Source organism: Goodfellowiella coeruleoviolacea, assembly GCF_024171785.1.
Taxonomy (GTDB): Bacteria; Actinomycetota; Actinomycetes; order Mycobacteriales; family Pseudonocardiaceae; genus Goodfellowiella; species Goodfellowiella coeruleoviolacea.
In genome coordinates, this window is record NZ_JAMTCK010000012.1 from 57,294 (window position 1) to 114,964 (window position 57,671).

The 57,671-nt window shown below is 72.4% G+C and carries 51 protein-coding genes and 3 pseudogenes (2 of these 54 cut by a window edge); 35 read left to right on the top strand and 19 right to left on the bottom strand.

Annotated elements, in window-relative coordinates:
• Positions 1–438, top strand: partial view of a MarR family winged helix-turn-helix transcriptional regulator gene (locus LX83_RS24355; protein ID WP_253775300.1) — the 3' portion only. The gene continues 3 nt to the left of window position 1, outside the view; 438 of the gene's 441 nt are visible here — the last part of the coding sequence; the start codon falls outside the window, past its left edge; its stop codon occupies positions 436–438.
• Between the two features lie 84 nt (positions 439–522).
• On the top strand, positions 523–1,608 hold the full coding sequence (locus tag LX83_RS24360; RefSeq protein ID WP_253775302.1) for an FAD-dependent oxidoreductase: 1,086 nt from the start codon (positions 523–525) through the stop codon (positions 1,606–1,608).
• Between the two features lie 22 nt (positions 1,609–1,630).
• On the opposite strand, the gene LX83_RS24365 is transcribed toward LX83_RS24360, so the two are convergent.
• Both LX83_RS24365 and LX83_RS38910 read right to left on the bottom strand, forming a co-directional pair.
• Entirely contained in the window at positions 1,631–1,909 is a 279-nt protein-coding gene (locus tag LX83_RS24365; protein ID WP_407649652.1) for a hypothetical protein, read from the bottom strand.
• A 154-nt stretch (positions 1,910–2,063) separates the two neighbouring features.
• A pseudogene (locus LX83_RS38910) lies at positions 2,064–2,228 on the bottom strand (SU10 major capsid protein); the annotation flags it as partial.
• A 415-nt stretch (positions 2,229–2,643) separates the two neighbouring features.
• On the opposite strand from LX83_RS38910, the gene LX83_RS24370 reads away from it, so the two are divergent.
• The 3 genes from LX83_RS24370 (at position 2,644) to LX83_RS24380 (ending at position 4,389) form a co-directional block, all read left to right on the top strand.
• Positions 2,644–3,117 carry a hypothetical protein gene (locus LX83_RS24370; RefSeq protein ID WP_253775304.1) on the top strand — a complete coding sequence of 158 codons (474 nt, stop codon included), beginning with the start codon at positions 2,644–2,646 and terminating at the stop codon, positions 3,115–3,117.
• A gap of 48 nt (positions 3,118–3,165) precedes the next feature.
• Positions 3,166–3,882 (top strand): peptidase inhibitor family I36 protein, encoded by a 717-nt coding sequence (locus LX83_RS24375; protein WP_253775306.1) that lies wholly within the window; start codon positions 3,166–3,168, stop codon positions 3,880–3,882.
• A gap of 162 nt (positions 3,883–4,044) precedes the next feature.
• Entirely contained in the window at positions 4,045–4,389 is a 345-nt protein-coding gene (locus LX83_RS24380) for a transposase (RefSeq protein WP_407649657.1), read from the top strand.
• Between the two features lie 272 nt (positions 4,390–4,661).
• Here LX83_RS24380 and LX83_RS24385 read toward each other — a convergent pair whose 3' ends face one another.
• Positions 4,662–5,624 carry a GlxA family transcriptional regulator gene (locus LX83_RS24385; protein ID WP_253775308.1) on the bottom strand — a complete coding sequence of 321 codons (963 nt, stop codon included), beginning with the start codon at positions 5,622–5,624 and terminating at the stop codon, positions 4,662–4,664.
• 107 nt (positions 5,625–5,731) lie between these two features.
• On the opposite strand from LX83_RS24385, the gene LX83_RS24390 reads away from it, so the two are divergent.
• Entirely contained in the window at positions 5,732–6,898 is a 1,167-nt protein-coding gene (locus LX83_RS24390; protein ID WP_253775310.1) for an MFS transporter, read from the top strand.
• A 659-nt stretch (positions 6,899–7,557) separates the two neighbouring features.
• On the opposite strand, the gene LX83_RS24395 is transcribed toward LX83_RS24390, so the two are convergent.
• Together LX83_RS24395 and LX83_RS24400 are read right to left on the bottom strand one after the other, a co-directional pair.
• Positions 7,558–7,881, bottom strand: coding sequence for a hypothetical protein (locus tag LX83_RS24395; protein WP_253775312.1), 324 nt, complete (start codon positions 7,879–7,881; stop codon positions 7,558–7,560).
• A 28-nt stretch (positions 7,882–7,909) separates the two neighbouring features.
• On the bottom strand, positions 7,910–8,137 hold the full coding sequence (locus LX83_RS24400; protein ID WP_253775314.1) for a DUF397 domain-containing protein: 228 nt from the start codon (positions 8,135–8,137) through the stop codon (positions 7,910–7,912).
• A 73-nt stretch (positions 8,138–8,210) separates the two neighbouring features.
• Between LX83_RS24400 and LX83_RS38025 the strand changes: the two genes are divergently transcribed.
• Complete coding sequence (locus LX83_RS38025) at positions 8,211–8,342, top strand: hypothetical protein (protein ID WP_301328835.1); 132 nt, start codon at positions 8,211–8,213, stop codon at positions 8,340–8,342.
• Positions 8,343–8,421: 79 nt separating this feature from the next.
• Here the strand turns inward: LX83_RS38025 and LX83_RS24405 are convergent, their stop codons facing one another.
• The 4 genes from LX83_RS24405 to LX83_RS24420 form a co-directional block, all read right to left on the bottom strand.
• A complete protein-coding gene (locus LX83_RS24405; RefSeq protein WP_253775316.1) occupies positions 8,422–8,973 on the bottom strand; it encodes an NUDIX hydrolase in 552 nt (183 codons plus the stop codon).
• Positions 8,974–8,978: 5 nt separating this feature from the next.
• A complete protein-coding gene (locus LX83_RS24410; RefSeq protein ID WP_253775318.1) occupies positions 8,979–10,322 on the bottom strand; it encodes a coenzyme F420-0:L-glutamate ligase in 1,344 nt (447 codons plus the stop codon).
• On the bottom strand, positions 10,315–11,355 hold the full coding sequence (gene cofD / locus LX83_RS24415; RefSeq protein ID WP_253775320.1) for a 2-phospho-L-lactate transferase: 1,041 nt from the start codon (positions 11,353–11,355) through the stop codon (positions 10,315–10,317). Before cofD ends, LX83_RS24410 begins: the two co-directional genes overlap by 8 nt.
• Positions 11,356–11,448: 93 nt before the next feature.
• Complete coding sequence (locus tag LX83_RS24420) at positions 11,449–12,204, bottom strand: site-2 protease family protein (RefSeq protein ID WP_253775322.1); 756 nt, start codon at positions 12,202–12,204, stop codon at positions 11,449–11,451.
• Between the two features lie 360 nt (positions 12,205–12,564).
• Between LX83_RS24420 and LX83_RS24425 the strand changes: the two genes are divergently transcribed.
• Positions 12,565–12,876: a WhiB family transcriptional regulator gene (locus tag LX83_RS24425; protein WP_253775324.1), complete on the top strand. Its 312-nt coding sequence runs from the start codon at positions 12,565–12,567 to the stop codon at positions 12,874–12,876.
• A gap of 131 nt (positions 12,877–13,007) precedes the next feature.
• Complete coding sequence (locus LX83_RS24430; protein WP_253775326.1) at positions 13,008–16,787, top strand: glycosyltransferase family 2 protein; 3,780 nt, start codon at positions 13,008–13,010, stop codon at positions 16,785–16,787.
• A gap of 108 nt (positions 16,788–16,895) precedes the next feature.
• On the opposite strand, the gene LX83_RS24435 is transcribed toward LX83_RS24430, so the two are convergent.
• Complete coding sequence (locus tag LX83_RS24435) at positions 16,896–17,363, bottom strand: metallopeptidase family protein (protein WP_253775328.1); 468 nt, start codon at positions 17,361–17,363, stop codon at positions 16,896–16,898.
• A gap of 331 nt (positions 17,364–17,694) precedes the next feature.
• Here LX83_RS24435 and LX83_RS24440 point away from each other — a divergent pair, with 331 nt between their 5' ends.
• From LX83_RS24440 to LX83_RS24475, 8 genes are all read left to right on the top strand, one after another.
• A complete protein-coding gene (locus tag LX83_RS24440; protein WP_253775763.1) occupies positions 17,695–18,045 on the top strand; it encodes a DUF3499 domain-containing protein in 351 nt (116 codons plus the stop codon).
• 201 nt (positions 18,046–18,246) lie between these two features.
• Entirely contained in the window at positions 18,247–19,599 is a 1,353-nt protein-coding gene (locus LX83_RS24445; protein ID WP_253775330.1) for a phosphomannomutase/phosphoglucomutase, read from the top strand.
• Between the two features lie 68 nt (positions 19,600–19,667).
• Entirely contained in the window at positions 19,668–19,988 is a 321-nt protein-coding gene (locus tag LX83_RS24450; protein ID WP_253775332.1) for a Trm112 family protein, read from the top strand.
• Between the two features lie 6 nt (positions 19,989–19,994).
• Entirely contained in the window at positions 19,995–21,074 is a 1,080-nt protein-coding gene (locus LX83_RS24455; RefSeq protein ID WP_253775334.1) for an SIS domain-containing protein, read from the top strand.
• Positions 21,075–21,103: 29 nt separating this feature from the next.
• Entirely contained in the window at positions 21,104–22,342 is a 1,239-nt protein-coding gene (gene manA / locus LX83_RS24460; RefSeq protein ID WP_253775336.1) for a mannose-6-phosphate isomerase, class I, read from the top strand.
• A 72-nt stretch (positions 22,343–22,414) separates the two neighbouring features.
• Positions 22,415–23,335, top strand: coding sequence for a cation diffusion facilitator family transporter (locus tag LX83_RS24465; RefSeq protein WP_253775338.1), 921 nt, complete (start codon positions 22,415–22,417; stop codon positions 23,333–23,335).
• A gap of 63 nt (positions 23,336–23,398) precedes the next feature.
• Entirely contained in the window at positions 23,399–23,929 is a 531-nt protein-coding gene (locus tag LX83_RS24470; RefSeq protein WP_253775340.1) for a DUF6584 family protein, read from the top strand.
• Positions 23,930–24,633: 704 nt separating this feature from the next.
• Positions 24,634–26,136 carry an amino acid permease gene (locus LX83_RS24475; protein WP_253775342.1) on the top strand — a complete coding sequence of 501 codons (1,503 nt, stop codon included), beginning with the start codon at positions 24,634–24,636 and terminating at the stop codon, positions 26,134–26,136.
• On the opposite strand, the gene LX83_RS24480 is transcribed toward LX83_RS24475, so the two are convergent.
• Together LX83_RS24480 and LX83_RS24485 are read right to left on the bottom strand one after the other, a co-directional pair.
• On the bottom strand, positions 26,112–26,948 hold the full coding sequence (locus LX83_RS24480) for a TIGR03619 family F420-dependent LLM class oxidoreductase (protein WP_253775344.1): 837 nt from the start codon (positions 26,946–26,948) through the stop codon (positions 26,112–26,114). The genes LX83_RS24475 and LX83_RS24480 overlap by 25 nt on opposite strands.
• Positions 26,949–27,074: 126 nt before the next feature.
• On the bottom strand, positions 27,075–27,749 hold the full coding sequence (locus tag LX83_RS24485; RefSeq protein ID WP_253775346.1) for a hypothetical protein: 675 nt from the start codon (positions 27,747–27,749) through the stop codon (positions 27,075–27,077).
• A 200-nt stretch (positions 27,750–27,949) separates the two neighbouring features.
• Here LX83_RS24485 and LX83_RS24490 point away from each other — a divergent pair, with 200 nt between their 5' ends.
• On the top strand, positions 27,950–29,398 hold the full coding sequence (locus tag LX83_RS24490; protein ID WP_253775348.1) for a glutamate mutase L: 1,449 nt from the start codon (positions 27,950–27,952) through the stop codon (positions 29,396–29,398).
• Positions 29,399–29,528: 130 nt separating this feature from the next.
• Here the strand turns inward: LX83_RS24490 and LX83_RS24495 are convergent, their stop codons facing one another.
• Positions 29,529–31,904, bottom strand: a complete 2,376-nt coding sequence (locus LX83_RS24495) for a hypothetical protein (protein ID WP_253775350.1) — start codon at positions 31,902–31,904, stop codon at positions 29,529–29,531.
• 296 nt (positions 31,905–32,200) lie between these two features.
• Between LX83_RS24495 and ahcY the strand changes: the two genes are divergently transcribed.
• A complete protein-coding gene (ahcY, locus tag LX83_RS24500; RefSeq protein ID WP_253775352.1) occupies positions 32,201–33,664 on the top strand; it encodes an adenosylhomocysteinase in 1,464 nt (487 codons plus the stop codon).
• Between the two features lie 60 nt (positions 33,665–33,724).
• Here the strand turns inward: ahcY and LX83_RS24505 are convergent, their stop codons facing one another.
• Positions 33,725–34,699: a hypothetical protein gene (locus tag LX83_RS24505; RefSeq protein ID WP_253775354.1), complete on the bottom strand. Its 975-nt coding sequence runs from the start codon at positions 34,697–34,699 to the stop codon at positions 33,725–33,727.
• Positions 34,700–34,908: 209 nt separating this feature from the next.
• On the opposite strand from LX83_RS24505, the gene LX83_RS24510 reads away from it, so the two are divergent.
• From LX83_RS24510 to LX83_RS38785, 10 genes and pseudogenes are all read left to right on the top strand, one after another.
• A complete protein-coding gene (locus tag LX83_RS24510) occupies positions 34,909–35,562 on the top strand; it encodes a dTMP kinase (protein WP_253775356.1) in 654 nt (217 codons plus the stop codon).
• Between the two features lie 13 nt (positions 35,563–35,575).
• On the top strand, positions 35,576–36,487 hold the full coding sequence (locus tag LX83_RS24515) for an SAM-dependent methyltransferase (protein WP_253775358.1): 912 nt from the start codon (positions 35,576–35,578) through the stop codon (positions 36,485–36,487).
• Positions 36,488–36,648: 161 nt separating this feature from the next.
• Entirely contained in the window at positions 36,649–37,326 is a 678-nt protein-coding gene (gene mtrA / locus LX83_RS24520) for an MtrAB system response regulator MtrA (protein WP_253775766.1), read from the top strand.
• 61 nt (positions 37,327–37,387) lie between these two features.
• Positions 37,388–39,181: an MtrAB system histidine kinase MtrB gene (gene mtrB / locus LX83_RS24525; RefSeq protein WP_253775360.1), complete on the top strand. Its 1,794-nt coding sequence runs from the start codon at positions 37,388–37,390 to the stop codon at positions 39,179–39,181.
• The gene (locus LX83_RS24530; RefSeq protein WP_253775362.1) at positions 39,178–40,971 is read left to right on the top strand and encodes an LpqB family beta-propeller domain-containing protein; all 1,794 of its coding nucleotides are present in this window, start codon (positions 39,178–39,180) and stop codon (positions 40,969–40,971) included. Before mtrB ends, LX83_RS24530 begins: the two co-directional genes overlap by 4 nt.
• 368 nt (positions 40,972–41,339) lie before the next feature.
• On the top strand, positions 41,340–42,023 hold the full coding sequence (locus LX83_RS24535; protein ID WP_253775364.1) for a ComF family protein: 684 nt from the start codon (positions 41,340–41,342) through the stop codon (positions 42,021–42,023).
• A gap of 331 nt (positions 42,024–42,354) precedes the next feature.
• Positions 42,355–42,615: a hypothetical protein gene (locus tag LX83_RS24540; protein ID WP_253775366.1), complete on the top strand. Its 261-nt coding sequence runs from the start codon at positions 42,355–42,357 to the stop codon at positions 42,613–42,615.
• 644 nt (positions 42,616–43,259) lie between these two features.
• Positions 43,260–43,958: a ribosome hibernation-promoting factor, HPF/YfiA family gene (gene hpf / locus LX83_RS24545; RefSeq protein WP_253775368.1), complete on the top strand. Its 699-nt coding sequence runs from the start codon at positions 43,260–43,262 to the stop codon at positions 43,956–43,958.
• A 506-nt stretch (positions 43,959–44,464) separates the two neighbouring features.
• Positions 44,465–47,027, top strand: a pseudogene (secA, locus tag LX83_RS24550) (preprotein translocase subunit SecA); the annotation flags it as partial.
• A gap of 209 nt (positions 47,028–47,236) precedes the next feature.
• A pseudogene (locus LX83_RS38785) lies at positions 47,237–47,476 on the top strand (hypothetical protein); the annotation flags it as partial.
• A gap of 558 nt (positions 47,477–48,034) precedes the next feature.
• Here LX83_RS38785 and LX83_RS24555 read toward each other — a convergent pair.
• The gene (locus LX83_RS24555; RefSeq protein WP_253775372.1) at positions 48,035–48,748 is read right to left on the bottom strand and encodes an Rv3235 family protein; all 714 of its coding nucleotides are present in this window, start codon (positions 48,746–48,748) and stop codon (positions 48,035–48,037) included.
• Between the two features lie 130 nt (positions 48,749–48,878).
• Here LX83_RS24555 and LX83_RS24560 point away from each other — a divergent pair, with 130 nt between their 5' ends.
• A complete protein-coding gene (locus LX83_RS24560; RefSeq protein ID WP_253775374.1) occupies positions 48,879–49,289 on the top strand; it encodes an HAD-IA family hydrolase in 411 nt (136 codons plus the stop codon).
• Between the two features lie 525 nt (positions 49,290–49,814).
• On the opposite strand, the gene LX83_RS24565 is transcribed toward LX83_RS24560, so the two are convergent.
• Complete coding sequence (locus LX83_RS24565) at positions 49,815–50,585, bottom strand: TrmH family RNA methyltransferase (protein ID WP_253775376.1); 771 nt, start codon at positions 50,583–50,585, stop codon at positions 49,815–49,817.
• Positions 50,586–50,736: 151 nt separating this feature from the next.
• On the opposite strand from LX83_RS24565, the gene LX83_RS24570 reads away from it, so the two are divergent.
• Genes LX83_RS24570 through LX83_RS24580 form a run of 3 tightly spaced genes read left to right on the top strand, consistent with a single transcriptional unit; the run spans position 50,737 to position 53,366 of the window.
• Positions 50,737–51,414 carry a phosphotransferase gene (locus LX83_RS24570; protein ID WP_253775380.1) on the top strand — a complete coding sequence of 226 codons (678 nt, stop codon included), beginning with the start codon at positions 50,737–50,739 and terminating at the stop codon, positions 51,412–51,414.
• Between the two features lie 25 nt (positions 51,415–51,439).
• Entirely contained in the window at positions 51,440–52,855 is a 1,416-nt protein-coding gene (locus LX83_RS24575; RefSeq protein WP_253775382.1) for a WS/DGAT/MGAT family O-acyltransferase, read from the top strand.
• Between the two features lie 7 nt (positions 52,856–52,862).
• Positions 52,863–53,366 (top strand): DUF6912 family protein, encoded by a 504-nt coding sequence (locus tag LX83_RS24580; RefSeq protein ID WP_253775384.1) that lies wholly within the window; start codon positions 52,863–52,865, stop codon positions 53,364–53,366.
• Between the two features lie 136 nt (positions 53,367–53,502).
• Here LX83_RS24580 and LX83_RS24585 read toward each other — a convergent pair whose 3' ends face one another.
• The 3 genes from LX83_RS24585 to aroA all read right to left on the bottom strand — a co-directional run bounded on the left by LX83_RS24585 (position 53,503) and on the right by aroA (position 56,366).
• Positions 53,503–53,889, bottom strand: a complete 387-nt coding sequence (locus LX83_RS24585; RefSeq protein WP_253775386.1) for a VOC family protein — start codon at positions 53,887–53,889, stop codon at positions 53,503–53,505.
• Between the two features lie 130 nt (positions 53,890–54,019).
• The gene (rsgA, locus tag LX83_RS24590) at positions 54,020–55,066 is read right to left on the bottom strand and encodes a ribosome small subunit-dependent GTPase A (RefSeq protein WP_253775388.1); all 1,047 of its coding nucleotides are present in this window, start codon (positions 55,064–55,066) and stop codon (positions 54,020–54,022) included.
• A 1-nt stretch (position 55,067) separates the two neighbouring features.
• The gene (aroA, locus tag LX83_RS24595; protein ID WP_253775390.1) at positions 55,068–56,366 is read right to left on the bottom strand and encodes a 3-phosphoshikimate 1-carboxyvinyltransferase; all 1,299 of its coding nucleotides are present in this window, start codon (positions 56,364–56,366) and stop codon (positions 55,068–55,070) included.
• An 82-nt stretch (positions 56,367–56,448) separates the two neighbouring features.
• Here aroA and LX83_RS24600 point away from each other — a divergent pair, with 82 nt between their 5' ends.
• Positions 56,449–57,216 (top strand): SOS response-associated peptidase, encoded by a 768-nt coding sequence (locus LX83_RS24600; protein WP_253775392.1) that lies wholly within the window; start codon positions 56,449–56,451, stop codon positions 57,214–57,216.
• A gap of 14 nt (positions 57,217–57,230) precedes the next feature.
• A protein-coding gene (locus LX83_RS24605) for an alpha/beta hydrolase family protein (protein WP_253775394.1) crosses the window boundary here: on the top strand, positions 57,231–57,671 show its 5' portion. The gene runs 174 nt beyond the window's last position; only the first 441 of its 615 coding nucleotides appear in the window; its start codon is at positions 57,231–57,233; its stop codon lies off the right edge, out of view.

Sequence of the window (57,671 nt, forward strand, 5' to 3'; positions counted from 1 at the left end):
AGTGGGCTGAAGCGGGAGAGCACGCTGGAGCTGATGCGGTGGGTCGTGTGGGCGCAGCGACGCAGCGCCGATGACTGGATCCGGGAACGCGGCCTCACCCACGAGCAGAGCGCCGTGTTGGCGTACCTGGCCCAGAACCCGGATGCCATCCAGCGTGACCTCGCGCGGGCCACGCGCACCAGCGCCCCGGCCGTCTCGCGGCTCCTGGCCGGGCTGGAGCGGCGCGGGCTCGTGGAGCGCCGGACGCAGGAGGATGACACGCGCAGCCGCCGCGTGCACATCACCCCAGCGGGCTCCGCGCTGATCCAGGGCTTTGGCGAAGCCATGCACCATGTCGAGGAGACGATCCTCGCGCCGCTGGACGCCGCGGACCAGGCGCGGCTCCACGACCTCCTGGAGCGGATCGCATCCCAGCTTGAGCCGCCCAGCTTGCCCTGACCCGGCCCCTGGTACTCCGCGCGGTGGCCGGCAACTCCCGCTGGCAGGACCGCGGTTCATCCACCTGCAGCAAGGAACGCACGCATGACTCAGATCACGATCATCGGTGCCGGTCTCGCGGGACTGACACTGGCACGAACCCTGGCGGTTCACGGAATCCCGTCCACTGTGTACGAGGCGGAGGCGTCCGCGCAGGCCCGAGGCCAGGGCGGCATGCTCGACATCCACGACTACAACGGACAGCACGGGATCCGTGCCGCCGACCTGATGGACGGCTTCCGAGCCATCATCCTCGAAGGTCGCCAGGCATCCCGGGACGTGGCACCGGACGGCACCATCCTGGCGGACCAGCCCGACGACCCCGCCGGGGGCCGCCCCGAGGTGCAGCGCGGTGAACTCCGACAGTTGCTGCTGGAATCCCTCCCCGCCGACACGGTCGTCTGGGGCCACAAGACCCAGCACGTTCGGACCCTTGTGGACGGTCGGCACGAAGTGACCTTCGCCAACGGGTCGACGATCGTCACCGACATCCTCGTCGGTGCCGACGGTGCCTGGTCGAAGGTCCGGCCGCTGCTCTCCGACGCCACGCCCAGCTACGCCGGACGCTCGATGGTCGAGACGTACCTGTACGAGAGCGGCACCCGGCATCCCGCGACCCTGGCGCTGGTCGGCGGTGGGTCGATGACCGCCTACGACGAAACCACCGGCATCGGTCTTGGCGTGCAGCGCGAGCGCGCGGACACCCTGCACTCCTACGCCATGTTCGACCAGCCGCTCGACTGGTTCGCGGGCATCGACTTCACCGACGGCCCCTCAGCCGCCCGCACCATCGCGGCGATGTTCGAGGGGTGGGCGCCGGAACTCGTCGCGCTGGTCGCGGACAGCGATGTCCCGCCGGTTTTCCGCCCCTTGTACGGGCTGCCGATCGGGCACCGCTGGGAGCACGTGCCCGGGGTCACGCTCATCGGCGACGCCGCCCACCTGGCACCGCCGGACGGCGAGGGAGCGAACTGGGCGCTCTTCGACGCCGGCCAGCTCGGCACCGCCATCGCCGCACAGCCCGAGGACGTCGACGCGGCCATCCGCGCCTACGAGGCCGCGCTGTTCCCGAGGAACACCGCCACCGCCACCGCGGCCGCGGCCTACTACCCCGACTTCACACCGCACTGACCACAGCAACCAGGTCGTGTCCTCAAAGCCACAGGAGCGGGGTGGTCAGGTCGATCACGGCTTGGTGGGACAGTGCGGTCTTGTCATCACGCGCGGCGATGGCGGCCGGGATGGGGCGGGTGATGAACTGTGCCTGTCCGCCGGTCCGGAAGGGTGCGGTGACCATGGTGCGGGCGATCTCGGCCGCGGCGGCGGCGCCGTGGTCGTGGCGGACCAGGTGCAGGCACAGGTCGATGCCGGCGGCCACGCCCGCCGAGGTCCACACGGCGCCGTCCCCGACGAACAGGACGTTGGGGTCCACGATCACCTCGGTTGCGCAGCTGTCTATGCCTGGCGTTGAGCTTGGCCACTCGGTCGGCGAGCTGGTCCGGGTCGAGGTCTCCGTTCTCGAACGCGTCGAGGTAGCGGTCGATCTTGGCGGACCTCTTGGTGAGGTCGGCTGCCCTCGCCGCTGCCGCGGCCAAGGCCGACTGGCGGGTGTAGGAGATGTCCGGGCTTTCCTGGTGGATCTCCACGACGTTGCGCGTGTTCCAGCGGACTTGGTTCTCCGCCGGTGGCGCGGCGGCTCCTTCCAGTCGCTGACGGTTCTTGTCGGGCTGCGCAGGTCGTATGCCTGCCAGGTGAAGGACGGGCGTTGGCTTCGACGCCGCCGGTCAGGCCGCCGATGGTGCTGACGAAGGGGGTGTCGGCGGACGTGATGGCGAACAGTTCCCCGACGTAGTGCGGCGTGTTGAAGGTGTCCGCCATCCCCACAATTCCGGGCATGGTAAGTCCTTTCGGGAGAAAATGGGGCGAGATGACTTCACCGCAAGGCGATCTCTGGTGGGAGCTGGCAGCGCGTTGGAGTCATCTTCGGCCCCACGGAACACGAATTCCTTTCTAGTCTTAATCTTTAGCCTGGCGGGAAATTCACGCTGTGTCCGTTAACTGATCCGGAACTGAATCGATGCGGTCGCCCGGCATGATGTGCACTAGTGGTGTGAGAATAGTGGTGGAAGTAGCAGAAGTGGAAGAACTGGGGGTGACTTGGCTGTGATGACGATGTTGGCGCGGCGGCACGGTGTCCGCATGCGGCGATCACTACTGGTAGGCGCTGTGGGTGCGGTGGCGCTGCTGGGAACGAGCCAGGTGCCGGCGCAGTCGGTGGAGATCGCGACTGTGGCTTTGACGACCGGCACGGCGAGCGGGGCCAGCGGCGCCCAGGACAAGGTGTGGGTCCGGCTGTGCAGTCCGAACCTGTCAGACTGCAACAGTCCCAGCGATGCATTCGTACTCGGCGACCTGGAAGCCGGCATCACGAAGACCAATTATCTTGCTCCCCTGACCGCGGCCCAGTACGACCCCCACTGGGTGTCGATCCAATTCGAACGGCACAACTGGGACAACTGGCAGCTCGCGGGGGTGCGTGTGCACACTCCCCACGGCGATTTCTGTCCTCCTGCGAAGGCGCTTCCGACCTGGTTCGAGGGTGACGGCACCACGAATCTGCCACTGCATGCTTGTTCGTGACGACAGTTGGTAGTCAGTACGCGTGACCAAAAAAGAGAGGTAACAGTCATGTCGGGTAAAGGACTTCAGCACGGTAAAGGTGTTGACGCATGCCCGGAGGGTTCCCTCTGCCTGTACCGGGACGAGGAGTACAACACCCTTTCATCCGAGGATCGACAAAAGATCCTAGTCATTCCGGATGGTGAATACATCGACGACTTCGCTGACTACGGTTTCAACTACACTGATGACGGTGTGTCGTCCGTCGTGAACAAAACGGGAAAGCACAACACCCTCTTCTCGAAGGCAAAACAACAGGGTGACGAACTCGACATCGACGCCGCCGCCCGGATGCCGGACCTGCGCAAGATTCCCCACCAGGGTGGCGGGAACTGGAACGACAGGGCCGAGTCCGCGCTCGCGGCGCCACCGACGCCGCTGACAGTTTCCCAGAAACTCCGGGGTCATTGGATGAAAGGCGCCGGGCCCTCCTACATCTATTCCTTCGAATTGACGATCAACGCAAGGAAGGAAGGGATCGAGGTGTGGACCCTGAGCTTCGGCGTTGAGAAGGGCGTGACACTCGATCCGGATTGGGCGACCACATTCAAGTGGGCCACGATCGTGAAGGACGGCTCCGACGGTACCGTGGTCATCAAGAACACCGACCCCACGCACAAAGTCGCACCTAACAAGCCCCTGCCTGTTGACATCCAGCTCCTCTGCCCCGGGCAAAGCACCACCTACGAGACCTTGCACAACCCCACCGCCACCGAGAATCAATGAGGCCCAGCACGGCGTGGACCAGAGGGAACGGTCGGCGGCCGGGGGTTACAAGGGGCCGCCGGAGCCCGCGGGGCAACACCGGGGGCGAACGCGTCCTGGTCCGGACACGACGAACCAGGTGATCAGGCTATCGGTCGATCCTGGGGCGGCCCGACCACGAAGATCCACCTCGCCTGTGCCGGGCACGGCCGTCCCCTGTCGGTGGTGTTGACCGGCGGCAACGCCACCGACCGCACGATGTTCACCCAGGTCATGGCCGGTATCCGGTTCCGTCGGCCCGGTCCGGGCAGGCCAGCGACCCGCCCGAACCGGGTTCTCGCCGACAAGGGCTGCTCCAGCCGCGCCATCCGCACCTACCCGCGCCACCGCGGCATCCCCGCGACCGTTCCCGAACGCGCTGTCCAGCAGCGGAACCGTCACCGCCGCGGACGGGCCGGTGGCCGCCCGCCCGCGTCCGACCGCATCGCCTCCCAGCGCCGCAACGTGGTCGAGCGGCCGTCGGCGTAGACGGTGCACAGACGGCGCCAGGGGTTGTCCCTCGCGTGCGGTGGCGTTGGGCCGCTCGCGCGGGGGCCTGTTCACCAGCGTGCATCCCGTGTGTGAGCAGGGACAGAAGCCGTTGTCGCTGATGTTGAACGCAGGGCGGCGTGGGGATGCTTCCCACCTGGAGGCGGTGATGGTCGGCGTCCGCGTCGCTTGGCAGGGCCGCGGGCGCCCCCGGACCCGACCAGGTGTGCGGCGACAAGGCGTGTTCGTCCCGGGTGATCCTCCTGGTGTGGTCAATCGTCGTCGCGGGTGTGGCCGAAGGCTTGGCGGTAGTCGCGGGGTGGCAGGCCGACGTGGCGGGTGAAGTGGTGGCGCATGGTGAGGGCGGTGCCGAAGCCGCAGCGGCGGGCGATGGCGGTGATGGGCAGGTCGCTGACCTCCAGGAGGTGTTGGGCGGCCAGGACGCGCTGGGTCAGGAGCCACTGCAGCGGGGTGTCGCCGGTGGACTGAACGAAGCGGCGGGCGAAACTGCGCTCGGACATGCCCGCCAGGTTCGCCATGTGCGTGACGGTCCACGGGTGGGCGAGGTCGTTGAGAACTCGTTCGCGTAGCTGTGACAGGTCGTCGTTCTGGCCCTGGGCGGCCGGGATGGGGCGGGTGATGAACTGTGCCTGTCCGCCGGTCCGGAAGGGTGCGGTGACCATGGTGCGGGCGATCTCGGCCGCGGCGGCGGCGCCGTGGTCGTGGCGGACCAGGTGCAGGCACAGGTCGATGCCGGCGGCCACGCCCGCCGAGGTCCACACGGCGCCGTCCCCGACGAACAGGACGTTGGGGTCCACGATCACGTCGGGGTGGCGGCGCGCGAGTTCCTCGGCGTCCAGCCAGTGCGCGGTGGCGCGGCGGCCTGCCAGCAGGCCGGCGGCGGCCAGCAGGAACGCACCCGAGCACAGGGACGCCACGGTGGCGCCGCGTGCGTGGGCGGCGCGCAGCGCGGCTCGAACCTGCGGATGGACGGGCGCCGTGGGGTGCTGGACACCGGGCACGACGACCAGGTCGCACTCGTCCAGGCCGTCCAGATCGTAGTCGGGAACGCAGGTCACGCCCGGGGACATGGGGACCGTGGAGCGGTGCGGCCCGCAGGTGCGCAGCTCGAACCGCGGGACGCCGCGGGCGGTCCGGTCGAGCCCCCAGACCTCGGTGGCCACGGCGTAGTCGAACACGCGGACCTGCTCGGTGACCAGTACCCCCACGCGCATCATGGCGGGAATCTAACCCACATTGGCGTTTCAGCCACTCACGCCTCCGGTGGCTCGCCGATCAGGCTGGACACCGGTATTTCCCGTCAGGTGAGGAGTGCGGCGCCATGCCGTTGGCTTTGTTGGCCCTGGCCGTCACGGCGTTCGGGGTGGGCACCTCGGAGTTCGCCATCATGGGGCTGTTGCCGCAGGTCGCCCAGGGGGTCGGGGTGTCGATCCCGGACGCGGGGGGCCTGATCACCGGATACGCCGTCGGGGTGATCGTCGGGGCGCCGCTGCTCACCGCCGCTTCGGTCCGGCTGCCGCGCCGCACGACGCTGATGATCGTCGCTGCGCTGCTGGCGGCGGGCAGCGCCTTGTCGGCGGTCGCCTCCGGCTATGGCCTGCTGCTGGCGGCCAGGGTGATCGCGGGCGTGCCGCAGGGGGCGCTGTTCGGGGTCGGGTCGGTGGTCGCGGCGCAGCTCGTCCCGCCGGACCGGCGTGCGAGCGCAATGTCGGTGATGTTCGGCGGGTTCACCATGGCGAACGTGGCCGGAGTGCCGCTGGTGACCTGGCTGGGGCAGGCCGCGGGCTGGCGGGCCACGTTCTGGGCGATCGCGGCGTTGGGCGCGCTGTCGATGGCCGGCATCGCCGCGTTGGTCCCGCGCCGGCTGCGGCCCGAGGACGAGACGGGACTGCGTTCGGAACTGGCGACGCTGCGGCGGCCACAGGTCTGGCTCGCGATGGGAGTGACGACGGCGGGCTTCGGCGGTGTCTTCGCCTCCTTCACCTATGTCACGCCGATGATGACCACGGTCGCGGGCTTCAGCGAGTCCAGCATGACGCTGCTGCTGGTCGTCTTCGGGCTGGGCATGGCCACCGGCAACCTGGTGTCGGGCCGGTTCGCCGGGCGGCGGCTCATGCCGAGCCTGTATGTGTTCCTGGCCGGGCTGACCATCGTGCTGAGCCTGTTCGTGCTGACGGCGCACAGCAAGGTCCTCGCCGTCTGCACCTTGTTCCTGCTGGGGCTGTTCGGGTTCGCGACCGTCCCGGCACTGCAGATGCGCATCCTGGACAAGGCCACAGGTGCCCCCACCCTCGCCTCCGCGCTGAACCTGTCGGCCTTCAACATCGCCAACGCGCTCGGCGCCTTCCTCGGCGGCATGGTGATCAGAGCCGGATACGGCTACACCGGTCCCAACGCGGTCGGCGCGGTACTGGCCGCCACGGGGCTGGTCCTGGCCGTCTACTCAGGACTGCTCGACGCGCGCGCCAGGGCGGCGATCGCACGATGAGCCACACTCCCGGAACCGAACGCTGCACACCCGGCCACGACACCTCCGCCATCGGATTCATGGCGGCAGGAACAGCCGCGACGCACGCACGGTTCTTCCTGCCGCACCTGTCTTCGGGAACGACCTCGCTGGATCTGGGATGCGGGCCAGGCACCATCAGGCGTCGATCTGGCCGCCGCCGTCGCACCGGGACACGTTCTCGGACTCGACCGGAGCTGTACGACGTCCGCACCAGGCGGTTCGGCAACGAACGCGACCCGCGAACCGCGCGGTTCACCAGCGAGCCGGTGGACGGGTAGCGCTGACACGGTCACGGGGCTCCGGGGCGGGTGAACGTCGGCGGCGACGCGGCGGTCAGGAGTCGTGGGGGTCACTGGTGCGACGTTCCCTGGAGCTGGTACAGCGGGGCGTGCCAGACCGCCCAGATCAGCCCGAGTGCCACGTTCGCGGCGAAGGGCGGCAGCGCGGCCTGGAGCCGTGGTGCGCCGGGACGCTCAGCGTCTGGCTGCCCCCTTCGAGAGCGTGCCTGAGCTGCTGGTAGACGGAATCCGAGCCAGGCTCGACGGTCAGCGTCCCGACCGCGAAGCCGGATCGGGTCCCACCGCGGCGGCCGGCCCTGTGGTCGTGAGTCCAGCACGACCGGCCGGCCAAGACAGGTGTCAACCGCAGCAGAACGGGCCGTCACAGGGCTCGCCGACCTCGCTGCCGTAGGCCACGAGGTGCTGGATGGGCGCCAGCGCCTCCTCGGCCGTGCCGGGCTCCAGCAGTGGAGCGGACCGGAGGTCGGGCAGCTTCCACGGCGAGGGCATGTCGTCGATGTCCCAGCGCGGCGCGCTGTTGATGAAGAGGGTCCAGCGGGCGTGATCGGGAAAGCTGTTCATCCGCAGCACCCACCACTGGCCGTCGACCACAGCGGCGAGCGGGAAGCGGGCGTGCCCGGTCCGCTGCCACCGCGGCCGGGCGTGCGGTTCGGGGTGCGTCATCCTGGTCACCGCGCAGCGCGGGTGTGTGTCAGGCGGGGGTGTCGTACCCGCCGGCCTTGATGTGGTCGATCCAGGCGCTGACGGCGCTGCGGGAGAAGCGGAGGACGCCGGCGGTGGGCGCCTTGCTGTCGCGGATGCCGATGGTGTCGCTGGGCAGCACGGCCGCTTCCACGCAGTTCCCGTTGCCGGGGCCACCGCCGCCGGAGTAGCTGCTCTTGCGCCAGTTGGCACGGGCCAGCGTGTCGTGGTCGATCATCCGTGCCCCCTCGTCACCCGTAGTCCTTGGCGGTTTGGAGGATCAGCTTCACCGAGTCAGCCTGGGACAGTGATTGCTCGGTCAGGATACCGAAACGCAGGCCGTGCTGATCGCCTTCGCCGGGGGAGAGGACGTCACGCCGCACGTGGTGTGGGTCGATCCGGACGCGCGCATGCCGGAGCGGGTCGAGTACGGCGCGGCCTGAGTTTCCCGTCCACACCGGGGTGTGGTCCGCTGGCCATCAGCAGGACGGCCAGCGGACCGGGTCGTCGGGGACCTGGGGATCAGCCGGCGGAAGCGACGGCGGCGAGCAGGGGCGCCAGGTCGTCGGTGTCCGGGGGCAGGGCGGTCAGGGGCCACCAGCGCAGGTCGGTGGATTCCGCGCTGCGCACGGGTTCGGCGCCGGCCGGGGCGCGCACCACGAAGCGGACGTCGAAGTGGCGGGTGGGCACGCCCAGCGAACAGGTGATCGGGTGCACGTCCAGGTGCACCGGGTGCGGGTCGATCACCAGGCCGGACATGCCGGATTCCTCGGTGGCCTCGCGCAGGGCCGCCTCGGCCAGGGTGGCGTCCTCGGGTTCGCAGTGGCCGCCGAGCTGCAGCCAACGGCCCACCCTGGGGTGCAGGGTGAGCAGCACCCGGTCCCCGGTGGCGTCCAGCACCACGGCGGACGCGGTCAGGTGGCCGGGTGCGCAGGAGCGCTGGCAGGCGTCGGCGCGGGCGGCCAGGAAACCCAGGAACGCGTGGCGCAGGGCCTGCTGGCCCGCATCGGCCGGACGCCAGTCGGTCAGCACGGCCGTGGCGTTGGCGTGCAGGGCGTTCGCGGGAATGTCCACAGTGGTCACAGTTCGATCAGTCCGTCGGTCAGGTCGCGGGGTGGGCGGGGGGTGAGCGGGCCGTCCACCGGGTGGCCGACGGCCACCGCGCCGAGCGGCTCCCAGGTGGCTGGCAGGTCGAGCACCTCGCGCACCACGTCCGGGCAGAAGATCGTGGACGACACCCAGCAGGAGCCAAGGCCCTCGGCGGCCAGGGCCACCAGCAGGCCCTGCACGGCCGCGCCGCCGGCGATGGTGAACATGGTCCGTTCGGCCTCGGCCCGGCGCTGGTCCGGGTAGTCGTGCGCGCCCTCGCGGACCAGGAACGGCACCACCAGTTCGGTCGCGCCGAACAGCAGGTCGCCGCGGCGGATCCGGCGGCTGATCCGGTCCTCGCTCATGTTGTCGCCGCGCAGGTCCCGCTGCCAGGCCGCGCGCATCGCCTCCAGCAGGCGGGTGCGCAGGTCGCGGTCACGCACGTGGACGAACCGGACCGGGCGGGTGTGGTGCGGGGCGGGCGCGGTCAGGGCGGCGCCGACCGCGCGGCGCAGCGCCTCGGCGTCGACCGGCTCGTCGGTGAACGCGCGCACCGACCGGCGCAGCAGCACCGCCTCGGCCCGCCCCTGGGCGATGGCCTCCTCGGTGCCCATCCGGAACAGGTCCTCGTCCACCGGGCGCACCAGATCCCGCGCGGTCGAGCCGTTGTCCTCGATGGACAGTCCGCGCACCACGGCGACCGGGTTCGCGCCCAGCTTGCCCTTGACCAGGTCGGCGGCGGCGGCGACCTCGTCGGCGACGGCGATGTTCGTCACGGCCAACTGGTTGCCCTGCCGGTCGATCTGGCCGGCGTAGCCGTGCAGCACGGCCATGCCGGCCGCGCCGATCGCCACGTCGGTCTGGCCCAGCCGCCAGGTCCGGCCCATCGTGTCGGTGATCACCACGGCGACGTCGACACCGAGCAGCTCGCGCAGGCCGGCCCGCAGCCGCGCGGCCGAACCGTCCGGATCCGTTGGCAGCAGGGCGATCTCGTCACCGGCCACATTGGACGCGTCCACCCCGGAGGCCGCCTGGACCAGGCCGAGCCGGTTCTCGGTGATCAGGGTGCGGAACTTGCGGGCGACCACGCGGACGGCTTCGGCGGCCACGTGCTCGCGGCGGACCGCGTCCCGCGCCTCCGGGTCGGTCGGCACCTTGACCAACCGTCCCTCCACTTTGGATACGACCTTGCTGGTGACCACGACGACGTCGCCGTCGCGCAGCCACGGCACGGCCGAGGCGATGGCCGCGGTCAGGTCGTCACCCGGCCGGAACTCGGGCAGACCGGGAACCGGGAGGATCTCCACGGTCGCCTTGGCGGCGTGGTCAGTCAAGGCTCACTCCGGCGAGGTCGAGGGCGGCGCGGACCATGTCGGCGGTCGCGGCCACGTCGGACATCAGCAGCGGCACCGCGCGCACCGCGACCCCGGGCACCTCGGCGGTGTCGCCGCTGTGCACCAGCCAGCCGTCCAGGATGCCGCCCGCCGAACACTTGCGCGAGCCGTAGTGCCGGCCGACCGCCTCGGCCGTGGTGTCCACGCCGATCGCGGTCAGGCACGCGTCGGCCATGCCGCGCAGCGGCCGGCCGCCGATGATCGGTGAGATGCCCACCACCGGGGCGCTGGTCTGGCGGATCGCCTCGCGGATGCCCGGCACCGCGAGGATCGTGCCCACGCTCACCACCGGGTTGGACGGGGCCAGCAGCACCGCGTCGGCCGAGGCGATCGCCTCCAGCACGCCCGGCGCGGGCTTGGCCTCCTCCGCGCCCACCGGCACGATCGCCCGCGCGGGCAGTGCGGCGTGGTGGCGCACCCACCACTCCTGGAAGTGGATGGCCCGCCGGCCGTCCGGGGACACCTCCTCCGCCTCGGCGCCACCGGCGGGGTCGGCGCCCTGGGCGTCGACCACCACGTGCGTCTCCACCCGGTCGTCGCTCATCGGCAGCAGGGTGACCCCGGGCTGCCACCGGGCGCACAGCGCCTCGGTCACCGCGGACAGCGGGTAACCGGCCCGCAGCATCCGGCTGCGCACCAGGTGGGTGGCGATGTCCCGGTCCCCGAGCCCGAACCAGGTCGGCTCGGCACCGTAGGCGGCCAGTTCCTCCTTGACCGCCCAGGTCTCCCCGGCCCGGCCCCACCCGCGTTCGGTGTCGATGCCCCCACCCAACGTGTACATGCAGGTGTCCAGGTCCGGGCAGACGCGCAGCCCGTGCATCCACACGTCGTCGCCGATGTTGACCACGGCGACGACCTCGTGCGACGAGTTCTCCTGGGTGCCCTTGCCCGGGCCGGGCAGCCCCAATGCGGCCTTGACGCCGAGCAGGAACCGCGCCCCGCCGACCCCGCCGACCAGTACGACGACCTTCACAGGCGGCCATCCTCGCACGCACGGTCGCCGGCCGGTCGGCGCGCCTGACAAACGTGGCGGGCGGCACCCACCGACCTCCGGCCGGCCCGCGGATCAGCGCTCCCAGAACCGGAAGTTGATCTGGCCGTAGTAGACGAGCAACTCTTCCCCGCCGATCGCGTCAAACAGGTATGTGGCGATGTCGCGGAACAGCGCACCAACCACGGGCAGGCCCAGCATCAGGGCGAACAGCACCAGCGGCGCCCACGGCCTGGCCTTGGCGCCGAACTCGCGGGCCGGCGCGGACAGGTACGGTTCGAGCGCGCCCCAGCCGTCCAGCCCGGGCACCGGCAGGATGTTCAACACGAATGCGAAGATCTGCAGCATCGCCAGGTAGGACAGGCCGCCGGCCAGCCCGGGGTTCATCGGCACCAGCGACACCGACAGGGTCAGCAGCACGCCGAGCGCCAGGTTGATCAGCGGTCCGGCCAGGGACACCCAGGACTCCACCGTTCGGGAACGCAGGGCATAGTGGTTGATCCACACCGCGCCACCGGGCAGTGGGATACCGCCGGCCGCGAGCAGCACCAGCGGCAGGAGCAGACTGAGCACGGGGTCGGTGTAGTGCCGGATGTCCAGGGACAGATAGCCCTTTGCCCGCACCGCTCGGTCACCACCCCGGTAGGCGACCGCCGCGTGGCCGAACTCGTGCAGGCACAGCGACACCGCCCAGCCGCCCAGCACCAACAGGACGGTGCCGGCGACCAGCGCGGTGTCGTTGGTGTCAAAGGTGGCGAGCACGCCGCCGAGGACGGTGACGGCGAGTAGACCGAGGAACAGCGGACTGGGGAGAACGGAGGAGCGATTCACACGACCAGTGTGGCGGTTTCACGCCGGACAGTGCGTGGGGTTCCGGTGAGCCGGGTGTGGGATCGGTGTTGGGCGAAATCACAACAGGCGGGAAACATCATCCCCGGGCACACTGTGCGGGTGTGGAAAACAAACAACAGCACCACCGCGAGTTCTGCCTGGGCCGCTGGTTAGCGGCGCCCCGCCAGCGCGGAACAGCGTGATCACAAGGAAGCCTTTGGGTTGTCCCCCCGACGTGTGCACTCCGCTTGACCCCTTGCTGTGACACAGGTGTAATCACATTGGTGTCATTCGCCTGAGCAGGGGGCCGGCGGGTGGTGTCCGCCAACCGGGGAGTGCGGAAGGCGAGGAGGCGGACGGATGCAAGGAATCGAAGGGGGTCACGTCGTGGGGCGGGGGGAAGGCCCAACACCGGACCTGCGCGCACTGGCCGATCTTTTTGACGTGGCCGAGGAACAGGACTGGCAGGAACGCGCCCTGTGCGCGCAGACCGACCCGGAGGCGTTCTTCCCCGAAAAGGGCGGCTCCACCAGAGAGGCCAAGCGCATCTGCCAGGGTTGCGAAGTGCGGGCCGAGTGCCTGGAGTACGCCCTGGCGCACGACGAGCGCTTCGGCATCTGGGGCGGACTGTCCGAACGGGAGCGTCGCAAGCTCAAGAAGCGCGCCGGCTGAACAGTTCTTGGGTGGCAAGGGCTGGCGGCGACGGTGATGTGATCATCACACTGGCGTGACGTCGGGCGCGGTCGCTCGTTGTGCCGCACGGATCTCGCCCTTGTTGTTCTGATCACGCCAGTGGAGGGCCGGTGCCCAGCAGTGTCCCTCCGCGAGTGCGGACCGTGCCGGTGTTGGCCGTGGTGGTCTGCCACGACGCACGGCCGTGGCTGGACAGCACGCTGACCGCGGTGCGGCAGCAGCGGTTGCGGCCACGCCACGTGCTCGCCGTGGACACCGGTTCCCGTGACGGCACAGCGGATTCGCTCGCCGCGCGGATTCGTCAGCCCGGGTCCGGACTGGACAGTGAGCGCGTGCTGGACGGCGTGCTCACCCTGCCCCGCGACACCGGTTTCGGTGCGGCCGTGCGCGCCGCCGTGGACCACGCGGTGCGCCGCTGGGGCGATGATCCCGGCGGGTGGATCTGGTTGCTGCACGACGACAGCGCCCCGGAACCCGACTGCCTGGCCGGTCTGCTCGCCGCGGCCGAGGTGGCGCCGTCGGCGGGTGTGCTCGGCCCGCTCTGCCTGGACTGGGCCGATCCCCGACTGGTCGTCTCCGCGGGACTGTCCATCGACGCCGCCGGCCACGAGCAGACCGGCATCGGGCCGGCCGAACTGGACTGGAGCAGGTTCGGCACCACCGCTACCGGCACCGGCACCGGTACCGACACAGCCGGCACCGGCCCGGCTTCGACCGCGCCGCGCGGGGATCAGCGGGTGGAGTTGTTCCAGCGCAGCACCGAGGTGCTCGCGGTGTCCTCGGCGGGGTGCCTGATCCGGTGGGACGTCTGGCGCGAGCTGGACGGCTTCGACCCGGCCCTGCCGCTGTTCCGCGACGACACCGACTTCGGCTGGCGCGCCAACCGGGCCGGGCACGTGGTGCTGTGCGTGCCGGCGGCCCGGGTGCGCCACGCCAGGGCGGCCAGCACCGGGCTGCGGCCACTGGCCGCGGTGCCCGCGCCACCGGGGCCGCTGCCGCGTTCGGTGGACCGCGCGCACGGGCTGCGCACGCTGCTGGTCAACGCCTCGCCGCTGGGGTGCTGGCTCGGCCTGCCCCGGCTGGTCCTGCTGTGTGTGCTGCGGCTGTTGGGGTTCGCGCTGCTGCGCCGGCTGGACGGGGTCCGCGCTGAACTGGCCGCGGTGCGCTACCTGCTGGGCGGGCGCGCCGGGTTGCGCGCGGCCCGGGCGGCGCGGCGTCGACAGGCCGCGCGCGGGGGCAGTGTGCGGGGGCTGGTCACCAGCCGGATCACCAGGCTGCGCAACGGTTTCCGGGCCGGCCTGGCCCACCTGGTGCGGCAGCGGGTGCGGGCCGACCTGGCGCTGGGCCGGGCGCCCGGGGGTGAGCGGCTGCCCGAGGTGTCCGCCGCTGCCGGTGGGGCACCGGCGCGACCGGTCGGGCCGGACGCGCTGCCCGCTGGCGCGCTGGGCCGGCGTGGTCACCCGGTGCGGCGCGTGGCCGGGTTGCGCCGGCCGGCCACCGCGGTGGTGGTGGCGCTGCCGGCGGCCGGCTCGGCGTCGCCGGCGGAACACCGGCCCAGCCCCCGACCGCGGCCGTCCCCGGTGCCGCGCCGCCGGTCCGCGGCCGGTGGCGACCTGGCCGGCGGTGACCCGCCTGGTGGTGACCTGGCCGGCGGTGACCTTGCCGGTGGTGACCTTGCCGGTGGTGACCTTGCCGGTGACGACTCGGCCAGCGGTGATCCGGTTGGGGATGCGGTGGATCGCGGCGTTTCCGCCCCTGCCCAGCCCCCACCCTCCACCGGGGGGCGCGCCCTTGGCCAGCCTACCCACGACCACCCCGTGGATCACGGTGTGCGCGGGGACCTGTGGACAACCCGGGTGCCTGTGGACAACTCGGGGGTTGTCCGGCCGGATCGTGGCGCGCCACCCGAGTTCGTGCTACTGCGGCTCAGCCGGGCGCGGCTGCTGCGCGAGCTGGTGCTGGCCCCGCCGGTGGTCCTGGTCGCCTGCCTGGCCGTGCTCGGTCTGCTCGCCAACAGCAGCCTGTTCGGCGGGGTCGGCCGGCTGGGCGGCGACCTGGCCGGCGGGCGGCTGCTGCCCGTGCTCGACCTGCCGGCGACCTGGGGGAGCTACCTGGCCGCCTGGCACTCCGCCGGTGGCGGCAGCACTGTGCCGGCACCGGCCGCGCTGGCCGTGCTCGGCCTTGGCGGCCTGCCCCTCGGCGGGCCGGTCGCGGCGGTGACCGCGCTGTTCGTCGCCGACGCCCCACTCGCCGGACTGGCCGGCTACCTGGCCACCCGCCGACTGCGGGTGCGCCGGCAGGTGCGGGCACTGGTCGCCGCCGGCTACGCGCTGCTGCCGCCGGCCACCGCCGCGGTGGCGCAGGGCCGGCTGGACGCCGTGGTGGTGCACGTGCTCGCCCCACTGGTGCTGGCCGGGGTGGTGGCCGTGCTCCGGCCCGCGGCCGGCGCGCCCTGGCTGTCCGTCGCCTGCGCCACCGCGCTGGGCCTGGCCGCGCTGGCGGCGTTCGCGCCACTGGTCGGCCTGGTGCTGCTGCTGGCCGCGCTGATCGGATACGTGGTGGCGCCCGGCCGGCCCGGCACCACCCGGCAGCGCGCGCTCGGCGTGGCGGCGGTGGTGCTGCTGCCACCCGCCCTGCTGCTGCCGTGGCCGGTCCTGCTGCTGCGCCACCCCGGTGTGCTGCTGCACGGCGTCGGCGCCTACCTGGCGGCCCCGCCGGTGTCCCTGCCCGACCTGCTGGCGCTGCGGCCGGGCGGGCCGGGCAGCGGGCCCGCGGTGGGCGCGCTGCTGGTGGTGGGCGTGTTCGCGGTGCTGCTGGCGCGGCCGAGCCGGGCGGTGTTACCGGGGCTGGGCGTGGCCCTGCTCGGCGGGCTGGCCGTGGCCGCGACCCGCCTGGCGCGCACCCCGCCCCCGGGCGGCACCGCGGCGGAACCGGCCTGGCCGGGTGCGGCACTGCTGGTGGTGGGGTGCGGCCTGCTGTGGGCGGCGCTGGCCGCGGCGAGCACGACCGCGCCGGCCAGGCCCAGGTGGTTGGCCACCGGCTCGGTCACGCGGGTGCTCGCGGTCCTGGCGGCGGCCGGGGTGGCCGCGCTGGCCACCGCCGCGGTGGTCGGCCTCGGCCAGGGGCCGCTGCGCGCCGGCGGGGGACTGCGGCTCGCCTCGACCCTGACCAACGAGCTGGCCCGCACCGGCGGCGCGGTGCTGGTGCTGGGCGGCCCCGGCCAGCCGACCCGGCAGGTGTCCGGCCGCGTGCCGGCGCTCACCGACGACCTGGTGACCACGCCGGCCGCCCCGGACCGGCTGGCCGGACTGGCGGCCCGGCTCACCGGAACCGACCGGGCCGCGGCGCGGACAGCCGTGGCCGAGGCCGCGGCCGGCGCGGTGGTGTTCGTGGTGCTGCCGGACGCGGCCAGCGCCGACCGGCTGCGCGACCTGGCCGCCGGGCTGGTCGCGGACGCACCCGCCGCCTCGACCGGTCAGCCCGTGCTGCGGCTGCTGGCCGCCGGCGGCGCCACCACCCTGCTGGCCCCGGCCCAGGCCGGCAGGGCGGTGCGCGGCGAGTCCCCGCCGGCCCAGGCGGGCAGCGCCGACATCGTGCGGGTGGACGCCACACCACCCGAGGTCGCGGTCCGGGTGTCGGCCGGCCCGGCCGGGCGGCTGCTGGTGGTCGGCGCGGAGCACGAGCCCGGCTGGCGGGCCAGCGTGGCCGGTGCGCCGGTCGAGGTGGGCACGGCCTGGGGACACCTGGTGGGCGTGCCGCTGCCGGCGGACGCGGCCGACGTGTGGGTGCGCGCACCCGGCGCGCGGCGCGAACCACTGCTGCTGGTCCAGGCGGCCGCCGCGCTGTTCACGCTGGTCGCGGCCATGCCAGGGCGCCGGCGGCGGGACTGAGCGATCCTGCCCACCCGAGCGGCCACCCCGGACCCGTGCGCCACCAGAGCCGCCGCCATGCGGCCGCGTGCGCCACCCGAGCCGCCGCCGCGGCCCCGGGGCGCGCGGTCAGCTGCCGTCGATGATCTCCGGGTCGAGGCCGAGGTAGTTGGCGACCTGCTCGACCAGCACGTCGTGCACCAGGTCGGCCAGGTCGGCGCCGTCCTTGGCCCTGACCTCCAACGGGCGCCGGTAGAGCACGATCCGCGCCCTGGTCGGCAGGCCGTGCCGGTCAACCCCGGCCGGCACCAGCCGGGCCAGCGGGATGTTGCCGTCCTCCACCACGCCGTCGTCCCACGAGCTGACCGTGTCCGGGGACAACCGCACGTCGGGCACGTCGTCGACGGCCACGTCGAGCTGGGTCAACTCGGTGCGCCAACGCCCCTCGATCGGTTCGAGGGCCTCCAGTACCAGCGCGTCAAACCGCTCCGCCCTACTCCGTGCCGCGGGCAGGGTGGCCGGGTACAGCGGGCCGCGCAGGCCACGACCGTGCCGGTCGCGCGTGCGCCGATGCCGCTGACGAGAACTCCTGGCCATCACCACACGTTGAGCGTACGCGGCGGGGCGGGCCGGCTCGACCCCTGACAAGCCGCTCCCACCGCGACAACCTGCGGCCACCAACCGGTTCCGCTCCGTGTCGGTCCAGTGCCGCCTCGCGGGCCGGTTCCGCCGGTTCCGGGGCCGCTCGGGGTCGGCTCGGGCCACCCGGGCGGTTCGGCCACCGGTCGGCACCGGCCCGACAACGGTGTCCCCGACGGTGTTCGGCGACGCTGTTTCGCGCAGGGCGAGCAGCACTCGGCGCAGGATCACCCGCGCGCCTGCAACGCGGACTTGCCCGGACGCGCTATCGTCCCCGACCGTGCGGAGCGTGAGACGGTGCTCGCGGACCGGGTGCACCAACCCGGCCGTTGCCACGCTCACCTACGCCTACGCCGACTCAACCGCCGTGGTCGGACCGCTGGCCACGTACTCCGAACCGCACAGCTACGACCTGTGCGAGGAGCACGCGCTCCGGCTGACCGTGCCACGCGGCTGGGAAGTCGTGCGGCACGAGGGTGAGTTCGCGGTCCCCCAGCCCTCCGTGGACGACCTCACCGCGCTCGCCGAGGCGGTGCGCGAGGCCGGCCGCGCGGACCGGCCGGTGGAACCGCCAGAGGTGCCCAGCACCACCGGTCGACGCGGACACCTGCGGGTGCTGCCCGATCCGGTGGATGACTGAGGCGGAACCTTTCCAGGTGGACGCCCGAGCCAGGACCGGCGCCGCGCCGCCGGGACGGCTCCGGGTGTCACACCAGGTCCACCGGGTATCCGGTCGCCGGTAGGCTGCGGCTGGAGTGACATCAACCGGATGTCACCGACTGCCGTCGAGCGAGCAACGAACGGCTCCGACTGACCGCTGGCGACTGACTCGGGAGAACGTGTGCGCGACCTGTCCGGCGTGTTCAAGGCATATGACGTCCGTGGCGTCGTGGGCGAACAACTCGACGCCGATCTGGTCCGGCGGACCGGTGCGGCCTTCGCCCGGCTGGTCGGCGGCCCCACCGTGGTCGTCGGACACGACATGCGGGACTCCTCCCCGGAACTGGCCGCGGCGTTCGCCGACGGCGTCACCCGGCAGGGCGTTGACGTGATCTCCATCGGCCTGGCCAGCACCGACCAGCTCTACTTCGCCTCGGGCAAGCTCAACCTGCCCGGCGCGATGTTCACCGCCAGCCACAACCCCGCCAAGTACAACGGCATCAAGCTGTGCCGGGCCGGCGCCGCCCCGGTGGGCCTGGAGAGCGGCCTCGCCGACATCCGCGCCGACGTGGAACAGGGCGTGCCCGACGCCGAGAACACCACCCCGGGCAGCGTCACCGAGCGGGACATGCTCGCCGAGTACGCCGCCTACCTGCGCGATCTGGTCGACCTGTCCGGCAGCCGGCCGCTGAAGGTGGTCGTGGACGCCGGCAACGGCATGGGCGGGCACACCGTGCCCACGGTCTTCGCCGACCTGCCCATCGAGATCGTGCCGCTGTACTTCGAGCTGGACGGCAACTTCCCCAACCACGAGGCCAACCCGCTGGACCCGAAGAACCTGGTGGACCTGCAGGCCAAGGTGCGCGAGGTGGGCGCGGACGCCGGCCTGGCCTTCGACGGCGACGCCGACCGCTGCTTCGTGGTGGACGAGCGGGGCGAGCCGGTCTCGCCGAGCGCGGTGACCGCCCTGGTCGCAGTGCGCGAGCTGGCCAAACAGCCGGGCGGCACGATCATCCACAACCTGATCACCTCCAAGGCCGTGCCCGAGATCGTGCGCGAGCACGGCGGCAACCCGGTGCGCACCCGCGTCGGCCACTCGTTCATCAAGCAGACCATGGCCGAGACCGGCGCCATCTTCGGTGGCGAGCACTCGGCGCACTACTACTTCCGCGACTTCTGGCGCGCCGACACCGGCATGCTGGCCGCACTGCACGTGCTGGCCGCGCTGGGTGAGCAGGACCAGCCGCTGTCCGAGCTGACCAGGGAGTACAGCCGCTACACCGCGTCCGGGGAGATCAACTCCACGGTGGCCGACCAGGCCGGGCGAATGGCCGCGGTCAAGGACGCGTTCGCCGGCAGGGACGGGGTGACCGTTGACGAACTGGACGGGCTGACCGTGGAATTGGCCTCGGGCGCCTGGTTCAACATCCGGCCGTCCAACACCGAGCCGCTGCTGCGGTTGAACGTGGAAGCGCCGGACCAGGAGAGCATGGCCGCGCTGCGCGACGAGGTGCTCGCCGTCGTTCGCGGCTGAGCCAGCAACGATGGCACCGGCACCGGGCGACGTCGAGGATCGCACCGAGGACCGCAAGGAGGACAATCATGGTTGTTCAGCTTGACCAGCAACTGCTGGACATCCTCGCCTGCCCGTCCGAGGACCACGCACCGCTGGTGGTCGGCACTCCGGGTGACCCCGACGCGGACTTCCTCACCTGCACCTCGTGCCACCGCGCGTTCCCGGTGCGGGACGGCATCCCGGTGCTGCTGCTCGACGAGGCGGTCGAGCTGAGCGCCGCGGGAACACCGGCCGGCACACCTGGCCCGTCCGGCACATCCGGCCCAGCCCCGGCTGTCGACCCGACCCCGCGGTCGCAGCCGCGGCCGGGATCGGGGACGCCCGGCGAGGGCTCGTCGGCCGGGTGAGATCGCGTGCTGGACGACAGCCTGCTTGACGACCCCGGCCGCCTGGCCGACTCCGACGGCGCCGGCCTGCTGCGCTCGGTCGCCCTGGCCGGCGCCCAGGTGCGGGCCACGGCGGAGGCCATCGCCGACGCCGGCCTCAGTTCCCTGGCCGAGACCCGCCCCAGGGCGTTGGTGCTGGTCACCCGCCCCGGAGTGAGCCCGGCGGTCGCCGAACTCCTGGCCGGCCTGCTCGGCCCCGGCTGCCCGGTGCCGGTGGTGCTCGCCGACACCGTGCCCACCTGGGTGGGTGCCCTGGACGTGGTGCTGGCGCACACCGAGGACCCGGGTGACGCCGTGCTGGCCGAATCGGTGGACCGGGCCGCCCGGCGCGGCGCGCACGTGGTGCTGACCGCGCCCGAGGACGGGCCGGTGGCCGCGGCCGCGGCCGGCCGGACCCTGTTCCTGCCGCCCAGGATCCCGCTGCCGGCCGGCTTCGGGTTCCCCCGCGCACTGGCCGCCGGCCTGTCCCTGGTGACCGCGCTCGGCCTGCTGCGCACCGACCTGGACCGGCTGGCCAACGAACTGGACCGGGAAGCCGAACGCGGCCACCTGTCCACCGAGTCGTTCCTCAACCCGGCCAAGTCGCTGGCGCTGCGGCTGGCCGAGCACACCCCGCTGCTGTGGGGGCTCGACCACCCGGCCACGGCGGTGGCCAGGCACGCCGCCGCCGTGCTGGCCGGCTACACCGGCGTGGTGTGCGACGTCGCCGGCTACCCGCAGGCGCTGACCAGGCCGGTGCTGCACCGCCAGGCCGTCAACGCGGCGGCCGGCGCCGACCTGTTCGCCGACCGCGACGAGGAGCAGGGCTCACCCCTGCGGGTGCTGTTGCTCGCCGTGCGCACCGGCCCCACCGCCCAGGCGACCCGGCGCGCCGCCCAGGACACCCTTCCCGGCGCCGAACTGCTGGAACTGGCCGAGGACACGCTCGGGGACGAGGTGGCGTGCGCGGCGCTGCTCGCCCTGCGGTTCGAGATGGCCGCGCTGTACCTGGGGCTTGCCGCTGGCACGCTCGGCGGCCCGGGGCTGTTCGCCCCGGCCGCCCGCTAGTAGGCCGAGCAACGGAGAAGAGGCGACAAGTGGAACTGCTGGAAAACGCGGTGCGGCCGTACGCGTGGGGATCGCGCACGGCCATAGCCGCGCTGCTCGGCCGACCCGTGCCCGCCCCGCACCCCGAGGCGGAGCTGTGGCTGGGCGCCCACCCGGCTGACCCGTCCCGCCTGGTGCGGCCGGACGGCACCGAGCTGTCCCTGCTCGACCTGGTCGAGGCCGACCCCGCCGGGCAGCTCGGCGTGGCCTGCGCGCAGCGCTGGGCCGGCCGCCTGCCGTTCCTGCTGAAGGTCCTCGCCGCCGACGAGCCGCTGAGCCTGCAGGCGCACCCGTCGGCCGAGCAGGCCAGGCAGGGCTTTGCCGCCGAGGAGGCCGCCGGCATCCCGCTGGACGCCAAGAACCGCAACTACCGCGACCCCAACCACAAGCCGGAACTGGTGTGCGCGCTCACCGAGTTCCACGCCCTGGCCGGGTTCCGCGACCCGCACCGCACCATCGAGCTGTTGCGCTGCCTGGACGCCCCGGAGCTGGCCGGCTACGCCGAACTGCTGGTGGCCCAGCCGGACTCGGCCGGCCTGCGCGCGCTGTTCACCACCTGGATCACCCTGCCGCAGCTCACCCTGGACGCGCTGCTGCCGAGCCTGCTGGACGCGTGCGTGCTGCACGTCAAGGAGCACGGCCCGTTCGAGGTGGAGTGCAAGACCGTGCTGGAGCTGGGCGAGGCCTACCCGGGCGACGCCGGCGTGCTGGCCGCGCTGCTGCTGAACAGGTTCGTGCTGCAGCCGGGCGAGGCCATCTACCTGCCGGCCGGCAACCTGCACGCCTACCTCAGCGGCACGGCCGTGGAGATCATGGCCAACTCGGACAACGTGCTGCGCGGCGGGCTCACCCCCAAGCACGTGGACGTGCCGGAGCTGCTGCGGGTGCTGGACTTCTCCGCCGGGGACGTGCCGGTGCTGCGCGGCGAGCGGCACCGCGAGCACGTCACCACCTACCACACGCCGGCCGAGGAGTTCCTGCTGTCCACAGTGGCCTGGCCGGCCGGGGACAGCGCGCCGGTGGAACTGGCCGAGGGCCGGCCCCAGATCGTGCTGTGCACGGACGGCGCGGTGCACGTCAGCCTGGCCGGCCAGGCCCAGACGCGGCTGGGCAGGGGCGGGTCGCTGTGGCTGCCCGCGTCCGACCCGGTGGCCACGCTGCGCCCGGAGGACGGCGAATCGGCCCAGGTTTTCGTGGCCACCCCTGGTGGAACCCCGTTCAACACGTAGAGTTAGCGCCGGTTCTTCCGGCGAACCCGGTTCTTCCAGACAAACCGGGCACGAGCTAGTCAAGGAGCAGCTGTGTCAGCAGGGGGCGGGACAAAGGCCATTCTCGCGGCACTGGGCGCGAACGCCGGTATCGCCGTGGCGAAGTTCGTCGCGTTCCTGTTCACGGGCTCGTCGTCGATGCTGGCCGAGTCGGTGCACTCCCTCGCGGACACGTCCAACCAGGGCCTGCTGCTGCTCGGCCAGCGGACCTCCCGGCGCAAGGCCACCAGGGAACACCCCTTCGGCTTCGGCCGGGACCGGTACTTCTACGCGTTCGTGGTGGCGCTGCTGCTGTTCACCCTCGGTTCGGTGTTCGCCATCTACGAGGGCATCCACAAGATCGAGCACCCGGAGCCGCTGTCCTCGCCGCTGGTGGCGGTGCTGGTGCTGGTGGTGGCCATCGCCCTGGAGGGTTACAGCTTCCGCACGGCCATCGGTGAGTCCAGGGCGCTGAAGGGCAACGCCACCTGGTGGCAGTTCATCCGCCAGGCCAAGGCACCCGAACTGCCCGTGGTGCTGCTGGAGGACGCCGGCGCGCTGTTCGGCCTGGTGTTCGCGCTGATCGGGGTGGGACTGTCGGTGCTCACCGGCGACCCGGTGTGGGACGGCGTGGGCACGCTGGGCATCGGCGTGCTGCTCGGGGTGATCGCGATCATCCTGATCGTGGAGATGAAGAGCCTGCTCATCGGTGAGGGCGCGGCCCCGGACGTGCTGGACACCATCGTCGCCCAGCTGGCCGCCGGCCGGGTGGAGCGGGTCATCCACATCCGCACCCAGTACCTCGGTCCGGACGAGCTGCTGATCGCGGCCAAGATCGCGCTCACCCCGGGGTTGACCCTGGCAGAGGTCGCCCAGGCCATTGACGACGCCGAGCTGCGGGTGCGCAGCAAGGTGCCCTCGGCCAAGTTGATCTACCTGGAGCCCGACCTGGACCGCTCGTCGATCTCCCGCTGATCTCCCACCGGCCTCCCGCTGAGCTGCGGAAAACCGGTTGCCACCGGTTGTCACCCTGGACGGGTGACCATCGAGACCACGCTGTCCCGGGTGGACCGGGAACTCGCCGCCGGGGATCTGGCCAGTGTGCTGCGGGCCCGGCAACGGCTGCGTGGCCTGGTCGGCACCTACCCGAGCCGGTTGGACCTGCGCGAGCGGCTGGCCGGTGTGTACCGGCGGCTGGGTGACGCCGCGCAGGCCGGCCGCTGGAGCTACCTCGCCGAGCAGCGCGACCCCGCCGAGGTGGCCGCGTTCGAGCGGGCCTACCGCGCGGCGGTGGCGCGGATGAGCGCACTGGGCTGGACCAGCGACCCGGACACGGCCACCACGGCCACCGCCCGGAGCCGGCTGGCCGAGGTGCTGGCGGCGGCTCGCGCGGAGACCGGCCGGCCGCTGGCCTACGACTGGGCCGCCCACCCGGAGGAGCCCGGCGAGCGGCTGCGCTGGTGGCAGGTGGCGGGCCTGGTGCTGCTCGGGGTGGCGCTGGTGGTGTTCGAGGTCTTCGCGGTGGGCAACGCGGTGGTGACCGTGGGGCAGTGGCTTACCAGCGACTAGCCGACCCGCGCCGAGATTCACCCGTTCGAGGTGCGAGTTGTCCACAACGTGCCGGGTTGTCCACAGGCCGGCCCGGAACACCGCTGAGCCGGGGTGGGGGTGGTTAGGCTGGACCTGGGGTCGCCCCCCTGGGAGGGCGGGGGCTGGGCTTCGGGCGGGCAGTAGAGCGTCTCCGCAGCTCACGGCCTGTTGCCCGGGGGCTTGACTGGGGGAGTGGCCCGGTCGTGGGGGAGCGGTCCGGTCCGGCTGCCTGCCGTGACGTCCGGTCGCCCCACCGTTGTCACCGGCACGGCCAGCCACCTCACCGCACAGCCACGCGGCTGCCCGCTCGTCCCGGGCGGGTGCCCCGGCCACGCCCACTCCGCTGTCGACCCACCACCGCTGTCGACCCACCACCGCTGTCGACCCACCACCGTTGTCGACCCACCACCGTTGTCGACCCATCCCGCTGTCGACCCACCGCCGCTGTCGACCCATCCTGCTGTCGGCGTGGCCGCGCGACGCCTCGCGCCCACCGCGCCGTCACCGGGCGGTATGCCGGTCGGGGTAGACCGGGTGAGTTCGGGCAGCTCAACGCACAATAGGGTTACTCCCGAGCAACACGTTGAGTGGGACCTCACTGGTTAAGGTGATCTGTCGGTGGGCATGAGGTGTATCCGGCAAGTTCCGAGTAACCGGGTGGCCTGAGTGACGAGGAGGGCAGCGTGCCTGGTACAGGACTGTGGCGCACCAAGTCCATCGAGCAGTCCATCGCGGACACCGATGAGCCCGACACCAAGCTCCGCAAGGACCTGACCGCCTGGGACCTCACCGTGTTCGGGGTGGCCGTGGTGGTCGGCGCGGGCATCTTCACGGTGGCGGCGAGCACCGCGGGTGACATCTCCGGACCGGCGGTGTCGCTGTCGTTCGTGATCGCCGCGATCACCTGCGGGCTGGCCGCGCTGTGCTACGCCGAGTTCGCGTCCACGGTGCCGGTGGCCGGCAGCGCCTACACGTTCTCCTACGCCACCTTCGGCGAGTTCGTCGCCTGGATCATCGGCTGGGACCTGGTGCTGGAGTTCGCCCTGGCCGCCGCGGTCGTGGCCAAGGGCTGGTCCTCCTACCTGCACCAGGTGATCGGCCTGACCGGGGCGGAGCTGTCCACGGTGGTCAGCCTGGGGCCGGTCGACTTCGACTGGGGCGCGGTGCTGGTGGTGCTCGTGCTCAGCGTGCTGCTGGCCGTGGGCACCAAGCTGTCCTCCCGGGTCAGCCTGGTGATCACCACCATCAAGGTCGCGGTCGTGCTGCTGGTGGTCGTGGTCGGCATCGGCTACATCAAGGCGGAGAACTACCGCCCGTTCATCCCACCGGCCAGCACCACCGGGGACAGCGGCGGCACCGGACTGGACCAGTCGCTGTTCTCCCTGATCGCCGGCGGCGCCAGCAGCACCTACGGCCTGTACGGGCTGCTGGCCGGCGCCTCCATCGTGTTCTTCGCGTTCATCGGCTTCGACATCGTGGCCACCACCGCCGAGGAGACCAAGCGCCCCCAGCGCGACCTGCCGCGGGGCATCATCGGGTCGCTGGCCATCGTCACCGTGCTCTACGTGGCCGTGTCCCTGGTGCTCACCGGCATGCAGTCCTACCGCGACCTGGCCACCGGCGCCGACGGCCAGAAGAAGACCCTGGCCAGCGCGTTCGCCGCGAACGGGGTCACCTGGGCCGCGGCGGTGATCGCGGTGGGCGCCCTGGCCGGGCTGACCACCGTGGTGATGGTGCTGCTGCTCGGCCAGACCCGGATCGTGTTCGCCATGTCCCGGGACGGGCTGATCCCGCGCGGGCTGGCGCACACCGGCCGGCACGGCACCCCGGTGCGGGCCACCTGGCTGGTGGCGGTGCTGGTGATCATCGCGGCCGGCTTCTTCCCCACGGGCAAGCTGGAGGAGATGGTCAACGTGGGCACGCTGTTCGCGTTCATCCTGGTGTCCGCGGGCGTGCTGGTGCTCCGCCGGACCCGGCCCGACCTGCCCAGGGGCTTCCGCGTGCCGTTCGTGCCGGTCATCCCGATCCTGGCGATCCTGGCCTGCGTCTGGCTGATGCTGAACCTGACCGCGTTGACCTGGGTGCGGTTCCTGGTGTGGATGGCCATCGGCGTGGTCGTGTACTTCCTCTACAGCCGCAACCACTCCGTGCTCGGGCAACGTCAGCGGGTGGCCGGCAAGAGCTGACCCGAGGCGGCGGCGAAGGCGCGCAGGCGCCGGGCGAACCCGCCCACCGCGCCGAACCACAGCGCCAGGTCGTCCGCGCCGGCCGCGGCCCACGCGTCCACCTCGGCCAGCACGTCGGTGACGTCCCGGTCGTCGCTGTCCCAGGAGATGCGGGCGCCCGCGCTGACCGGCCGCTCGCCGGCCAGTTCCCGCAGCCGGTCCCGCCGGCTGGCGAACTGGCTCGGCGAGAGGCCCACCGCCTGCCACTGCTCGCCGACCTCGGCGACCCGGCGCAGCGCCGCGTCGGAGTTGCCGCCGATCAGGAACGGAACCGGGCGCCGGGGCACCGGCTGGAACACCGCGCGGCCGTCCACCGCGTGGAACTCGTCCCGGTGCTCGCCGCCGCCGGTGGTGTGCAGGTGCCGGATCAGCCGGAGCGCCGCCGTGGTGCGGGCGCCCCTGGTGCGGAAGTCCACGCCGGCCGCGGCGAACTCGTAGGGCTCCCAGCCGACGCCCACCCCCAACACGAACCGGTCGCCGGACAGGTGCGCGAGCGTGGCCGTCTGCTTGGCCACGGTCAGCGGATCCCGCAGCGGCAACACCAGCACGGACGTGCCCAGCACCACCGTCCTGGTGGCCGCGGCCAGGTAGGCCAACGTCACCAGCGGCTCGTACACGCCGCCGTAGGTCGTGCCGTAGGCGGCCGGCGGCAGCAGGTGGTCGGGCAGCCACACCCCGGCGAACCCGAGGTGTTCGGCCTCGCTGGCCAACGCGGCCAGGTCGGCCACGGGCATGTCGGGTGATTCGTCGGGCAACACCACGTGCAACCGCACGGCAGCTCTCCTCGGGTCGGTCTGTCGGCTGACGCCTCCCGTTGTAAACCCTCACACCACTGTGAAGGTCAACCTGTGAAGGTCACCCCGGGAAAGTCAACCCGGGACAGTCAACTCGGTGCCGCCTCAGTCCAGCTCGTCCGGGGTGCCGAGCAGCCCCCTGGCGGCCAGCCAGTCCGCCACCTCGTCGGCCAGCTCGGCCACGCTCCGGTCGGCCACCTGGAGTTCCAGCACCGGCAGTGTGGACCGGGCCGCGGCCGCACGCAGCCGCTCCTGTTCGACGCGGAACAGCGACAGGTCGTCGTACTGCTCGGGTTTGGCGGAGATCCGCAGTCGCTCCCGCCGGGCCTCGGCGAAGGTGTCCGGGTCGCGCAGGCACAGCACCACGGCGAAACCCAGGGGCCGCAGCCGGTCCTCCAGCCAGCCGAAGTCGTGGTGCCGCCCCTGGCTGGCCTGGAACACCTCGGTGGACAGGTGGAACCGGTCCACGATCCACGAGTAGTAGCGCTGGAGTTCGAACAACCGGGCCCAGGTGCGGTAGGTCTCCATCGCCAGCTCGGTTTCCTCGGCGGCAAAGTTGATCAGCCCGCGCCCCCACGGGTCGGCGCTGAACGCGGACCACTCGGCGGAGATCAGCGGCGAGTGGTACCGGTACCTGCGTGTCCCGACCAGCCCCGGGTGCTCGTTGAGCGCGAAGGCGAGGTCGGTCTTCCTGGTCAACCGGGTGCCTTCCAGGATCACCTTCGGGCACAGCTTCTTCGGCTTCTTCGGCTTCTTCGGTTCGTTCGGCTGCACTGCCATCTCACGGATCCTGCCACGAAAATGTTTGCAGCATCACCCGTGTGCTGAACTGAAAACCAGGCTGCCTGAACCACTTCGGTCTGCAAAAGATTTCAGAGACCGACTGCCTGGCGCGCCTCGACCCGGTGCCGGCCCGGCCGCGACGCGCGGGGGCGAGCCGGGGTCTTGGCGATGGCGGGCAACTGGGCAAGGGTGGGCGGGTGACGATCGTGGTGCGTGAGGACGCTGGTGCGCTGCTGTGCCTGGATGTCGGGTCGACCTGGACCAAGGCCGCGTTGGTTGCGGCCGACGGCCGGCTGGTCGGCACCGCGCAACACCCGACCACGCCTCCCGAGGTGCTGCACGGCATCGGCGCGGTGACCGAGCAGTTGGCCGCCACCGATGTCCCGGTGCTGGCCTGCTCGTCCGCGGGCGGTGGGCTGCGGCTGGCCGTGGTGGGCCAGGAGCGGCTGGTGAGCGCGGAGGCGGGGTACCGGGTGGCGCTCTCGGCCGGCGCCAAGGTGGTGCACGTGTCCGCCGGCGAGCTGACCGGTGCGGGCCTCACGGCGCTGCGCGCGTCCCGGCCCGACCTGGTGCTGCTGGCCGGCGGCACCGACGGCGGGGACACCCGGGTGCTGCTGCACAACGCCGGCCGGCTGGCCCGCAACCGGCTGCGCTGCCCGATCGTGCTGGCCGGCAACACGGCCGTGCGGGACCAGGCGCTGGCCCTGCTGGCCGAGACCGGCCGGACCGTGATCCCCACCGCCAACGTCCTGCCCGACGTGGGTGAACTCGCGCCCGGGCCGGCCAGGGCCGCGATCCGCGCGGCGTTCCTGCGGCACGTGATCGGCGGCAAGGGCCTGTCCCGCGGGCCGCGGTTCCGCCGGCTGGTGCGCGCGGTCACCCCGGACGCCGTGCTCACCGGGGTGGCCCGGCTGGTGGCGGTGCGCTCGTCGCAGGACGGGGCCGAGGCGGGCGCGGTGCTGGTGGTCGACGTGGGTGGCGCGACCACGGACGTCTACTCCGCCCTGCCCACCGCCACCGCGCGGGCGGCCAGCCGCGGCGCCGAGGTCGGGGCCCGGGCCGGGGACAGCGCCGACGACGAGGGCCCGGAACCGACCGTGGCGCTGCCACCCGAGCGGCGCACGGTCGAGGGTGACCTGGGGATGCGCTGGTCAGCGCCGGGTGTGGTGGCCGAGGCCGAGGCCGAGCGGCTGATCGACCCGGCGGAGGCGGCCGTGCTCGCGCAGGCGGCCGGCCAGCGCGGCCAGCGGGTGGACTGGGTGCCGCGCGCGAACGAGCCGGGTGCGGCCGACGAGATCGCGATCGACCTGCGGCTCGCCGCGCTGGCCGTGGTGCTCGCCGTGCGCCGGCACCTGCGGCTGGTGGGCCACCTCGGCGCGCGCGGTGCCGGCCTGCTGGTGCTGTCCGGTGGCGTGTTCCGCCACGCCGGCGAGGCGGGGCTGGCCCGGGTGGAGCAGACCCTGCGGGACGACCCGGTGCTGCGGCCGGTGCTGCGCCAGGCGCGGGTCGTGGTGGACCGCGACTACGCCCTGGCCCCGGCCGGCCTGCTGGCCGACGCCGGCCGCACCGCCACCGCGGACGCCCTGCTCACCCACGCCCTGGCCGGCCAGGCCACCGCCGCTGACCCGGCGGCGCTGACCGGGTGACCCCGACCCGCTGCCCGTGCCGGTCGACACTGGCCGGGGCGTCCACGGCCGGGTGACGCTGGTCAGCTGGTGCCGACCGAGTGCGCCCAGGCCAGGCCAGGTCAGGTCAGGCCAGGTCAGATCAGGCCAGTCAGGTCAGGGCCGGCTCGGCCGGGGGCAGACCGCTGGCCGCCGGTGGCTCGTCCTGCCCGGACCGCTCGTCCTGCCCGGACCGCTCGACCCGCTCAGGCGGCGCGCCCGAGGGCAGCGGCTCCAGCCCGGCGGCCATGGCCACGGCCCGGTCCCACTCCGGATCCCGGGTGTAGTCGGTGTGCCCGGAGACACCGGGCCGCCAGCGCCGGCCGGGGAACGGGCCGCGCTGCGGATCGGGCAGCCAGTGGTCCCCGCCCAGCACCAGCGCGCCGGTCGGCCCGCGCTGGGCCGGGGCCAGCGCGCCCTCGGTGCCGTCGGGCCGGTACCCCACGCCGATCAGCGTGCCGTCGTAGACCTGCCGGCGCCAGGTGGTGACCGCGCCGCCCAGCGGGTCGGTGCCCCGGCACAGCGCCCGCCACCGGCCGCCCAGCTCGCCGGCCAGCTCGGTCAACGAGGAGTGCGGCACCACCGCGGGGAACGCCCTCGGGTAGGCCCACTGCAGCTGGGACCCGGCGGTGACCAGGCCGAGCCGGTCCAGGTCGGCGCGGGGGAGCTGTTCGGCCAGGCGCGCCGCGGCCACCGCCACCAGCAGGCTGCCCTGGCTGTGGCCGGTCAGCACCACCCGGGTGTTGGGCTCGGCGAGGTGCTCGACCACCCGGGCGACCACCTCCGGCACCACCTTCAGCGCGTAGCAGGGCGGCACCACCGGATGCGCCTCCCTCGGCCAGAACGAGGCCAGGTCGGACAGGATGCCCAGGCGGCGGCCGGCGTCCGGGCGCCGGGCGGCCAGGTAGACCAGGCGCAGCAGGGCCACGGCGAGCGCGGCCATGGCGAACACGCCCACCCCGTGCAGCGGGTCCAACCACGCGGGCGGCTCCACCCGGTTGACCCGCAGCGCCAGGGACACCAGGGCGCCGGCGGTGAGCACGCCCGCGGCCAACAGCAGCACGTGGTGGGTGTGCCGGCGCTCGAAGCGGGCCCACCACCACGCGGACATGGCCCGGTCGCGGTCCTCGGGTCGTCCCTCGTGCAGCAGCGGCAGCTCCGGGGCCCAGCCGCCGGGCCGGCGCCGGCTACTCAGCCAGCGCAGCGCACCCGCGCTGGCCAGCACCGCCACCGCGGCCAGCAGGCCCAGCGCGGCCGCCGCACCCCACAGCAGCACCAGGTAGTGGTAGCCGCTGGGCAGTTCACCCATGCCGATGAGCGGGTGGACCGCGTAGGCCACGCCCGCGCCGAACCCCCCGCCGAGCAGGCCGGCGACGACCAGCATGGGCGCGGCCATCACGCCGCCGGCCCACGGCCGCAGCTCGCGCGCCTGTCCGCTCCAGGCCGGCCGGGCCAGCACGGCCGCGGGCACGATCAGCACGGCCACCAGCGCGGCCAACACCACCAGCAGCACCCCGACCACCTGCAACGTGGCATTGGTGCCCACCAGCACCGCCGGCATCGGCCCCCGGGCGGCGGCCGTGCCGATCAGCGCGAACCAGCCGCCGGTGAGCAGGACCGCCCTGGTCACCGCGCCGTAGCCGTCGCGGAGCCAGCGGCCGGCCCGGCTCGGGGCCTGGCCGGGTGGGTCGTCGTGCAGGGCCACCCCCACCACGCACAGCCCGATCAGCACCGCGCTGGCCGCCCACACCAGGCGGGCCGGCGCCTCAGCCGAGTCCGGACCACCCGGCCCACCCAGGGTGAGCACGGCGACGGCGGCCAGCGCGGCGGTGATGTGCAGCGCCCGCAGGGTCGGGGTGTCCGGGTCGGCCACCACGTGCGCCCCCGGCATGGTCGACCGCCGGTCCACCGGGTGGTTGACCCGCCGGGCACTGGCCGCCACCGACCACTCCACAGTGGACACCCGGTGCAGCACCAGCACCACCAGGGCGACCGGCACCAGGCCGATCAGCACCCGGGTGAACGGCAGCCGCCTCGACCACTCCGGCACCGCGTCGACGAGGCAGCCGGTGCCGGGGGCCAGGCACTGGGTGGCCACCAGGTCGAGGCTGATCACCGCCACCTGGGTGACGAACAGCACGGTCAACAGCAGCGCGGCCAGCCGGAGCAGGGTGCGCAGCGCCGCGCCGAGCACCCGGGCCGCCCGGCTGCCGGGGGCCACCGGCGGCAGCATCCAGTGCGCCACGTTGGCCAGGGAGAACGGGAACAGCAGCGCCCAGGTGGCCTTGGCCAGCCCGCCCGAGGTCATGCCGCCCCAGATGTAGCCCTCGACGGTGCGCGGCGTCGCCCCGCCGGCGGTCTGCAGCACCGGACCGGGTGCCGGCCGGCACAGCCGGTCGGCCGGGCGCACCAGCCGCCCGATGCCGTCCCCGGCGACCTCGACCGCGGCGACCGCGTCCACCAGCGCCTCGGGCGTCGTGCCCTGCACACCGTGCACCCTGAGTTCGACCACACGTGTTTCCGGCCCGGGGATCACACCACGCCTCCAACCTGCCGGGCGTGCCAACCCGGCTGTGGGTTTGCCCGATTGTCGCGGCAGGACCACGGGAAACGGGTGACTTCGGCGCCCGTTTCCGCCTATTGGACGCCTGGCTGGGCCGAACGGGTTCCCACGGATGGCGCGTCAGCCGGTCCCAGTGGCCCGGCCCACCCGCCGGTGCCACGGAGGCCCGCTGACCTGACGGTAGTGTTGGCCGGACCAGTTGACGCCGTGGAGGACGCGCGATGACCGCCGAGAGGCTGCAAGTCCGTAATGGAATCGAGTTCGCTGTGGCCGATCTCTCGCTGGCCGAGTTCGGCCGCAAGGAGATTCGCCTGGCCGAGCACGAGATGCCCGGATTGATGGCGTTGCGCCGCGAGTATTCGGAGGTCTACCCGCTGCGCGGGGCGCGCATCTCGGGGTCGCTGCACATGACCGTGCAGACCGCGGTGCTGATCGAGACCCTGGTGGCGCTGGGCGCCGAGGTGCGCTGGGCCTCCTGCAACATCTTCTCCACCCAGGACCACGCGGCCGCGGCCGTGGTGGTGGGCCCGCACGGCACCGTCGACGAGCCGGCCGGCGTGCCGGTGTTCGCCTGGAAGGGCGAAACCCTGCCCGAGTACTGGTGGGCCACGGAGAAGATGCTGACCTGGCCGGAGGGCCAGGCCCCGAACATGATCCTGGACGACGGCGGCGACGCCACCCTGCTGGTGCACAAGGGCGTCGCCTACGAGCAGGCCGGCGTGGTGCCCGCCGCCCACGACGACGACCCGGAGGAGTGGAAGGTCATCCTGGAGACGCTGCGCGCGTCCCTGGCCGAGGACGCCACCAGGTGGACCAAGATCGCCGAGCAGATCCGCGGCGTCACCGAGGAGACCACCACCGGCGTGCACCGGCTCTACCAGCTGGCCGCCGCGGGTGAGCTGCTGTTCCCGGCGATCAACGTCAACGACTCGGTGACCAAGTCGAAGTTCGACAACCGCTACGGCATCCGCCACTCGCTGATCGACGGCATCAACCGGGGCACCGACGTGCTCATCGGCGGCAAGGTCGCGGTGGTCTGCGGCTACGGCGACGTGGGCAAGGGCGCGGCCGAGTCGCTGCGCGGCCAGGGCGCCCGGGTGATCATCACCGAGATCGACCCGATCTGCGGGTTGCAGGCGGCCATGGACGGCTACCAGGTCGCGCGCCTGGAGGACGTGCTCGGCCAGGCCGACATCGTCATCACCACCACCGGCAACAAGGACGTGGTGACCGTCGAGCACATGGCCCAGATGAAGCACCAGGCGATCCTGGGCAACATCGGCCACTTCGACAACGAGCTGGACATGGCCGGGCTGGCCCGCTACCCGGGCGTGCGGCGGATCAACATCAAGCCGCAGGTCGACGAGTGGGTGTTCCCGGACGGGCACTCGATCATCGTGCTCAGCGAGGGCCGGCTGCTGAACCTTGGCAACGCCACCGGGCACCCCAGCTTCGTGATGTCGTGCTCGTTCGCCAACCAGGTGATCGCGCAGATCGAGCTGTTCACCAAGCACAAGGAGTACGACCGCGAGGTGTTCCGGCTGCCCAAGAAGCTGGACGAGAAGGTCGCCCGCATCCACCTGGAGGCGCTGGGCGGCGAGCTGACCAAGCTGACCAAGGAGCAGGCCGAGTACATCGACGTGGACGTGGAGGGCCCCTACAAGCCCGACCACTACCGCTACTGATCGCCGCGGACCGGGGCCGGCCGCGCCCGTGCGCTGCCGGCCCCGGTGGCCCGGCCCCCGCTAGCCCCACGTCACCGACATGCCGGCGGAGCCGGGACCCACGTCGGTGAAGTAGGTGCTGGCCACCGCGCCCACCCCGCAGACCACCTCGGCGGTCTCGGCCGGGGCCGCCTCCGGCCGGCGGCGGACCTGCCGGACGCAGCGCACCGGCATGGCCTCCCGGTGGAAGCCCATCTGCAGCAGGTAGCTGCCGCAGCGGGCGCGGAACGCCCGGTGGTGGCCCAGGGTCTGGCCGCCGCTGCCGTCCACCACCGTGAAGCAGAACACGTGCGTCTCCCCGGCGGAGAGCCGGCGGTCGAACAGCAGCTCGACGAGCATGCCCCGGGACAGCGGCTGGCGGCGCAGCCGGCCCAGCCGGCAGCCCTCGGCCGTGCGCACGGTGACCCGCTCGATCTGGCAGCCCTGGTCGCCCTGGTGCAGTGCCAGGTACCGGTCCGGCCCGTGGCGCAGCGCCCGGACCACCACCCTGGTGGTCACCAGCCGTTGCTCCCGACGCGCGCCCACCAGCACGGCGTCGTGCACGGCGAGCACGTTCAGGTCCAGGTTGTACCGGCTGTGCTGGGCCATCTGCGAGACCTGGGCCGGGTCGACCGCGGACACCACCGGTGTCACCGCCTCGGCCACACTCGGCCGGTGCCGCTCCACCACCCGGCGCGTGCCCACCAGCACCAGCAGCGAGTTGGGCGGCAGGTTCAGCACGGTCTCCAGCGCCCGCACGGTCGGCACCGCCCTGGGCACTTCGGGATGCCGCAGCCCCCGCTGCCAGTAGCTGAGCGTGGACTGGCCTACCTGCACGCCCAGCCGGCCGAGGTGCGCGCGCACCTGGGCCAGGGACAGGCCGCGATGCGCGATCGCCACCCGCAGTGCCCGGTGGAACGGCCCCTGCCGAAGGAACTCCGCGAGCTGCGCGGGCAGCTCACCGGGGTGCTCGGCCGTCTGTTCCGCCGGCTGGTCGTGCCCGGAATCCCCGGTCACGGAGCCACCACCTTCCCCCCGCGGCCCCGCCGACCTGGGTGGAACGTGGCGGAGGTTCGGAGACCGCCGAGACAGGGCCGCATTTGTGTGCGTCCACGGTAGTCACTCGATACGGTGACCGGAAGATCCCCGTTGACGTGCGCAGACGTCCGTTTGCGCTGGACGGGGCCTACTTTTGCCGCCGCCGCGAGTCCGTAGGGTTTGTCGTTATGGGCAGGCTGGTAGTGATCGAGGGAGTGGACGGCGCTGGCAAGCGCACCCTGGCACAGGGGCTCACCGACGTGGTGACCGAGCGCGGCGGAACCGTCGCGCGGCTGGCGTTTCCCCGCTACGACGACGACGTGCACGCGCAGCTCGTGCGGGACGCGCTGCACGGGCGCCTCGGCGGGCTGGGTGAGTCGGTGTACGGGATGGGTGTGCTGTACGCGCTGGACCGCAGGGCCGCGGCTGACGAGGTCCGGGACCTGCTGCGCCACCACGACCTGGTGCTGCTCGACCGCTACACCGCCTCCAACGCCGCCTACGGCGCGGCAAGGCTGCGGCAGGACGCCGACGGGGAGTTCGTCCGGTGGGTGTGGGAGCTGGAGGTGGACCGGTTCGGTCTGCCCGTGCCCGACGCGCACCTGCTGCTGCGGGTCCCGGCCGAGGTCGCCGCCGAACGCGCGGCCCGCCGGGAACGCGAGGAGGCCGACCGCGCCCGGGACAACTACGAGACCGACGCGGGCCTGCAACGGCGCTGCGCCGCGGTGTACGAGGGTTTGGCCGAGCGGAACTGGCTGGCCCCGTGGCGAGTGCTGGACGGAACGTCCACTGTGGACCACCGAGCCGTGGTCGACGCGCTGGAGCAGGCAGTCGCGGGGTAGGGACTTGCCAGAGATGAACGCGCACAGCCGGCCGCCGGCCGGCGTCAGCAGAACCGCCGTGATGATCGCCAGAGCCAGGGCCGACGAACAGGCCCGACCCGACCGGTTGTTCGCCGACCCGCTGGCCGGGGTGCTCGCCGACGCCGCCGGCGACGTCAGCGACCTCGACTTCGTGCGGGAGCTGGCCGACACCCACTTCGTGTTACGCACCCGCTACTTCGACGACTTCTGCCTGGCCGCCGGCGCGGCCAGGTGCACCCAGGTGGTGGTGCTGGCCGCCGGCCTGGACACCAGGGCCTACCGGCTGCCGTGGCCGCGCCCGACCCGCCTGTTCGAGGTGGACCTGCCCGCGCTGGTCTCGTTCAAGGACCGCGTCCTGGCCGGCGAGCGGGTCCGCCCGGCCTGCGAGCGCGTCACCGTGCCGGCCGACCTGCGCGGCGACTGGCCGGCCGCGCTGCTGGCCGCCGGCTTCGACCGCACCAGGCCGACGGCCTGGCTGCTGGAGGGGGTGATGATGTTCCTGTCCGACGCTGACAACGACCGGTTGCTCGCGCGGATCTCCAGTCTGTCCGCCCCCGGCAGCCGCATCGCCATCGAGCACTTCAACCAGGAGTTCCGCCGGTTACCGCAGATGAACCAGGTGCACGAGCGGTTCCGCTCGCTCGACGCGCTGGCCAACTCCTGGCTGGCCGACCCGGTGCGCTGGCTGGCTCGCAACGGCTGGTACGCGACCGTGGCCGCGCCCACCCGGCTGGCCGGGGAACACGGTCGGCCGGTGCCCGGCATCACCGACCCGGAGCTGGTCGGTCCGGCCAGGATCTGGCTGGCCAGCGCGGTGCGTCCGCGGCTGGCGATCACACTGCCGCAGAAGCGCCGGCTCCCAGCGATACGCTCAGTAACAAAACTGGTTCATCGCACGTATTAGTTCTCGACGATGTCGTGCCAGTGCCGGGAAATGTGACGGGGGGCGCACCGCGGATGGAGCCACAGCACCGCGTGGTCACGGAGCGAACGCATCCGGAGACCGCGAGCAACGAGCGCCGGGTGGTGCACGAACGGGCTATGAACAGTGCGAGTATGTTCAGCATGAAGGCGCGCGTGCTGGTGGTGGACGACGACCCGGCTCTGGCCGAGATGCTGACCATTGTCCTGCGAGGCGAGGGGTTCGACACGGCGGTGGTCGCCGACGGGGCTCGCGCGCTACCCGCGTTGCGCGACCTCAAGCCCGACCTGGTGCTGCTGGACCTGATGCTGCCCGGGATGAACGGCATCGACGTGTGCAAGGCGATCCGCACCGAGTCCGGGGTGCCGATCGTCATGCTCACCGCCAAGAGCGACACCGTGGACATCGTGCTGGGCCTGGAGTCCGGCGCCGACGACTACGTGGTCAAGCCGTTCAAGCCCAAGGAACTGGTGGCGCGCATCAGGGCCAGGCTGCGGCGCACCGAGGCCGAGCCGGCCGAGACGCTGACCATCGGCGACCTGACCATCGACGTGCCCGGCCACGAGGTGCTGCGCGACGGCAAGGCCATCCAGCTCACCCCGCTGGAGTTCGACCTGCTGGTCGCGCTGGCGCGCAAGCCGCGCCAGGTGTTCACCAGGGAGGTCCTGCTCGAACAGGTCTGGGGCTACCGGCACGCCGCGGACACCCGGCTGGTGAACGTGCACGTGCAGCGGCTGCGGTCCAAGGTCGAGCAGGACCCGGAGCACCCCGAGGTCGTGCTGACCGTCCGCGGTGTCGGCTACAAGGCCGGCCCGCCGTGACCCGGTGGCTGTGCCGGTTCCGTGCCGGTGCCGTGACCTCGACCCAGCAGGATCAGGAGGCATGAGACAGCGTCAGCGGTGGGACCACGCCGTGGCCCGCAGGGTCTACCGCGTTTTCGTGGAGGCGCGCCGTCGGTGGGCCGCCTTCGGTGAACTGTGGCGGCGCTCGCTGCAGCTGCGCGTGGTGGTCAGCACCCTGGCGCTGTCCTCGGCCGTGGTGTTCGTGCTGGGCATGGTGCTGCAGACGGAGATCGTCGGCCGCCTGCTGCAGACCAAGACCTCGGCCGCGCTCAGCCAGATCGAGTCGGCCTCGTTCGTGGTGCAGCGGGAGCTGCTCGGCATCAACCCGGGGCTGGACAACACGCGGGGCCGGTTCGCCACCGCGCTGAACAGGCTCACCAGCTCGAACCCGGACGACGGGCCGGCCAGTTCCGCGGCCGGCGCCTACGAGCCGGTGCTGGCCGACGGCGGCGGCAAGACCGAGGGCGGCCTGGTGACCTCGGCCGGTCCGTTCCAGGACGTGCCGGCCGAGCTGCGCACCATGGTGGAGAACGGCACCGCCGGCACCCAGATCACCACGGTGAACCGCGAGGGCACGCCCACCACGTTCCTGGTGGCCGGCATCCCGGTCAGCAGCACCGCGCGGGCCATGCAGCTGTACATGCTGTTCCCGCTGGCCAGCGAGCAGCGCACGGTCAGCGTGGTGCAGAGCACCCTGGTGGTCAGCGGAGTGGTGCTCCTGCTGCTGCTCGCCGGCATCGCCAACCTGGTCACCCGGCAGGTGGTCCGACCGGTGCGGCAGGCCGCGGAGGTGGCCGAGCGGTTCGCCGACGGCAAGCTGGACCGCCGCATGCCGGTGGTCGGTGAGGACGACGTGGCCCGGTTGGCCGAGTCGTTCAACGAGATGGCCGAGAGCATCCAGGAGCAGATCCGCCAGCTGGAGGAGTTCGGCCAGTTGCAGCGGCGGTTCACCTCGGACGTGTCCCACGAGCTGCGCACCCCGTTAACCACCGTGCGGATGGCGGCGGACGTGCTGCACGCCTCGCGCGAGCAGTTCCCGGCCGGCCTGGCCCGCTCCACCGAGCTGCTGGTCGACGAGCTGGACCGGTTCGAGGCGCTGCTCGGCGACCTGTTGGAGATCAGCCGGCTGGACGCGGGCGTGGAGGAGTTGGCCGCCGAGCCGGTGGACATGCGGCTGGTGGTGCGGCACGCCAAGGACGCGGTGCGCGCCATCGCCGGTGGCACCGGCACGGACGTGCGGCTGGTGCTGCCCGACCAGGAGGTCACCGCCGAGGTGGACGCCAGGCGGGTGGAGCGCATCCTGCGCAACCTGCTGGCCAACGCGATCGACCACGGTGAGGGCCTGCCCGTGGAGGTGACCCTGGCCGGCGACGACGAGGCCGTGGCCGTGACCGTGCGCGACTACGGCGTCGGCCTGCGCCCCGGCGAGGCCGAGCTGGTGTTCAACCGCTTCTGGCGGGCCGACCCGTCGCGCAACCGGCGCACCGGCGGCACCGGCCTCGGCCTGTCCATCAGCCTGGAGGACGCCCGGCTGCACGGCGGCTGGCTGGAGGCGTGGGGCGAGCCGGGCCAGGGCGCCTGCTTCCGGCTGACCGTGCCCCGCACGCAGGGCCGGGAGCTGACCACCAGCCCGCTGCCGCTGCCGCCCATCCCGGCGGCGCTGGTCGGCGCCGCACCGGCCGCGGACGCGGCGGGCACCGAGGGCGCGGCACCGGCCGGCCAGGCGGGCCCGCACGAGCAGCCGGCCGTGGCCGCCGGCGACGAGAACCGGGCCGTGTGGCACTCGGCCGAGCAGCGGCAGGACGACAAACCCGTCTGGGAGGAGGCCAGGTGAGCCGGGTCAGGCAGCGGCGCGGCAGTGGCTCGGCGGCCCGCTGTCGCAGGGTGCTCGCGCTGGTGGGGGTGGTGCTGGGGCTGGCGGGCTGCGCCTCGATCCCCGAGCACACCCCGCCCCAGCCGGTGGCCAAGGACGGCCCGAAAACGCCCACCTCGGTGGCGGCGGCCGAGCCAGACAAGAACCTCGACCCGTTGAACCTGGTGCGCAACTTCGTACAGGCCGCGGCCAACCCGGCGGACGACTTCGCCGAGGCCAAGCCGTACCTGACCAAGCAGGCCCGGGCTGACTGGGACACCAACAGCTCGGTGACGATCCTGGACAACACGTTCCGCACCGTCTACTCGACCGGCCCGGACGAGCCGGTCGACGGCGGCCGGACCCGCACCGTGCTGTTACAGGGCAAGAACGTGGGCCGGCTCGACTCGGACTACGCGTTCGTGCCGCAGTTCGGGGACGTCGAGGTGCCCATCACGGTGGAGCGGCAGGACGACGACCAGTGGCGCATCGTCAAGCCGCCGGCCGGTGTCTACCTCACGCTGACCGGCTTCAGCACCGGGTACAAGCCGGTCCGCCTGTACTTCTTCGACCCGGAGCGCAGCGTGCTCGTGCCCGACCTGCGCTACGTGATCGGTTCGCCAGCGCCCGGCGTGCCCGGCCGGGTCATCGACCTGCTGCTGGACGGCCCCGCCGACGGCCTGCACAGTGCCCTGGCCAGCGCGCTTGGACCGAACACCACGACGAACACGCAGGTCACCGAGTCGACCGACGGGGCGCTGGTGGTCGACCTGAAACAGACCGGCGACCTGACCCCGCAGACCAGGGATCAGATCGTGGCGCAGATCGTGCGGTCCCTGGAGAACGTCACGAGCAGCCGGATCAGGGTGGAGGTCGACCGGGAGGCCCTGTTCCCGGAGCACCCGGACTGGCGGGCCAGCGACCTGAAGTCCTACGAGCCGTCGGCCGCGGTCGACGTGGAGCAGCACGGCCTGGTGGTGGCCAACGGCCAGGTCCGTTCGCTCAAGGACGGCGCGCAGGTCAACGGCCCGGCCGGGAGCGGGCAGTACGCGGTGCGCGGCGCCACCCAGTCGCCGGACGGCTCGCTGCTGGCGGTGGTGGCGGGCACCGAGCGCGGCCCTCGGCTGCGGGTCGGCAAGATGGACCAGCCGCTGGCCGAGGTCAACCTGACCGCCACCACCGACATCACCAGGCCGACCTGGCGCCCGGTCAACTCCTCCAACAACCCGAGCAACGAGCTGTGGGCGGTCGCCGACGGCAACAACGTGGTCCAGGTGGTCAACAACGCCAACGACGGCAGTTGGGTGGCCAAGCCGATCAACGCCAGCGAACTCACCCAGTACGGGCTGATCAGCGACCTGCGGCTGTCCAGGGACGGCACGCGGGTGGCGGCGGTGGTCGGCGGCAAGCTCGTGGTCGGCGCGGTGCAGCGCAACCAGGACTCGTCAGTGACCATCCGGCAGGCCAAGAAGCTGCAGAGCGACGCGCTGTCCAGCGTGCTCAGCGTGGACTGGCTGTCCCAGGAGACCGTGGTGGTGGGCACGGCATCGTCGTCGGTGCCGGTGGCCAGGGTGTCCGTGGACGGGTTCCAGATGGAGCGGTACAACACCTCGAACCTGACGGTGCCGGTCCGTTCGATCACGGCGGCCAGCGGGCACTCGGTGATCGCCGTGGACGGCCGCGGCCTGTGGACGGCCACCGAGATCGGCGAGGTGTGGCGCCAGAACCCGGTCAACCCCGGCCCGAACTCGGTGGTCAGCTACCCCGGCTAGCGGATCACCCGGCGTAGTCAGGTGAGAGCCTGCACCAACGCGGACATCCCGACCGAACCCACCGCACCCCCGGTACTCACCGCGCCCCCGGCCCGCCACCCGACGCACACCCGCACCCGCTGCACACCGCACCCGCTGCACACCGAGCCCGCTGCACACCCCCGCCCACCCAGGGGGCCGAGCCCTGCTCCAGCCTATCGGCCCCGCCCAGGCGAAAACAGCGCCGCTGAGTGGGCTGTGGACAACTGCGAGCGCCTGTGGACAACCCTGACTCCAATCGGGTTGTTTTCGGGTACGGAACCGCCTTCCCAGAACGTGGGCACGCATTTCCGGGCAAAACTGTCGGTGCCGCCCGCCATTGTGTCCGCATGACCCGTTTTCTCGCCTACCTGCTCGGTCTGCTGGACCTGTCAGTGCCACAGCACTGCGCCGGGTGCGCCGCCGCCGGCCACGCCTGCTGCGGCCGGTGCCGCGCCGAGTTCGGTGGTCCGCTGCCGGTGCGGCGCGCGGCCATGGCCACCGGGCCACCGGCCTACGCCCTCGCCGAATACCGGGGCGCGCCGCGCCACCTGGTGCTGGCCTACAAGGAGCGCGGCCGGCACGAGTTGGCGCCCGTGCTCGGCGCGATGCTGGCCGGGGTCCTGCCCTGGCTGCCCGGTGCCCGGCCCGCCGGCGACGGCACCTGGCACGTGGTGCCCGCGCCGTCACGTCCGGCCGCGATCCGGCGACGCGGCGGGGAACACATGGCACGGCTGGCCCGGTGCTGCGCGGCTGACCTGGCCCGGCAGGGCCTGCCGGCCGCGGTCGCCCCGGCGTTGCGCCTGGCCGCGGGCGTGCGTGACTCGGTTGGCCTGACAGCTCACCAGCGGGCCGTCAACCTGGCCGGGCGGGTGCGCCCTCGGCGTGCCGGACTGCCCGCGCCCGGTACACCCGTGGTGCTGATCGACGACGTGGTCACCACCGGAGCCACGGCCGCGGCCTGCACCAGGGCGCTGGCCGACGCCGGCCTGGTGGTCACCGCCGTGCTCGCGCTCACCAGAGCCGGTGCCTGACCACCCGGCGGCGGAGCGGCGGTGACGGACATGGGCGCGGCCGATGCGGGCGAGCGGGTGACGGTTGCCACCTTATTGGGTGGTTTATGTGTGAGGAGTATGAGTTAATCGGGCTTCCATAGACCAATGATGCGGTGTCAAGCGCCAATCAGGGGTTTGGCTTTCACGCTTCTAGTTAATTGCTCGCTCCTGAAGAGGTGAGGACGCTGATTGCGCGTCCACAGCTGGAAGGAGCGTTCGACGCATGCTCTCGCGGCTGCTGGACGCGCGTCGGGGATTGTCTGTCGCGGACATGGGAGTGCACGTGAGTCACTGGCTGTCGTCTCTGCTGGTGCGATCCGAAAAACTGGTGGGCTTCGGCCCGGCCATCGCGCTCGCGGTGCTGGGCGCGCTGCTGTTCGCCTCGGCCCACGTGCCTGTCTCGGTCGACCAGCCAGCGGGCGGTCCTGATCATCCGGTGGTGGAGGTGAGCGAGGCCGCGGCCGGCTGGTCGGCGCTGCCGGAGTCCGCGGTGCCGGGGTCCGCGGCACCGGAGCCGGACACGGCTCGCTCCGGTGTGCCCACCACCAGTGCGACCACCCTGTGGCCCTGAGCCCCTGAGCAACGCCAACAGGCCGCCGCGCTGACGGGCCGTGCTGACGGGCCGTGCACCAGGTCGGCCGGGGCGGTGCGGGTGCCCGGTGCGGGCCGTGAATCGTCTGACAGGGGACGTTCTGGGCGCGGACACTGCCCGCTGAGCCGTTCAGGGGGCGGCTGTGGGCAGGTCCGCTACCACTCATACGGGTGAAATTGTTGGTCAGCGCGCGGCCGGGAACCTCGGCCGGGGTTGATCCGTTGGCCGGGTATGAGACAGCTCGACTGGTCCGTTCGGCTTAGCCCACCGGGCTGCCGGGCGCGCTGGTCGTCGGCCAGGTCAGGACGTCCAGCCGTGTCCTGCCGGCCGGTCCGGTCCAGCCGCGTTCGCGGGGTTGTGTCACGCCCCGTCACGGATGGCGGCGCTGTGAATTCCCCTGGCCCGGGGGGTGTTGCCGGGACGAATCCCGGGCTAACGTGCACCGCTATCAGCGAACCCGGTCGCGGGAGGAGGCGATTAGCCCATGATCCTGGCGCCGGAGGTCCGCTGACTCCGTGACCGTCCGCAACCCAGAGCGACGGTCCCCTTGACAGCGGACATCCACCAACCCCGGCGCCACAGCGATCCCAGTCATTGCTCGCAGCACGCGAGGGAGGTCGTGTATGGACATCGTGGTGAAGGGCCGCAACGTTGTGGTGCCCGATCATTACCGGGTCCACGTCAAGGACAAGCTGGCCCGGTTGGAGCGCTACGACCGCAAGGTCATCCGCTTCGACGTGGAACTGTTCCATGAGCGCAACCGCCGGCAGCACAAGAACTGCCAGCGCGTGGAGATCACCGGCATGGGAAGAGGACCGGTGGTCCGTGCCGAGGCATGTGCCGGTGACTTCTACGCGGCGCTGGACTGCGCGGTGAGCAAGCTCGAAAACCGACTCCGCCGGATGCACGACCGGCGGCGGGTGCACCACGGCCGGCGGGCGACCCCGTCGATGGCGGCGGTGACCGCGAACGGCGCGCTTGCCGAGGCCACGTCCGGCGGGAGAACCGGAGGACGTCAGGCGACCGCGGTGATCGAGGCTCCCCAACAGGACACTGGCGAGCCCCTCGCCGAGTCGGCCGACGTCGAGGGCGTGCCCGAGGTCCCCAGCCAGCGGTGGGAGGAGCTGGCCGACGAGGGACTGCCCGGGCGGGTCGTCCGGGAGAAGGAGCACTCCGCCGAGCCGATGAGCGTTGACCAGGCTCTCTACCAGATGGAGCTGGTCGGACACGACTTCTACCTGTTCCTCGACGCCGACTCGGGACGCCCGAGCGTTGTCTACCGCCGGAAGGGGTTCGACTACGGGGTGATCCGGCTTCGCTGATCACCGGTCGGGCTGACCGCCGGCGCGGTCAGTGACCACGGCAGCGGCTCCCGCGGGCGCGGGGGCCGCTGCCGCGTTCCGAGGTCACCGCACCGGGATCACCGGTTCGTGTGACTGTTCTCGCCTTCGAACGTGTGTTTGACTCATTGCGTGAACGGTGTCACCACTGGCTGCTCCAGCCCAGGTCAGCGCGCCCTCGGTGGGCTTGGGCCGCCATTACCCCACGTCCTGCCCGTCTCCCGGCCCTGATCCGCGGGGTGGTCGGGGAGTAGCTGGCAACGCCGTTCGGGCGAGGTGGTGTGAGCCCGAACGCGGACACGTCCGGGGCATGCCAGGATGCTGGTCCGCCTTTTCGCATGCGTCTGTGCATCGCAGGCTCAAACTTGCCTACGATGGGAACCGGCGTGTTCAAAACGACGTTGTCGGATCAGCGGGCAATGACGTATTGGACGCCCAGTTAGGCACCCACCCAGGGTGCGCGGCAATCAGCTTGTGAGGTCGACCGGATGGTGCTGTCCCGACTGCTCCGTGCTGGCGAGGGCAAGATGCTCAAGCGTCTGCGCAATATCGCGGCGCACATCAACAGCCTGGAAGACGACCTCCTCGAACTATCCGACAGCGAGCTGCGCGCCAAGACCGACGAGTTCCGCAAGCGGTACCAGGACGGGGAGACGCTCGACGAGCTGCTGCCCGAGGCCTTCGCCGTGGCGCGGGAAGGGGCCAAGCGCACGCTCGGGCAGCGCCACTTCGACGTGCAGCTGATGGGTGGGGCCGCACTGCACCTCGGGCAGATCGCGGAGATGAAGACCGGTGAGGGCAAGACCCTGACCTGTGTGCTGCCCTCCTACCTCAACGCCATCTCCGGCAAGGGCGTCCACGTCGTCACCACCAACGACTACCTGGCCAAGCGCGACGCCGAGTGGATGGGCCGGGTGCACCGCTTCCTCGGCATGGAGGTCGGGGTGATCCTCGCCGAGATGACCCCGGACCAGCGCCGGCAGGCGTACCGGGCGGACATCACCTACGGCACCAACAACGAGTTCGGCTTCGACTACCTGCGCGACAACATGGCGTGGAGCCTGGACGACTGCGTCCAGCGGGGCCACTACTTCGCCGTGGTCGACGAGGTCGACTCCATCCTCATCGACGAGGCCAGGACCCCGCTGATCATCTCCGGCCCGGCCGACCAGTCCTCCCGGTGGTACCAGGAGTTCGCCCGCCTGGCCCCGATCATGAAGCGGGACGTCCACTACGAGGTCGACGAGCGCAAGCGCACCGTGGGCGTCACCGAGGCCGGCGTCAGCCTGGTCGAGGACCAGCTCGGCATCGACAACCTGTACGAGGCCGCCAACACCCCGCTGGTCGGATACCTGAACAACGCCCTCAAGGCCAAGGAGCTGTTCCACAAGGACAAGGACTACATCGTCCGCAACGGTGAAGTCATGATCGTGGACGAGTTCACCGGCCGCGTGCTGGCCGGCCGCCGCTACAACGAGGGCATGCACCAGGCCATCGAGGCCAAGGAGCGGGTGGAGATCAAGGCCGAGAACCAGACCCTGGCCACGATCACGCTGCAGAACTACTTCCGCCTCTACGAGAAGCTCGGCGGCATGACCGGTACCGCTGAGACCGAGGCGGCCGAGTTCCACCAGACCTACAAGCTCGGCGTGGTGCCCATCCCGACCAACCGGGCGATGATCCGCAAGGACCAGCCCGACCTGGTCTACAAGACCGAGACGGCCAAGTTCGAGGCGGTCGCCGAGGACATCGCCGAGCGGCACGCCAAGGGCCAGCCGGTGCTGGTCGGCACCACCAGCGTGGAGCGCTCCGAGTACCTGTCCAAGCTGCTGACCGCCAAGGGCATCCCGCACCAGGTGCTCAACGCCAAGCACCACGCGCGTGAGGCGCTGATCGTGGCCAACGCCGGGCGCAAGGGCGCGGTCACGGTGGCCACCAACATGGCCGGTCGCGGCACCGACATCGTGCTCGGCGGCAACCCCGACGTCATCGTCGACCACGAGCTGCGGGAGCGCGGCCTCGACCCGGTGGAGACCCCGGAGGAGTACGAGGCCGCCTGGGCGGAGCTGATCGAGGAGATGACCGCCCAGTTCAAGGCCGACGCCGAAGAGGTCCGCGAGGCCGGCGGCCTGTACGTGCTGGGCACCGAGCGGCACGAGTCCCGCCGGATCGACAACCAGCTGCGTGGTCGGTCCGGTCGACAGGGCGACCCGGGCGAGTCGCGGTTCTACCTGTCGCTGGGCGACGAACTCATGCGGCGGTTCAACGCGAGCATGGTCGAGGCGGTGATGAACCGCCTGCGCGTGCCCGACGACGTGCCGATCGAGCACAAGATGGTCACCAGGGCCATCCGGAGCGCCCAGACCCAGGTCGAGCAGCAGAACTTCGAGATCCGCAAGAACGTCCTCAAGTACGACGAGGTCATGAACCGGCAGCGCAAGGTGATCTACGCCGAGCGCCTCCGGGTGCTCCAGGGCGAGGACCTGAGCGAGCAGATCGAGCACATGATCACCGACGTGGTCACCGAGTACGTGAACGGGGCCACCGCCGACGGCTACGCCGAGGACTGGGACCTGGAGCAGCTGTGGACGGCGCTCAAGACGCTGTACCCGGTGTCGCTGCGCTGGCAGGACCTGCTGGACCGGGATGAGGACCTGACCAGGGAGGCGCTGACCGCCGAGTTGGTCGAGGACGCGCTCGCGGCGTACCGGCGGCGCGAGGCCGAGATCGACGAGCGGGTCGGCGAGGGCGCCATGCGCGAGCTGGAGCGCCGGGTGCTGCTCTCGGTGCTCGACCGCAAGTGGCGCGAGCACCTCTACGAGATGGACTACCTCAAGGAGGGCATCGGCCTGCGGGCCATGGCCCAGCGCGACCCCCTCATCGAGTACCAGCGCGAGGGGTTCGACATGTTCAACGCCATGCTGGACGCCCTCAAGGAGGAGTCGGTCGGGTTCCTGTTCAACCTGCAGGTCCAGGCCGCCGAGCCAGAGCCACCCGCCGAGGAGGCCGAGGTGCCGGTCTCGGTGACCCACGCGCCGCCCACGCCGGCCACCGGCGGGTCGGCCGCACCGGTCCGGGGCCAGCAGCCGCCCGCGGCTCGGCAGGGGGCAGCGGCCGCTGGCGCGCCAGCTGGCCCAGCCACCCAGCAGCCGGCGGGCGCGGGCCGGGACGGCCGGGCCAGCCGCACCGCCAGGACACCCCGGCCGATGCGGCCGATGCCGGCCGCCGACCAGAACGCCGACGAGCCGCCGCAGGCTCCCCCCGGCCCGGCCCTGGCCCAGCTGTCGTCCAACAACCCGATCCCACCCGCCCTGCGGGGCAAGGGGCTGGACGTGCCGGGCAAGCAGCGGCTGTCCTACAGCGGTCCGGCCGAGGGCGGCGGGGTTGAGGCGCACGGCGACGCCGCTGACGAGGGCGGGGCAGGCGGTGCCACCCGTCGCGAGCGCAGGGCCGCGGCCCGCGCCCAGTCCAAGACCGGCAAGAGGCGCCCCAAGCACTGACGCATCACCCCGGCGCACGGCCGCCGGGTCGACCACGCGAGGCCACCACTCGGGCAGGCGAGAACCGCAGCTCCGGGTGGTGGCCTTGGTGCGTCCGGCGACGGCTGCGACAGATCGCGAGGACCCGTCGCCGCCGAGGTGGACGGCTGGGGCGCCGCTCCCGGAAGGGACCGCGACCCGCGACGGCCAGGCAGACGTGACCGCGCCCCGGCCCGGGAGGCCGCGAACGGTGACCGTCGGGAGATACCGAGGTCGGGTGTCGGGCGAAACGGGCCGCGAACGGTGTCGGGCGGGGACAGCCGCGAACGGTGTCGGGCGGGGACGGGCCGCGATCGGGTTCGGCCCGGGTGAGCCACGGTTCGGGTGCCTCGGCTGCGCCTAGGCTGAGCCTCGGCCTGACCGCGGTGGCCGAGGCCAGCTGCGGGCGGTCGCGCCGGGATCGACGCGCGCCGGTGCCGCGGCCGGCCCGGCCGCTCCGCCTGGCGGGCACGTCCACCGCCAGGGACCAGGCGGCCTGGGCGCGGCGGTGCCCCGGGGCGTGGGGTGTCCGGGCGGGGGTCACAGCACGTGCAGCAGGGTGTAGCACCACCTCCCCTCGATGCTCTCGGCACGTGCGGCCACGGCTCGGACCCGTGCTGGCCCGTGCAGGGTGGCGGCCACTTCCATCACCCCTCGGCAGGGCAGGTCGATCCGGTTCACCGCCACCCTGACTGGTTCAGCCACGCCTGGGACGGGCCATGACGGCGCCACCAGCAGGCGGCGGTGGAGACCGGGGCTGGTCAACGCGGCCAACTGGGCGATCGGGCGGTGGCCGGCCAGCACCTCGAACACCGCGCGCAGCATGACCAGTGCGATGGCCATCGCCTGGCTGAGCCGCTGCTCGTCTCCGGCCTGGCTGTGCCCGGCCCGGTGGTGCCCGGACTGGCCGGCGCGGGCCAGGCGCAGCACAGGCGCGGGCGCGGGCGCGCACGAGTCGGACGGCGGAGTCGACGCGCTGAGCCGAGCGGTGGCTGGCACTGCTGGACGAACGCGGTGCCGCGCGGACGGCGGTGCCACGGGTAAGCCGGCCGCCGTGGCCCCGGCACCGCCGCTGAGCTGCGCTGGCGCGGCCGCCGGCAACGCGGGTGGGCGCGGCGGTGCCGGGGGTTCCCGGCCCACCAGCCTCAGGACCGGTGGCAGGTCGGGCTCGTAGCCCGGGAGCGTCCGCACGGCGAAGCCGTGGGGGTGGTGGGCCGGAGTCGGGGCCAGCTGGATGGCCAGTGCGGTTGTCATGGCTGCCTCCCTCGTGCGTAGTCGTCCCGACTGGAAGAACCGGGTCGAGCTACTGAGCGGGCAGCCGGGAAAATCCGGACAGCTACCACCCGAACGGGTGATGCCGGGTGTGCTGAGTAGGTTGACGCGGGTGTTGCGTGCGCTGGTCATGGACTACGGCGGGGTGTTGACCGATCCGGGGGCGGACGGCACCGGGCAGCCGCTGGTGGAGGTGGTGCGGACGGCGCGGACCCGTGGGCTGCGCACCGCGCTGCTGTCCAATGCCGACGGCGCCACCGGGCCGGCCCGGGACTGGCTGGCCGACCTGTTCGACGTGCTGGTCTTCTCCGGCGAGGTGGGGTTCGGCAAGCCCGACGAGCGGATCTACCGGCTGACCGCGGCCCGGCTCGGCCTCCAACCGGGCGAGTGCGTGTTCGTGGACGACCTGCGGGGCAACGTGCTGGCCGCGGTCGCCACCGGCATGGTCGGGGTGCACCATCGGTCAGTCGCGGCCACCCTTGCGGAGTTGGCAACGCTGTTCGAGTTACCCCTCGATGGCTGACGAGCGGGATTCCGCGGACAACCAGCAATACATTTTCACTCCGCTGGCGAATTGCTGAGACCGGGCTGACTGGCTAGATTGTTTTCGCGGTGATCAGGATCACGGAAGGCTTTGTGGCTGGTTTGGCCCAGTGCTTTCCGGGGTGCGGATCAGTGTGGTTACGAAGCTGTTTATGCTGGTCAGTGGGCTATCGGTGATCGGTTCGCCCGGTCTGGAGAGTTTTTCGCGGGTAGCGGGGTGAACGGGTGGCTGGATTGGAAAACGTCGCGTCGGCTGTGGTGCGAGTCCGCTGTGAAGTCGAATGTCGGGAAAGTTACCGGGCCCGACATGGGTGGTCGACAGCAGTTGGGCCGCACATCTGACCGTTGATTTCTCGGTTCCGGCGAGTGGCTGGCCGCCGGACCTGACGAACGCGGTGCTGGAGCCGACGCTCCGGCCGGGGCCGCCACCAGGTCCGTGGCGGCCCCGGCCACGCCCTGCGCCACGCCGTCAGCAGCTGACGTGGGCAACCAGAGGTCTGCGCGATCAGGAGCGCGCGGTCTCCCGGCGGCGCACCAGTTCGAAGCACAGCACGGCGGCGGCACTGGCCACGTTCAGCGACTCGACCCCGGACGACATGGGGATGGCCACCCGGTCGGTCACCTGCCGGCTGACGTCCGGGCTGACCCCGGCGGTCTCGCTGCCGAGCACGAACGCGGCCCGGGGTGGCAGTGTCACCGCGTACAGGGACCGCCTGGCCGAGGCGTCCAGGGCGAACAGCGGGTAACCCGCGGCGCGCAGTTCGGCGGCGGCCTCCGCGGCCGTGCCGCAGCGCAGGATCGGCGCGCGGAACGCCACCCCGGCGGACGCCTTCACCACCAGCGGGTCGATGCTGGCCACGCCCTTGCGGGGCACCACGATGCCGTCCAGGCCGGCCGCGGTCGCGGTGCGCAGGATCATGCCCACGTTGGCCGGTGTGGTGATGCCGTCCAGCAGCAGCACGCCGCGCGGCGGGCGCCGGTCGGCCAGCGCGGCGGTCAACGGCCGCATGCGGGGCGCGGTCACGTCGGCGAGCACACCCTGGTCGTGGCGGCCGTTGCCGGCCAGCACCTTCACCCGCTGCGCGCTGGCCCGGTGCACGGGCACGCCCCGACGGGCCGCGGCGTCCAGGATCTCCCGGGCGGCGGGGCCGCGGGCGTTGTCGGCCAGCAGCACCTTGTCGACGGACAGCCGCTGGTCGTCGAGCGCCTCCAGCACGGGCTTGCGCCCGTACACCGTGACGAACCGATCCTTGGGCGACACCTCGACATCCCGCATACCTGAAGCCTCGCACGGGCCTGGGCGGCCCCGCCGAGGGCCCGGTCCGCACCGCGGTCCCGCCTTGGGGGCGGCGGCGCCGCGCTGGTCCGGATGGCTGGTGTTGGCCGCTTGGGGTTGCGCTTCGAGATGAAGCGGTGATGATCGTCACATGGCGTTAGGTGAGCGGATCATCGCTGATCGTCAACACCTCATCGCCAGCGGCAAGGACGCCGAGGTACTCGTCCGCCCGGACGGGCTGCTGGTCAAGCGCAGCCGGCTGGGCACGTCGCTGGCGGGCGAGGCACGGCTGCTGCGCTATCTGCGCGGCCACGGCCTGCCCGTGCCGGACGTGGTGTCGGTGCGGGGCGGCGAACTGGTGATGGAGTACGTGCCCGGTCCCACCATGGCCGAGGAGCTGTCCGCCCGGCCGTGGCGCGCCCCGGTGCTCGGCCACCACCTCGCCGGGCTGCACCAGCGGTTGGCCGACATCCCGGCGCCGCCGTGGCTGCCCGCCGCCGGCCGGGGGGACAGCCTGCTGCACATGGACCTGCACCCGGGCAACGTGGTGCTCGGCCCGGCCGGACCGGTGGTGCTGGACTGGGGTCGGGCCGCCCGAGGCAACCGGCACCTGGACGTGGCGCTGAGCTGGCTGGTGCTGGCCTCGGCCAAGCTGACCAGGCGCTCCCAGGTCACCCGTTGGCTGATGCTGCGCGCGTTCCTGGCCAGGGTGGACCGTGCCGGGCTGCGCGCCGCCCTGCCCGCGGCGGCCGCCCACCGCCTGTCCGACACCGACCGGGGGCCGGAGGAGCGCGCGCTGGTCCGGCGGGCCGTCGCCACCATGCGCTGAGGCGCCGCTGTGCTTGGATCACGGCATGGCCGACCGCCTGTCAGCGCTCGACGCGTCATTCCTGTACCTGGAGGAGCCGACCACCCCGATGCACGTCGGCGGGGTGGCGGTGTTCCAGCGGCCCAGGGCGGACTTTGCCTACGACCGGCTCGTCGAACTGGTGGAGCAGCGTCTGACGCTGGTGCCGAGGTACCGGCAGAAGGTGGTGCCGGTGCCGGGTCGGCTGGCCAGGCCGGTCTGGGTGGACGACCCGGACTTCGACGTGACCTACCACGTGCGCCGCTCGGCGCTGCCCAGGCCGGGCAGCGACCGGCAGTTGCACGAGCTGGTCGCCCGGCTGATGTCCCGGCCGCTGGACCACGCCCGGCCGCTGTGGGAGATCTACCTGGTCGAGGGGCTGGCCAAGAACCGGACCGCGGTGATCACCAAGACGCACCAGGCGCTGGTGGACGGGGTGGGCACGATCGACATCGCCCAGGTGATCCTGGACTCCTCCCCGGCCACACCCCCGCCAGCCGAGGACCTGTGGATGCCGCAGCCGCAGCCGAGCGCGCTGCAGCTGGTCGCCGACGCCGTCACCGACGCGGTGCAGCGGCCCGGCGAACTGGTGGAGAACGTGCGCTCGGCCGCGATGGACGCGGCGACCACGGTGCGCAAGGTGGTCGGCGCGGTGGGCGGGGTGGCCTCGGCGCTGCGCACGGCCGCGCGGCCGGCCCCGGACAGCCCGCTGAACGTGCGGATCTCACCGCAGCGCCGGTTCGCGGTCGCCCGGACCAGGCTGGACGACTACCGGGCGGTGCGGGCGGCGCACGGCGGCACGGTCAACGACGTGGTGCTGGCCGTGCTGTCCGGCGCGTTGCGCAACTGGCTGCTCTCCCGGGGTGAGGCGGTGACCGCGCGGACCACGATCCGGGCGATGGCGCCGATGTCGGTGCGCGACACCGAGGCCGCCGCCGGGACCGGTGGGCGCCCGGCGCTGGTCGGCGGTCGGGTGTCCGCCTACCTGGTCGACCTGCCGGTGGGCGAGCCCAACCCGGTGGTCCGGCTGCACCACGTCAGCCACGCCATGCGCGCCCACCAGGAGTCCGGCCAGTCCGTGGCGGCCGACGCCCTGGTCCGGGTGTCCGGGTTCGCCCCGCCGACCCTGCACGCGCTGGGCGCCAGGGCGGCCAACTCGTTCTCCCGGCGGATCTTCAACCTGGTGGTCACCAACGTGCCCGGCCCCCAGGTGCCGCTGTACGCGACCGGGGCGAGGATGGTGGAGATGTTCCCGGTGGTGCCACTGGCCAAGAACCAGGCGCTGGCCATCGGCGTGACCTCCTACGACGGCGGGGTCTACTACGGGCTCAACGCCGACCGGGACGCGATGTCGGATGTGGATGTCCTGGCCGGAATGGTCCAGGAGTCGGTCGAGGAACTGGTTGGGACGGTCTCCGGGTGAGGTTGCAGTGAGGGTGTACGTACCTGCCACCGTGGCGATGCTGCGTGGCCTTGTCGAGAACAACGAGCTGCTCGCGGTCAACGAGACCGCGTTCGCGCTGACTCCCGCGCTGCGCGAGTCCTACGCCTCGGGTGACACCGAGGAACTGGAGTACGCGGCCATGCTGGAGGCGTCGCGGGCCTCGCTGCGGCTGCTGGCCGCGGAACTGGCCGGTGACGAGAAGGCACTGCCCCGGCGGGCGGTGGTGTCCGCGGACATCGAGAACGTGCGGCTGCGGCCCGATCTGGACTTCGCCGTGGTGAAGCTGCTGGGTCCGGTGCCGATGAAGCGGGTGGCCGCCGTGCACCTGGACACCGAGGAGGCGCAGGACGCGGTGCGGGCCGCCGCGGAGGTGATCGACGCGGCCGACCTGGGCGACCTGGACGCGGAGTTCACGCTGGGCAGTGCCGAGGACCACGAACTCGCCTGGTACGCGCCGCAGGAGCTGCCGTTCCTCCTGGAGCTGCTGTGACGTGGTGACCGGCTGGTCCGCCGGGGTGGAGCCGTCGGGCTGGCCCGCCGGCCCGACGCAGGGGCACGTTTCCCCCAGCACGTGCCCCGATCGATCGGTCCCTCGGCGTTCAGACGTCACCGCGGGCCTGCACCGGTCACATGCCCTCGGCGGGCTCCCACAGCTCGATGCGGTTGCCCTCCGGGTCGACGCACCAGCCGAACCGGCCGTACTCGGAGTCCTCGGTCTGGTCCAGCACCTCGACCCCGCGCGCCCGCAGCCGGGTCAGCATCATGGTCAGGTCGTCCACGCGGAGGTTGAGCATGGCCTTCTGACCCGGCTCCCCCAGGTAGTCGGTGTCGTGTGGGAACACGGCCAGGGTGGTGCTGCCCGGCCGGTCGGGTGTGGTGCCCGAGTTCCAGTGGAAGGTGACGGCACCGTGCGGCGTCATGGGAACCCCCAGGTGCTCGCGGTACCACTCGATTAACAACGAAGGTTTTCTCGCGCGGAGGAAGATTCCGCCCACGCCGGTAACCTGCGGCATAGCGGGGGAGCCTAATGGCAACGGGGCCGGCTGTGGTTCACACGATCGGCCGAACAATGGCGAGTTGCCCGCCACCCGCCGGAAGGTGCCGGCCCGCCGCCTCGACTCCCCATCCCCGTCCGGACCCGCGCTAACGCTGGTCCGGACGGTCGGCGTGCTCGTCCCGGCCGGGGTGTTCGTCCCGCCCGGCGCGGGAGGCCAGCAGCCGGCGCAGCGAGGACAGCCGCCCCTGGCTGGCCCCGCCCTCGGCGACCAGGCCGTCCAGCGCGCAGTCCGGGTCCCTGGGCGGCCCGAGGTGGCCGCAGCCGGACGGGCACTCCTCGGCGGCCTCGGCCAGGTCGGGGAAGGCGGCCACGATGTCGTCCGGGGTGATGTGGGCCAGGCCGAACGAGCGGATGCCCGGGGTGTCCACCACCCAGCCGCCCTCGGCCAGCGGCAGGGCCACCGCGGCGGTGGAGATGTGCCGGCCCTTGCCGACCGCGCTGACCGCGCCGGTGGCCCGGCCCGCGGCCGGGACCAGCTTGTTGACCATCGTGGACTTGCCCACCCCGGAGTGGCCGACCAGCGCGGAGACCCGGTTGGCCAGCCGTTCGCGCAACTGGTCGGGCGCCTGGTCGAACCGGGTGACCACGATCGGCACATCGAGATCCGCGTATGCCTGGCGCAGCTCGCTCGGGTCGGCCAGGTCGGACTTGGTCAGGCACAGCAGCGGGGTCAGGCCCCCGGCGTAGGCGGCCACCAGGCAGCGGTCGATGAATCCGGTACGCGGCGGCGGGTCGGCCAGCGCGGTGACGATGACCAGCTGCTCGGCATTGGCCACCACCACCCGTTCGAACGGGTCGGTGTCGTCGGCGGTGCGCCGCAGCACCGTGGACCGCTCGGCCACCCGGACGATCCGGGCGAGCGTGTCCGGGGCACCGCTGGTGTCGCCGACCAGGTCGATCTGGTCGCCCACCACGACCGGGGTGCGGCCCAGTTCGCGGGCGCGCATCGCGACCACCACCTGACCGGGGTCGTCGTCCAGCGCGCAGGTCCACCGGCCCCGGTCCACGCCGATCACCATGGCCTGGCGGGCGTTGGCGTGTTCCGGACGCCGTTTGCTGCGCGGTCGGGAGCCCCGGCCAGGCCGCACCCGGACGTCCGACTCGTCCAGCTTCCGCCAGTCCCGCGAGCCCACGTCAGTCAGCCTCCCGGCTGGTGGTGACCGGCGAACTGGCCGCGCCGAGCATGGCACCCCACAGGCCGGGGAAGTCGGGGATGGTCTTGGTGGTGCTGGCGATGTCGTCGACCACCACCCCGGGCACCACCAGCCCGATGATCGCGCCGGCCGTGGCCATGCGGTGGTCGGCGTAGGCGCGCCACGGCCCGCCGCGCAGCGGTCGGGGCCGGATGATCAGCCCGTCCTCGGTCTCCTCGGCATCCCCGCCCAGCCCGTTGATCTCGGCGCTGAGCGCGGCCAGCCGGTCGGTCTCGTGGCCGCGCACGTGCGCGATGCCGCGCAGCACCGACGGCCCGTCGGCGAGCGCGGCCAGGGCGGCCACCGTGGGCGTCAGCTCGCCCACGTCGTGCAGGTCGATGTCCAGCCCGGTCAGCTTCTCCGGGCCGGTGACGGTCAGGCCCTGGTCGGTCAGGCTCACCTGGGCGCCCATCCGGGTCAGGATCTCCCGCATCACATCGCCCGGCTGGGTGGTCTGGCTGGGCCAGCCGGGCACGGTGACGGTGCCGCCGGTGACCGCGGCGGCGGCCAGGAACGGCGTGGCATTGGACAGGTCCGGCTCGACCCGCCAGTCGCGTCCGGCGAACGAGCCCGGCTCCACCCGCCAGGTGTTCGGCTCGGCGTCGTCCACGCTCACGCCGAACGCGCGCAGCACCGCCACGGTCATGTCGATGTGCGGCAGCGACGGCACCGGCTTGCCGGCGTGCCGCACGGTCAGGCCCTTGTCGTAGCGGGCACCGGACAGCAGCAGCCCGGAGATGAACTGCGAGGAGGCCGAGGCGTCCACGGTGACCTCGCCACCGGCCAGCCCGCCCCGCCCGTGCACGGTGAACGGCAGTGACTCGCCGGTGACCCGCGCGCCCAGCGCGCGCAGCGCGCCGAGCACCGTGCCCATCGGCCGCACCCTGGCCTCCGGGTCGCCGTCGAAGTGGATCTCGCCCTCGGCGAGCACGGCGGCCGGTGGCACGAACCGCATGACCGTGCCGGCCAGGCCGCAGTCCACCCGGGCCGGTCCGCGCAGCGGGGCGGGCTCGACCAGCCAGGACCCGTCCGGCCCGTCCTCGATCCGCGGGCCAAGCGCGCGCAGCGCCGAGGCCATCAGCAGGCTGTCCCTGCTGCGCAGCGGGTCGCGCACGGTGGAGGGGCCGCTGGCCAGGGTGGCCAGCAGCAGCACCCGGTTGGTGATCGACTTGGAGCCGGGGACGCGCACGGTGGCGCGCACCGGGTCGGTGACGGTGGGAGCCGGCCACTGCTGTGTCATGCCCCGATGATCCCGCATACCGCCCGAGGGTCTCGCCTTGGCCATGCTGACGTGCGACGATGGCCGCCGGAGGTGAACGGGTTTGTGCGGAAGGTTCGTGTCCACCCGAGATCCGGCCAGCCTGGCCGACGAGTTCCTCGCGGTGGACGCCACCGGGAACGACGCCCCCAGGGCCGACTACAACGTCGCGCCCACCAAGTCGGTGCTGGCCGTGGTCGAGCGGCATCCCCGGGACGAGGAGGGCACCGTCGACACCAGCACCACCGAGCGGACCGTGCGGGTGATGCGCTGGGGCCTGGTGCCGCACTGGGCCAAGGACCTCTCGGTGGGCGCGCGCATGATCAACGCCCGCTCGGAGAGCGTGCTGGACAAGCCCGCCTACCGGGACTCGGCGAGCAAGCGCCGCTGCCTGCTGCCCGCTGACGGCTGGTACGAGTGGCAGCCGGGCGAGGGCCGCAAGCAGCCGTTCTTCATCACGCCCTCGGACGGCTCCACCCTGGCCATGGCCGGCATCTGGTCGGTCTGGTGGGACCGCGACGACGAGGGCGGCAGCCGGCCGGTGGTGACCTGCGCGGTGCTCACCACCGACGCCATCGGTGAGATGGCCACCATCCACCACCGGATGCCGCTGCTGCTGTCCCGCGAGCGCTGGGCGGACTGGCTGGACCCGGACCGCACCGACCCGGCCGACCTGCTCGCGCCACCCGAGGACGACCTGGTCGCCGGGCTGGAGCTGCGGCCGGTGACCACGGCGGTGAACAGCGTGAAGAACAACCACCCCGGCCTGACCGAGCCGGTCGCCATCAGCGCCGCCGAGATGCCCGCGCCCACCCTGTTCGAAGTCACCTGATCGGACGTACTCCGATGACCAGCATCGAGGTCGACACGCCACACGGTGTGGCCAAGGCCGAACTGCACTGCGCGCCCGAGGGCGTGGCCGTGCTGCTGCTCGGTCACGGCGCCGGTGGCGGCATCGACGCCCCGGACCTGGTCGCCGCGGCCCGCGCGGCGCACGCCGCCGACCTGCACGTGGCCCTGGTGCAGCAGCCCTACCGGGTGGCCGGCCGGCGCGCGCCAGCACCAGCCGGTCACCTCGACGCCTCCTGGCTGGCCGTGGCCGAGTACCTGGACGAGCACTGGTTCGCCGGGCTGCCGATGGTGTTCGGCGGGCGGTCGACCGGGGCCAGGGTGGCCTGCCGCACCGCCTCCGCCGGCCAGGCCGTCGCCGTGCTGTGCCTGGCGTTCCCCGTGGTCCCGCCCGGCCGGCCGGACCGCAACCGGCAGGCCGAGTTGGACGCGGTGGAC

Excerpts from the sequence above, each read along its gene's own strand:
- LX83_RS24360 (WP_253775302.1), top strand. The coding sequence starts at position 523 with ATGACTCAGATCACGATCATCGGTGCCGGTCTCGCGGGACTGACACTG.
- LX83_RS24370 (WP_253775304.1), top strand. The coding sequence starts at position 2,644 with ATGACGATGTTGGCGCGGCGGCACGGTGTCCGCATGCGGCGATCACTA.
- LX83_RS24375 (WP_253775306.1), top strand. The coding sequence starts at position 3,166 with ATGTCGGGTAAAGGACTTCAGCACGGTAAAGGTGTTGACGCATGCCCG.
- LX83_RS24385 (WP_253775308.1), bottom strand. The coding sequence starts at position 5,624 with ATGCGCGTGGGGGTACTGGTCACCGAGCAGGTCCGCGTGTTCGACTAC.
- LX83_RS24390 (WP_253775310.1), top strand. The coding sequence starts at position 5,732 with ATGCCGTTGGCTTTGTTGGCCCTGGCCGTCACGGCGTTCGGGGTGGGC.
- LX83_RS24395 (WP_253775312.1), bottom strand. The coding sequence starts at position 7,881 with ATGACGCACCCCGAACCGCACGCCCGGCCGCGGTGGCAGCGGACCGGG.
- LX83_RS24400 (WP_253775314.1), bottom strand. The coding sequence starts at position 8,137 with ATGATCGACCACGACACGCTGGCCCGTGCCAACTGGCGCAAGAGCAGC.
- LX83_RS24425 (WP_253775324.1), top strand. The coding sequence starts at position 12,565 with ATGCAAGGAATCGAAGGGGGTCACGTCGTGGGGCGGGGGGAAGGCCCA.
- LX83_RS24435 (WP_253775328.1), bottom strand. The coding sequence starts at position 17,363 with ATGGCCAGGAGTTCTCGTCAGCGGCATCGGCGCACGCGCGACCGGCAC.
- LX83_RS24450 (WP_253775332.1), top strand. The coding sequence starts at position 19,668 with ATGGTTGTTCAGCTTGACCAGCAACTGCTGGACATCCTCGCCTGCCCG.
- LX83_RS24485 (WP_253775346.1), bottom strand. The coding sequence starts at position 27,749 with ATGGCAGTGCAGCCGAACGAACCGAAGAAGCCGAAGAAGCCGAAGAAG.
- ahcY (WP_253775352.1), top strand. The coding sequence starts at position 32,201 with ATGACCGCCGAGAGGCTGCAAGTCCGTAATGGAATCGAGTTCGCTGTG.
- LX83_RS24510 (WP_253775356.1), top strand. The coding sequence starts at position 34,909 with ATGGGCAGGCTGGTAGTGATCGAGGGAGTGGACGGCGCTGGCAAGCGC.
- LX83_RS24515 (WP_253775358.1), top strand. The coding sequence starts at position 35,576 with ATGAACGCGCACAGCCGGCCGCCGGCCGGCGTCAGCAGAACCGCCGTG.
- mtrA (WP_253775766.1), top strand. The coding sequence starts at position 36,649 with ATGAAGGCGCGCGTGCTGGTGGTGGACGACGACCCGGCTCTGGCCGAG.
- mtrB (WP_253775360.1), top strand. The coding sequence starts at position 37,388 with ATGAGACAGCGTCAGCGGTGGGACCACGCCGTGGCCCGCAGGGTCTAC.
- LX83_RS24535 (WP_253775364.1), top strand. The coding sequence starts at position 41,340 with ATGACCCGTTTTCTCGCCTACCTGCTCGGTCTGCTGGACCTGTCAGTG.
- hpf (WP_253775368.1), top strand. The coding sequence starts at position 43,260 with ATGGACATCGTGGTGAAGGGCCGCAACGTTGTGGTGCCCGATCATTAC.
- LX83_RS24555 (WP_253775372.1), bottom strand. The coding sequence starts at position 48,748 with ATGACAACCGCACTGGCCATCCAGCTGGCCCCGACTCCGGCCCACCAC.
- LX83_RS24565 (WP_253775376.1), bottom strand. The coding sequence starts at position 50,585 with ATGCGGGATGTCGAGGTGTCGCCCAAGGATCGGTTCGTCACGGTGTAC.
- LX83_RS24570 (WP_253775380.1), top strand. The coding sequence starts at position 50,737 with ATGGCGTTAGGTGAGCGGATCATCGCTGATCGTCAACACCTCATCGCC.
- LX83_RS24575 (WP_253775382.1), top strand. The coding sequence starts at position 51,440 with ATGGCCGACCGCCTGTCAGCGCTCGACGCGTCATTCCTGTACCTGGAG.
- LX83_RS24585 (WP_253775386.1), bottom strand. The coding sequence starts at position 53,889 with ATGCCGCAGGTTACCGGCGTGGGCGGAATCTTCCTCCGCGCGAGAAAA.
- aroA (WP_253775390.1), bottom strand. The coding sequence starts at position 56,366 with ATGACACAGCAGTGGCCGGCTCCCACCGTCACCGACCCGGTGCGCGCC.